Annotated in this window: 29 protein-coding genes (2 of these 29 cut by a window edge); 8 read left to right on the forward strand and 21 right to left on the reverse strand. The window is 28.5% G+C overall.

The window, feature by feature from the left end; translation table 11 throughout:
• Positions 1-337, forward strand: the 3' portion of a protein-coding gene (locus tag KQI36_RS15640) for a transposase (RefSeq protein ID WP_216451711.1). 212 nt of this gene lie to the left of the window's left edge; the window shows 337 of its 549 coding nt (coding positions 213-549); its start codon lies beyond the left edge, outside the window; it ends in the stop codon at positions 335-337.
• 1425 nt (positions 338-1762) lie between these two features.
• Here KQI36_RS15640 and KQI36_RS15645 read toward each other — a convergent pair.
• The 7 genes from KQI36_RS15645 to KQI36_RS15675 all read right to left on the reverse strand — a co-directional run bounded on the left by KQI36_RS15645 (position 1763) and on the right by KQI36_RS15675 (position 30823).
• A complete protein-coding gene (locus tag KQI36_RS15645) occupies positions 1763-5086 on the reverse strand; it encodes a cell wall-binding repeat-containing protein (protein WP_216451712.1) in 3324 nt (1107 codons plus the stop codon).
• Between the two features lie 1867 nt (positions 5087-6953).
• Positions 6954-9920 (reverse strand): cell wall-binding repeat-containing protein, encoded by a 2967-nt coding sequence (locus KQI36_RS15650; protein WP_216451713.1) that lies wholly within the window; start codon positions 9918-9920, stop codon positions 6954-6956.
• A gap of 759 nt (positions 9921-10679) precedes the next feature.
• On the reverse strand, positions 10680-14903 hold the full coding sequence (locus tag KQI36_RS15655; protein WP_216451714.1) for a cell wall-binding repeat-containing protein: 4224 nt from the start codon (positions 14901-14903) through the stop codon (positions 10680-10682).
• Positions 14904-17058: 2155 nt separating this feature from the next.
• On the reverse strand, positions 17059-20466 hold the full coding sequence (locus tag KQI36_RS15660; protein ID WP_342357402.1) for a cell wall-binding repeat-containing protein: 3408 nt from the start codon (positions 20464-20466) through the stop codon (positions 17059-17061).
• A 1156-nt stretch (positions 20467-21622) separates the two neighbouring features.
• Positions 21623-25090: a cell wall-binding repeat-containing protein gene (locus tag KQI36_RS15665; protein ID WP_216451716.1), complete on the reverse strand. Its 3468-nt coding sequence runs from the start codon at positions 25088-25090 to the stop codon at positions 21623-21625.
• Positions 25091-28554: 3464 nt separating this feature from the next.
• The gene (locus tag KQI36_RS15670) at positions 28555-29589 is read right to left on the reverse strand and encodes a hypothetical protein (protein WP_216451717.1); all 1035 of its coding nucleotides are present in this window, start codon (positions 29587-29589) and stop codon (positions 28555-28557) included.
• Between the two features lie 376 nt (positions 29590-29965).
• Entirely contained in the window at positions 29966-30823 is an 858-nt protein-coding gene (locus KQI36_RS15675; RefSeq protein WP_216451718.1) for a formate/nitrite transporter family protein, read from the reverse strand.
• Between the two features lie 585 nt (positions 30824-31408).
• Here KQI36_RS15675 and KQI36_RS15680 point away from each other — a divergent pair.
• Entirely contained in the window at positions 31409-32077 is a 669-nt protein-coding gene (locus KQI36_RS15680) for a sigma-70 family RNA polymerase sigma factor (RefSeq protein WP_216451719.1), read from the forward strand.
• An 896-nt stretch (positions 32078-32973) separates the two neighbouring features.
• Here the strand turns inward: KQI36_RS15680 and KQI36_RS15685 are convergent.
• The 4 genes from KQI36_RS15685 to KQI36_RS15700 form a co-directional block, all read right to left on the reverse strand.
• On the reverse strand, positions 32974-35001 hold the full coding sequence (locus KQI36_RS15685; protein WP_216451720.1) for a urocanate hydratase: 2028 nt from the start codon (positions 34999-35001) through the stop codon (positions 32974-32976).
• 652 nt (positions 35002-35653) lie between these two features.
• Positions 35654-37060 carry a cell wall-binding repeat-containing protein gene (locus KQI36_RS15690; protein ID WP_216451721.1) on the reverse strand — a complete coding sequence of 469 codons (1407 nt, stop codon included), beginning with the start codon at positions 37058-37060 and terminating at the stop codon, positions 35654-35656.
• Between the two features lie 153 nt (positions 37061-37213).
• Positions 37214-39217, reverse strand: a complete 2004-nt coding sequence (locus KQI36_RS15695; RefSeq protein ID WP_216451722.1) for an aminopeptidase — start codon at positions 39215-39217, stop codon at positions 37214-37216.
• Between the two features lie 563 nt (positions 39218-39780).
• Positions 39781-40734 (reverse strand): aromatic acid exporter family protein, encoded by a 954-nt coding sequence (locus tag KQI36_RS15700; protein WP_216451723.1) that lies wholly within the window; start codon positions 40732-40734, stop codon positions 39781-39783.
• Positions 40735-41360: 626 nt separating this feature from the next.
• On the opposite strand from KQI36_RS15700, the gene KQI36_RS15705 reads away from it, so the two are divergent.
• The gene (locus KQI36_RS15705) at positions 41361-41513 is read left to right on the forward strand and encodes a hypothetical protein (RefSeq protein ID WP_010293700.1); all 153 of its coding nucleotides are present in this window, start codon (positions 41361-41363) and stop codon (positions 41511-41513) included.
• 33 nt (positions 41514-41546) lie between these two features.
• On the opposite strand, the gene KQI36_RS15710 is transcribed toward KQI36_RS15705, so the two are convergent.
• Complete coding sequence (locus KQI36_RS15710; protein ID WP_216451724.1) at positions 41547-42953, reverse strand: cell wall-binding repeat-containing protein; 1407 nt, start codon at positions 42951-42953, stop codon at positions 41547-41549.
• Between the two features lie 333 nt (positions 42954-43286).
• Positions 43287-43421, reverse strand: a complete 135-nt coding sequence (locus KQI36_RS17880) for a hypothetical protein (RefSeq protein WP_280527041.1) — start codon at positions 43419-43421, stop codon at positions 43287-43289.
• A 363-nt stretch (positions 43422-43784) separates the two neighbouring features.
• On the opposite strand from KQI36_RS17880, the gene KQI36_RS15715 reads away from it, so the two are divergent.
• The 3 genes from KQI36_RS15715 to KQI36_RS15725 all read left to right on the forward strand — a co-directional run bounded on the left by KQI36_RS15715 (position 43785) and on the right by KQI36_RS15725 (position 46566).
• Positions 43785-44414, forward strand: coding sequence for a RusA family crossover junction endodeoxyribonuclease (locus KQI36_RS15715; protein WP_216451725.1), 630 nt, complete (start codon positions 43785-43787; stop codon positions 44412-44414).
• Between the two features lie 143 nt (positions 44415-44557).
• Positions 44558-45580 (forward strand): tRNA (adenosine(37)-N6)-threonylcarbamoyltransferase complex transferase subunit TsaD, encoded by a 1023-nt coding sequence (gene tsaD / locus KQI36_RS15720; RefSeq protein WP_216451726.1) that lies wholly within the window; start codon positions 44558-44560, stop codon positions 45578-45580.
• A 524-nt stretch (positions 45581-46104) separates the two neighbouring features.
• Complete coding sequence (locus tag KQI36_RS15725; protein WP_342357403.1) at positions 46105-46566, forward strand: DUF4230 domain-containing protein; 462 nt, start codon at positions 46105-46107, stop codon at positions 46564-46566.
• A gap of 48 nt (positions 46567-46614) precedes the next feature.
• On the opposite strand, the gene KQI36_RS15730 is transcribed toward KQI36_RS15725, so the two are convergent.
• The 3 genes from KQI36_RS15730 to KQI36_RS15740 all read right to left on the reverse strand — a co-directional run bounded on the left by KQI36_RS15730 (position 46615) and on the right by KQI36_RS15740 (position 49121).
• A complete protein-coding gene (locus tag KQI36_RS15730; protein WP_216451727.1) occupies positions 46615-47442 on the reverse strand; it encodes a TPM domain-containing protein in 828 nt (275 codons plus the stop codon).
• A gap of 12 nt (positions 47443-47454) precedes the next feature.
• Positions 47455-48027, reverse strand: coding sequence for a LemA family protein (locus KQI36_RS15735; RefSeq protein WP_216451728.1), 573 nt, complete (start codon positions 48025-48027; stop codon positions 47455-47457).
• Between the two features lie 713 nt (positions 48028-48740).
• Positions 48741-49121, reverse strand: coding sequence for a CoA-binding protein (locus KQI36_RS15740; RefSeq protein ID WP_216451729.1), 381 nt, complete (start codon positions 49119-49121; stop codon positions 48741-48743).
• A gap of 546 nt (positions 49122-49667) precedes the next feature.
• Between KQI36_RS15740 and KQI36_RS15745 the strand changes: the two genes are divergently transcribed.
• Entirely contained in the window at positions 49668-51656 is a 1989-nt protein-coding gene (locus KQI36_RS15745) for a fructose-1,6-bisphosphatase (protein ID WP_010293710.1), read from the forward strand.
• Positions 51657-51862: 206 nt separating this feature from the next.
• Here KQI36_RS15745 and KQI36_RS15750 read toward each other — a convergent pair whose 3' ends face one another.
• From KQI36_RS15750 to KQI36_RS15760, 3 genes are all read right to left on the reverse strand, one after another.
• Positions 51863-53098, reverse strand: coding sequence for a S1C family serine protease (locus KQI36_RS15750; protein WP_216451730.1), 1236 nt, complete (start codon positions 53096-53098; stop codon positions 51863-51865).
• A 414-nt stretch (positions 53099-53512) separates the two neighbouring features.
• Positions 53513-54733 carry a peptidase T gene (gene pepT, locus KQI36_RS15755; RefSeq protein WP_216451731.1) on the reverse strand — a complete coding sequence of 407 codons (1221 nt, stop codon included), beginning with the start codon at positions 54731-54733 and terminating at the stop codon, positions 53513-53515.
• A 413-nt stretch (positions 54734-55146) separates the two neighbouring features.
• Positions 55147-55614 (reverse strand): hypothetical protein, encoded by a 468-nt coding sequence (locus tag KQI36_RS15760; protein WP_216451732.1) that lies wholly within the window; start codon positions 55612-55614, stop codon positions 55147-55149.
• 167 nt (positions 55615-55781) lie between these two features.
• On the opposite strand from KQI36_RS15760, the gene KQI36_RS15765 reads away from it, so the two are divergent.
• Entirely contained in the window at positions 55782-56270 is a 489-nt protein-coding gene (locus KQI36_RS15765; protein ID WP_216451733.1) for a thioredoxin family protein, read from the forward strand.
• Positions 56271-56444: 174 nt separating this feature from the next.
• Here the strand turns inward: KQI36_RS15765 and dltD are convergent, their stop codons facing one another.
• Together dltD and dltC are read right to left on the reverse strand one after the other, a co-directional pair.
• On the reverse strand, positions 56445-57644 hold the full coding sequence (gene dltD, locus KQI36_RS15770) for a D-alanyl-lipoteichoic acid biosynthesis protein DltD (protein ID WP_216451734.1): 1200 nt from the start codon (positions 57642-57644) through the stop codon (positions 56445-56447).
• Between the two features lie 3 nt (positions 57645-57647).
• Positions 57648-57671, reverse strand: the 3' end of a protein-coding gene (gene dltC / locus KQI36_RS15775) for a D-alanine--poly(phosphoribitol) ligase subunit DltC (RefSeq protein ID WP_010293720.1). It continues 207 nt past the right edge of the window; the window shows 24 of its 231 coding nt (coding positions 208-231); its start codon lies beyond the right edge, outside the window; it ends in the stop codon at positions 57648-57650.

Genomic DNA, 57671 nt, shown 5'->3' on the forward strand with positions numbered 1-57671 from the left:
TATTTCAATTTTTATGAAGCTAATAAATCATTCTTATGCTAATTATTTTAATAATAAATATAATCATATTGGCAGAGTGTTTAAAAATAGATTTTTTAGCATTCCAGTAAAAAATGATAGTTATATAATACAATTATCATTTTATATTCATAAAAATCCCCAAACTTTATACAATTTTAAAGACTCCCCGGAAAAATATCCATTTTCAAGTTTAGGAATATATTTAAACTTAAAGAAAGATTATTTCAATTTAATTGATTCAGATAGAATATTAAATTATTTTAGTAAAGATACAAGTACTGCTAGAAATTTATACTTTGAAAATATTACAACATAATTTAAATGCCATATGTATATTATCTTAGATTATTACAGCTCCTAAGTAAGCAATTATACAAAATTTTCACGCCATCACAAGAGGGACAGACGCGTAATTGGCTACTTTCCTATTCTTTTGGTATAGATGCTTTTGTTGATTTTAGTTTTTCTCCAATACTGCTCGAAGTCGGTCCCGAACATCTACGCAGCAAAGCTGCTATTTTAGGACCGGCTTTGATTTCTTTAGGTTTTATTGATAACTCTTCGATTTCACTATAAAAATAACTTATGGAAAATATATTTTGGTACGCCTGTCCTTCTTGTTACGGCTCTACATTTTGAATATAGTTTTTGTTTGTTTTATATCTTTAACTTAGATTTTACTCCTTCTAATTAAAAAGAAACTGGTAGTCCAGTTTCCTCCATCATTGTCAAATATCAATTGTCCATTGCCAATTTTTCCAAACTCTCTACCTCAGCTAAATATCTAATCACCCAAAGTTCTACCTCCATCACAAGAGGGACAGACGCGTAATTGGCTACTTTCCTATTCTTTTGGATAGATACTTTTGTTGATTTTAGTTTTTCTCCAATATTGCTCGAAGTCGGTCCCGAACATCTACGCAGCAAAGCTGCTATTTTAGGACCGGCTTTGATTTCTTTAGGTTTTATTGATAACTCTTCGATTTCACTATAAAAATAACTTATGGAAAATATATTTTGGTACGCCTGTCCTTCTTGTTATGGCTACACATTTTGAATCTAACTTTGTTTAATTCAATATCATAAACCTATAATTTACTCCCTTAAATTCAAAGAAACTGGTGATCCAGTTTCATCCTGAACTCTTAACTATTAATTCTTAACTATTAACTATCTTAAGGACCGGCTTTGATTTCTTTAGGTTTTATTGATAACTCTTCGATTTCACTATAAAAATAACTTATGGAAAATATATTTTGGTACGCCTGTCCTTCTTGTTACGGCTGTAACCCCTGACTATAGCTTTAGTTTGTTTTATCTCCCGAACTCAAATTCTACTCCCCTAAATTCAAAAGAAAGTGGGTTCCACTTTCAACCATCATTGTCAATTGTCAAATGTCCATTGTCAATTATATAATTTGTTACGGCTATAAACCCTAACTATAGTTTTGTTTAGTTTTATACCCTAAACCTAGAATTTACTCTCTTAAATTCAAAGAAACTGGACCAAAGTCCAGTTTCCTCCTATAATTTTTTAATTGTCAATTCTCCATTGTCAAATGTCAATTCCTAATTAATTCTCCATTGTCAAATGTCAATTTTTTTCAACTCTCAATTCTTATAATTTTAACTTTTAACTATTTTAGGGGTTTGCTAATTTTTTATTTATATATTTTATGTGTATTTATAATAGATTAATTTTACTAAACCAAACTAGGGAGTTAATTTAGTTTAAATTATTTTACTTTTTTCTTTCAGCTGTTATTGTATCTGAGTCTGTATTTGCATTATTAAATTTATCTCTTATAGGGTGCATTTGCTTTATATCAAACTCCTCACAATCATCTTCAACTGGTTCTTTTAATGTAAATATTACAGTGTCACTTAAACCATTTTCACTATTACTTTCTATAGAATCTATTTCATAATCGCCTAAATCAAAAGTAGCTAATGATACATAATCCATTCTTACTTTTTCTGAGAATTTTATTTCTATTTTATTTCCATTTTCTATTATATTTGCCTCTTCAACAATTGGCGCAGATTTATCTACTAATTTATCAACTGAATTATCACCTAATTTAAATTCTATATCTTCTAATGATGATGATTCGTTTACTGTTGTAAATACATCTTTTCTAAATGACAATACACCTTCTTTTATAACTTTTTCTTCATCATTTTCATAATTTACTGTTCCATCAGTATTAAATATATCATCATCAAATTTTAAAGTTATTCTATTATATAATTTTCTTTTTGATTTCTTTTCTTTTATTTTGTATGAACTTGGATTTAATACTTCGTCACCTAGTTTAAATTCTATACTTTGTAAAGTTATATTAGATATTTCCTTGTCTAAATAGAATTCTATTGTATTTTTATCTAGTACTGATATTTTTCCTTCTTGTGCTATGTCTAAGCCTTCAATAAAATGTATTTCAGGCATACTAATTATCCTATCATTACCAACGGTATCAATACTTATACCACCTAATCCAGTAAACTTACCATTAGCATCTGCTACTGAACCAATGTGAATTTTTACTTCTTTCTCTGTATCTATTTTATCTGGTAATGTTATTTGAACTAAATCATTATCCCCTTTTATATCAATTTCAGCATCCTTTATTTCGTCTAATTGTTTAGCTTCTTTTCCATTATAAGTTACAAGATAATTTTTCTTATCTAGCACTGAACCTGTACCTTCAGTTCTCATAGCTTCACTAAATCTTACAAATATTTGGTCACCATGCTCACCACCGTAAGTTACCATCTTTACCTCTGCTTCAGTGGTATCTGCAACTTCTATTTCTAGGGATGTTTCCTCTACTGGTACCCTAGCAACAGTAGTGTCTCTAATTTTATTTTTCACTATTTCTAAAGTATACTTTCCTTCAAAATCAGATGCATCTATAGTGTATTCTTTTTTACCATCATCTTTACATTTTATTTCAACTTCCTCTAAATCTTCTTCATCACCATCAGCATTTGTCAAAATATAGGATTCATAATCATCAGCACCTGTAACTGCCTTACTAAATTTCAAATCTATAGTCTTATTAAATCTATTGTATTCAGCTTTTACAGTAGGAGCAGTTTCCCCCTGAAGATTATAACTTATAGAAGTTTCTTCAAGTTCTTTACCCCACAAATCTTTTATTTTATCATCTTTCTTATTTTTATATTTAATAACAATTTTATGGTCACCTAAAGGGAATCCGCCATAACTAAGAGTTACTTTATTATCCTCTACTTTTTCAACCTTTAGTTTATAATCTTTATTTACATAATCTAAATAAAATTCCACATTATCATCTTTAACAGTATCTATATCTAAACTCTTATTAAATTTAAGTGTAAGCTCATCAGATTTAACTTTATCTACTACAGCAGTAATATTACTTTCGTCTTTTACAACAGTAAAGTTTTTAATCCCTTCTTCACACTTAAATCCACCATAATTATATATTCCATCTTTAATAGTCAACTCATACTCGCCATCTTTTAATTCAGATGAAGTTATCATTCTTACCACATTAGCATCTAAACCAAGATTATCTATTCTTGTTTCAATACTTGATGGATATTCTTTATTAACTCTTAAAGCATTTCTAATTTCGTTACTATTTTTAGCTGTAACTGGCTCTGAGAATGTTAAATTATATTCCTTTGGTCCCACTTGCTTAATGTCTAAAAGTTCTGGTAATCCAGTAGATAAAACTCTTACCTCACTTTTAAAATCAGCAACTTTTTCTTTTTTATCCTCAGTATACACGTTGCTAACTTCCACATCTAAGTCTACTTGATTATATTTTATTCCATAATCCTGTCTTAAAGTTATAATAGCTGTTTTCTTATCTTCCTTTAACTCAATTAAAGAAGTCTTCTTCTCACTATCATTTAATACATCCTTATTATCTTCATCTTTTATCTCATAATTAAATAAATCTGTAGCACTATCCTCATCTACCGGTTTATTAAATTTAACTTCTAATTGAATGCCATTTATAGCCTTTACTGAATGAACTTTAGCTGCTTCGTTTGGATCTGGATCTGGCTCCGGTGTAACTTCTTTAATACTTAAAGCTTTAATTATATTTTCAACAGTATTAGCATTTATACCATTACCTACCTCATATAAAGTTTTAACAGTTTTACTTTCTAAATAAGTTTTTTGGCCACCACTAATATCTTTTCCAACTAAAACTAATGGACTTTTTTCTTTCCCAGCTACAGTTGAGATAGATAGTGCATCAACTAACTGACCTACATCTTTGCTGCCATCTTTTGCAACATATATGTTTGAAAATTCTTTTTCGCTATAGAACTTTTCTAAAACCTTACTATTAGTTTCTCTTCTATTTTCCCCACCTATTCTTTCAGCCTTTGGAAGAGCTTTTTCAACTTCTTCTGAAATAACTCCTTTTTCACCTAAAACATAAGAACTTTCTATCTTCTTTTCCTTTATATATTCTCCAGTTTTACCCAAATTATCTTTAGAAGAAATTAAAATAGGCATTTGCTTATCTGCTGCCACTGGTGCTATAGACAATGCATCAGCAAGACCAGTATATCCATTTACCACAGCCACTTCTTTGCTATCAATATTTTTTGCTATGGCTATTGCGGTTTCTTCTCTATTACTACCAAAAATTCTTTCTGTCTTTATTCCCATATCATTTAACTCTTTAACAACATCTTTAGAAATAACTGAGCCACCGCCAACTATATAAACATTTTCTGCTTGTAGTCTCTTAAGCTCATCTTTTGTAGAATCTGTTAGAGCCTTACTAGTTGTTAAAAGAATTGGAGCATCCTTAAGCTTTGCAAAAGGTGTTGCTGCTAGAGCATCTGAAATAGCTGTAGAATTAACTAAAACTACATTTTTAGCACTAGTCCAACCATGCTTACTAACTTTTACTGCTGTTTCATATCTATCTTCTCCAGCCAACATTTTTCTTTCTATTGTTTCCTTAGACTCAACTGCAAATACACTATGTCCCATTGTTGAAAGTGTAGCACCTATCAACAATGTAGAAATCACCCTCGATTTTTTTCCCATAAACTAAAATCCCCCTTTTATTAAAATCCCCCTATTCAAACTTATAAAAATACCCCAACTTACCATTTAACTTAATTTCCTAATTTTATAAGTTTTTCATAGTAAAAAAACGAGTAACTTGATTTATTTACATTTTAAATATTTTTTTAAAGTTTTATCCTATAAATATTTAAAAATACAAATACAAAATAAATATAATTCACAAAATATTTTTGCAATTTTAAAATCATTTTCTTTCATGCTATAAATATAACAAATTACTTAAAATTCGTAAAAAATTTATCTAACTCTAACTTTTTCTATAAATTTTGATTATAACCTACATAAATATTTTAAATTTCACAAAAATAGTCCATAAAATTCCAAACATTCACGGAATCATATATTTTTAAATTTTAGATATTTATATTATATAATTTAGTTTGCTGATATATTCTTACATTTTTACAACTTTAAAATAAATTAATTCATTTTTCTCAATTGTCTTAATTTAATAAATATTGTTTTCATTGAGAATATTATCATTTCTTCTAAATACTGTCAATATCGTTCTTAGAATTTTAATAATCCACGGAAATTATTTAAAATATATTTACAAAGTTTGTATAAAAATTACATATAATTTACTATTCCCTACTAGATAATTTTCTTTGTTTGTGATAAAGAAAGAAAAGCCAGTCCCCAACACTTCAAATAAAGTGGGACTTTTCTAGTTAAGAGTGAAAATGCTTTTCTAGTTAAAAGTTAAGAGTAAATAGTGAATAGTTGTGGTTATTACTATTCGCTTTGCTTATAGTAATTCTAAACGTACTTTTTAATTTAGTTTTATATAAAGATTTAAGCAAGCAATTCACCAAAATTTCAACTCCATCACAAATGGGACAGGCACGGTAAGTTTATTTTCTTCGCTAACACTTGATGCTCTCCTAATTTTTTATTTTTCCACTAATAACTCAAAGCCAGTCCCTAACAATTCCAAAGAAAGTGGTTTCCACTTTTCTCCTAAACTCTTAACTGTTAATTTTTAACTATTAACTATCTTAAGGACCGGCTTTGATTGCTTTAAGTTTTATTGATAACCTTTCGATTTCACTGAAAAAATAATTTATGGAAAATATGCTTTGGTACGCCTGTCCTTCTTGTTACGGCTGTACATTTTAAATCTAGCCTTATTTTTTTTATATCTCAAACTCAAATTTTACTTCCTCTAATTAAAAAGAAACTGGCAGTCCAGTTTTAACCTGAACTATTAACTTTTAACTATTAACTCTTAACTAACTAAACTCCAGTTTCCTCCATCATTGTCAATTGTCCATTGTCAAATGTCAATTCCTAACCCAATTGTCCATTGTCAATTTTTTTAAAATTCCCTACCTCAACTAAGTATGCAATCACTCAAAGTTCTACCTCCATCACAAGAGGGACAGACGCGTAATTGGCTACTTTCCTATTCTTTTGGATAGATGCTTTTGTTGATTTTAGCTTTTCTCCAATAATACTCGAAGTCGGTCCCAAACATCTACGCAGCAAAGCTGCTATTTTAGGACCGGCTTTGATTACTTTAGATTTTATTGATAACCTCTCGATTTCACTGAAAAAATAATTTATGGAAAATATGCTTTGGTACGCCTGTCCTTCTTGTTACGGCTGTACATTTTGAATACAGCTTTAGTTTGTTTTATATCCTAAACTCAGATTTTACTCCTTTAAATTCAAAGAAACTGGCAGTCCAGTTTCATCCTGAACTATTAACTTTTAACTATTAACTCTTAACTAACTAAACTCCAGTTTCTTTTTCCATAAAAAAAGACTGCTTCTAGGTAGAATTTTTTTCTACCTAAAGCAGTCAAGTCTTAATTATTTAATTTTATTTCACTATTACTTTAAGGTTATCACCTGTTTTACCAGGTTTCTTTGCTTGTAATATTACATCTTTATTTTTTGTTTCTTTTACTTCATATTTTTTTGTCCAGTTTGCATCACTTTTGTTTAATGTTTTTCTAACAACTGATGCTACACTTGTTGATATTGATTTACCTGGTACTACTACTTGAGTTTCCTCTTTTTTACCATCCAATTCAACAACTACAGTTATTGTTTGTTGGAAAAGTGTTCCCGAAGTAAATCTAATACCACCTTCTGCTTTTGTTGATATATCTTCTGTTACTATTGGATTTGTTGCTCCTGAACAGAATAATATCGGCGGACAATTATTCGCAGCTTTTATAAGTGTAATTATATCTTTTAAATCTAATTTATTTATTTTACCTTTTATAACTTCTGAAACTTTTTTCTCACCATTTTTAATAGCATTTTTCTCTTCTGTAGTTAACTTTAATTTTCCAATAATTACTTCAAGCTGTTTACTATTAACATTATCTAGTGCTTCACCTAAGTTTTTAGGTTGTGTAAATCCATTATTATAAGATACATCTACACCTTCACCTAATGCTTTTTGAACATCTTTAGGTCCAATAACATTTAATGATTTTACTAATAAACTATTCAACTTATCCATTATTTCATTTTTATCTGGTTTGCTAGAACTTACAACTCCATTTATCATTTGCATTAAGATATCAGTAGTAATTGTTCCTTGTACAGGACAAACAGGAGAAATTATAGTTAAGTTTATTGTTTTAGAATTCTCATCAACAGTTTTAATAACTGGATTATTTATTGCAGATAACATTTTATCTAAAGATTTTTGGATTTCATTTGGTAGCTTATGTGTTTGTTGATACCCAGCTAAAATAGCTGAAATTTGTTTTAAATCTAAACCACTTATTAAATCTTTGCCACCTTCAACTTCCACTATAAAATCAGGTATTTTATTATCCACGTTTATAGTATAATCTTTATATTTTTCATCTTCTCCAAACCCTACATCTATTGGTTCTGAAGTAAAGTTAGGTATTTTAGATGTTATAGCAAATCTACTTAATCCATTTTTTAATTTTGTTTGATAATTAGCTTTCTCTGCTGCATCAACACCATCTTTAAATGGGATTTGTTCAGTTTCTATATCACCTATTGGTAAATCTGGTTTTTCTGGTGCTACACCTTCTTCTATATCTACCTTAATTCCATCACATGGTGTACCTAATTTGGTTTTTATAGCACCTTCTTTAAGTTCTATACCTTTTAGTACAGCACTCTTACCTTCATCATCAAAAACTCTATTTTTAAAGATTATAGTTAGTTTACATACATCACTACTAACCCCTCTAGTAAACGCTGTTAAGATTTCTGGTTTGTTGCTATCGCCAATTATTCCACTTGTTATATTTTCATTATTTAAATCAAAATATATCTTAGATAAATCAACTCTGTTAACACCTATAAATTCACCATTTATATAGATATCTATAGTTCTAGAATCCATAACTTCTGGTTGTCTTGAATTTATAGTTATTTTTCCGTCTCTTTCAACTAATATTGATTTATCTAAAGCACTAGTATCTAGTGTTTTGCCTTTAGCATTTTTAACCTTACCAACTTTTAATTGTAAATTACCTGAATTACTTTTTTCATTACTTCCTGTAATAGTTTTGCTCACTGATTGAGGTAATGTTATAGTAACTTTTCTACTACCTATACTACTAGAAATTTTAGCTCCTGATATTTTACTTACAGATTTAAATCCCTGTCCATTTACGTTTATTTCATAAAGGCTTTTATCTGTTATAGAACCTTTACCAGAAGTTCTCATCATCTCATCATAGTTTATAAATATTTTATTTAAATCTTCTCCACCATACTGAACACTTTCAATTGTTGGAGCTTCTACATCATCTAAATCTGGGAATATAGGTTTTACATTAGATATAATTCTATTTTCTTCTAATATTTTAAAAACCCTAAGAACATTAAATTTATTTATTCCATCACCAACTGTAGTGATTTGTTCTGATGTAACATTTTTTAAGAATTTTTCTTGTTTAGGTGATAGTGATTTTCCCACTATCATAACAGGGCCTTCATTTTTAGCTGCTAATGGTGATACAGTTAAAGCATCAACTAAATCTGAATCCTTTTTAGTTCCATCTTTAGTTAAATATAAATTATCAAATTCACCATTTCCGTAGAACTGTTGTAGCACTTCTCCGTTAGTTTCATTTCTATCAGATCCTGCTATTCTTTCAGAATTTGAAAGGGTATTTTCTAAAGAATATTTTACAACCCCTTCTCCACCAATTATATATTGCATTTTGCTGCTATTTGCTATTTCTTTACCTGCTCCCAGGCTATCACCACTCTCATTGGTTAAAAGTATTGGAATGCCATTAACAGCTGCTGGTGCAGCCATAGATAGAGCATCTGCCATACCATTTACACCATTAACAATAGCTACTTCATCTTTTTTGCCCATTTTTTTTGCAATAGCCACAGCTGTCTCTATTCTATCGTTACCACCGATACGTTCTACAGTAAGACTCATAGATTTAAGCTCACCTTCAACAGATGAACTTATAACCCCTGTACCACCAATTATTATAACTTTACTTGCTTTAAGTTTTTTAATTTGGTTTCTTGTTGCAGGTGTTAACTTATTGCTTTCTGTATACAATATAGGTGCATCATTTTCGTATGCATAAGGTGATGCTGGAAGAGCATCAACTATATTATATCCATTAACTAAAACTACTGTATCTGCTTTTTCCCACTCTTTACTTACTTCAACTGCTGTCTCATATCTTGTTTGACCTGAGATGTTTACTATCTTATCTCTAATAGCATCATCAGAGTTATTAGCAGCCAAAACAGTAAAATTACTACATGTTGATATCATAGTAGCCAAAAGTACTGATGCAATCACTCTCGAACTTCTCATCAAACCATCCTCCCTCATAAAAGTCATAACTAAATTTTATTTTTTTCAAATTCAAAGAAACTGGAATCCAGTTTCAACCATAATTGTCAATTGTCCATTGTGCATTGTCAATTCCTAAATAAATTTTCCATTCCCAACCATAATTCTCAACTAAATAACTTTCTACCAAACTGAAAGTCTAATTAATGTAATTTGTTATGAAAACATAGTTTTCTATACTATTACAATTTGCAAAGCAAATTACACTATCATTTCAAAGAAACTGATTGATTCAGTTTCAACCATCATTGTCAATTCCTAATTTAATTGTCCATTGTCAATTTTTAAAGACTATTAACTGTTTAAAGTTCTCCTAAATTTGCACTATTAACACAATAGCTCAAGGCCAATCCCAACAATTCCAAAGAAACTGGTTAATCCAAGTTTCAACCATCATTGTCAATTGTCCTTTGTCCATTGTCAATTATTTTAATTCTTAATTATCTAACATTAATGTTAGTTGGCAAAGTAATTTTATAAAAATTTTTAACTTGCCACCATTAAAAGTTTACCTCATAAGTATATTTTATCTAATTTGTAAATATATTTCAATATATTTCTCAAAAGTTAACTATTTTTTCAAAATTATTACTTAAAAATATTTAAGGAAAAAAGCCAAGCAAAAATGCTTGGTCTTTCTTCTCTATTTATTATATTTAATTCTACTATCCGTTTAGGGAGTAAACCTAACTAGGATATTGTGTTAACTTTGATTAATTATTATACTACTGGAGTTACTGTAACATCTCCTGTTACTGGAACCTTAACTGTGAATGTTTTAGCATCACTTACTCCACCTTTAGTAACTTTAACTGTAACATCAAATGTTTTGTCTGCATCAATAGGTTTTATTATAGCTATTGTTCCATCTTCTAATTTTGCTAAACTTTCATCTACACCTGTTAATACTAATACATATTGTGCTCCATTTGTATGAGCAGTTGGAGTAGCTATTTTTAAGTCTCCACTAACTACTAAAGTATTTAATTCATCTTTAGCGCCTTTTACTGCTTCTAAGTCAGCAATTTGCTTTAATAAATTATCTAATAATGTTTTTTCAGCTGTTAATTTTTCTTGTGCTTCTGCACTTAATTTTCCTAATGCTGTTTTTGCCTTTTCTACATCTGTTTTATTTTCAGCTTTTACTGTATCAATTTTTAATGCTAATGCTACCGCATAATCTTCTTTGAACTTATCTGCTTCTGCTTTTGCTGTTTTATCTGCTTCTGCTTCTGCTTCTGCTTCTTTTGTAGCTTTAGCTACTGCTTCATCAATATCAGCCATAGTTTGGAATTTCTTAGTTCCTTTGATTTCAGCAACTTTTTCAGCAACTACATCTTCCATACCTTTTGGTAATTTTATACCTATTGCTTCTAATTTAGCTCTCATAGTAGTTTTATCTGCACCATTTACAGCATCAAATTCTGCTGTTTTTACAACTCTTTCTATTTGGAATGTATCCATTTCATCTGTTCTATTGTTATTTATGTCATATATAGGATTTGCTAATTCTACATCTAGACTTGCATCTCCATCTTCTGCATTGCAACTGCTCTTACCATCAAGAGTTAGTATTACTACTGAATTATCTTCTCCATATCCAACACTCTTAACTTTATAAGATCCATTATCTATTTTAAATGTATCAACAGTTACATTATGAACAGGTGTAGTTAATCTAATTACTACTTTATCTGCTATATTTTTCTTATCGCCTTCATCTTTAACAAACATTGTAGCAGAATCATCTACATATTTAACAACTTTTTTGCTTGATTCTTTTCCAACTGTTAATGTAATTCTACTATCTTTATCTTCATTTAAAACATAAGCTTGTGATTTTGTATCTAAATTTGTTGTTATTGCTTCAGCTTCAAGTTGAAGTTTATTAATTGTTTCAGAATTAATTTCATTTTTGAATTTTAATGTTAATTTTGTTGCTTTCACATATTGACCTTCATCAACTTTTAAATTAACTGATTGTGATTTTACTTCAGTACATTGATTACCATCAAGTTTTATTGAATCAGCAACTACAGATGTAACATCACCTTGTACATAAACTTCTATCTTTTTAGAATCAACTATATTAACATTTGGATATATAGTATTATCATGTTCATCTTTTGATGCTTCTAATATATTATCATCATCAAGTTCTTTTGCACTTAATATTCTTACAGTGCTATCTGATATAGCTTCAAATTCATTTCCAAATTCTCCTGAATTTACATGGTTCATTATTTTATTATTTTCAAATCCATCTAGATTTACAAAGTTTCCATTAGCATCACATACTCTACCAATTTTAACTTTCAAAGCAGAATTTTCTTTGTTAATATTATCTTCTAAAGTTATTATTACTGCATTATCTCCAACTGCTTCTATTTTAGCATCTTCTATATCATCTAAAGTCTTATTAACATCTTTGTATTTATTTTCTTCTTTATTTTCTAAAACGTCAGATTTATAATTTACATGATATAGTGATTTATCTGTTATAGAACCTTCACCTTCAGTTTTCATATCTTCACTGAATTCTACATATATTTTGTTAAGATCCTTATCTCCACCATATCTTACTGAAGTTACTGATGGTGCTAATGAATCTAATGTATCTAATTCAAATGAACATTCTTTAACTGCATTTTTTTCTACACTTGTGTCGTGAATTTTATCATTTTTAATAGTTAGTGTATATTTTCCTGATAAATTTTCAGCATCTATTGTATAAACTAGGCTATTTCCTTCTTTTTTATCTACTGAAGATATATTTTTGAAGTTACCTTGTTCATCTTTTAATGTATAGTTACTTGCTGTTGTAGCTTCTTTATCTCTTACAAGTTTACTATATTTTATTTCTATTTTTTTATCACTTTTATTGTAAGTTACTGCAGCTGTTGGAGCTACTGTATCTTTAGCAACTGTGAAACTTATTTCTTTAGATGCAAGTTCATTTTCCCATAAATCTTGAACTTTATCTTTCTTTTCATTTCCATAAACAACTAATACTTTATGCTCTCCTGATGGTATATCTCTATTAAATGTAAGCTCTAACTTACCATCTACCATTTCAGCTTTTTCTGCTTTATATCCTTTATCATTTTTATAATCTAAATAGTAAGAAACGTTAGAGTTTGCATCATTTCCTACTGTCTCAGCATTTTCAACTTCTCTGTTAAAGTCTAATGTTATTGTTTGACCTGAAGTTTTATAAACAGAAGCTGTTAAATCATTTTCTGCTTTTTTAGCTTCAAATTTTGTATCTACTGCTTCAAGTTTTAATCCAGCATAATCCATTAATTTATTTTCTTTTATAGTTAATGTATGCTCTCCTTCAGCTACTTCTGAACCAGTTTTTATTCTAACTACATTTGAATTTATTTTTTTAGCTTCAACATCATTATCAATTCTAGTTTTTGCTGTACAAGTATATTTTCCACCATCGATTCTTATAGCAGAAGCAATTGTAGAAGCTCCATCAGCTGTTACAGGCTCTGTGAACACTAAATCAAATTCTTTTGGTCCAACTTGATTAACTTCTTTTAATTCTGGTAATGTATTATCAAATAACTTAACTTTTTTGTTTTCATATTTTTCAAATACTTCGTTTTTGTTTTCAGTCATTATATTTTCAACTTTAACTCTTATAGTTTCTTGATTAAAGAACTTAGCATTTTCAGCTAAATAAGCTTGTGGTAAAGTTAATATAACTGTTTTGCCATCAGCTTGAACTTCAGCTTTTCCTGCTTTAGCAATAGCATTTTCTTTTCCTAATTCTTTTAAATAATTTTCTGTTTTTAATAAATCTTCACTTTTACCATCTTTTTTAACTTCGTAATTTTCTAATTTTTCAGCACTATCTTTATCTACTGCTTCGCTGAATTTAAATTCTACTTGATTAGCGTTTAATATGCTAACGCCTGTTACTTCAGCTTTATCGCTTGGAGTTTCTTCTTTAACTGTTAATGCTTTAACTATAGCAGAAACTGTGTTTTGGTTGATTCCTTCTCCAACTTCTACTAAAGATTTAGCTATTCTATCTTTTAAGTAAGCTTCTTGAGCTTTATCTAATTCAGAACCTGCTAATACTAGTGGGTTTCCTTCTTTTCCAGCTAGTGGACCTGCTGCTAATGCATCAACTAATTGGTTTTCTTTAGCTGCTCCATCTTTAGCAACATAAACTTTGTCTAATTCTTTTGCATCGTAGAATTTGTTTAAAACTTCTGCGTTAGTAGCATTTCTGTTAGCTCCAGCTAATCTTTCTGCTCCTAATTTTTCAGTTAATTCTTTAGAAACAACTGTTTCTCCACCGATAACATATTTTGTTTTAGCTTCATCAAGAACTTTTTGACCAGCTCTTACTGATGTTCCATCAGATAAAACTATAGCCATTCCTTCTTTAGCAGCTGGTGCAGCTACTGATAATGCGTCAGCTAATCCTTTTATTCCGTTAACTACAGCAACTTTTTCAACTTTTCCGTCTTTTCCCATTTCGTTAGCTACTGCTTCAGATGTTGCATATCTGTCTTCTCCTGCAACTCTTTCAACGTCTAATTTTAATTCTTCTAATTGTTTAACAACGTTTTTAGAAACTGCAGTTTCTCCACCAATAACTATAACTTTTTTAGCTTCTAATTTAGCTATTTGATCAGCTGTAGCTTTTGTTAAGCTTCCTGCTTCTGTTAATAATATTGGAGCGTTTTTCATTTTAGCAAGTGGTGTAGCTGCTAATGCGTCAGCTATTCCAGTATAGTTAACTAAAACTACTGTGTCAGCCTTTCCAAATTTGTTACTAACTTCTACTGCTGTTTCAAATCTAGTTTCTCCAGCTAATTTTTCTTTGATTATTTCTTTTGATTCAACTGCGAATACTCCTGTGCTTGCAGATGCAACTGTAGCACCAAGTAATAAAGTTGAAACTACTCTTGAACTTTTCTTCATTCTTTTTACTCCCCTTTTCTATTTAGTAAAACTAATATTAGTCTAATGTTCTTAAATGCATCTCAGCATTTTATAGAACATAGAACATAGATTAATACACATATCCTAGTTTTTAAGAAAGCTTATAAAGTTCCTTATTGAATCCTATCTTAATAAAAGCCGCCTAAATAAAATGCTTGTCCATAATGGTTAACAAATTAAATTAAGCACATGACAATTCACAATCTTCAAATTATTATGAAGTTTCCGAACCTAATGTACTTCGTCTTTTCTGCTCCATGCATTTTTAAGCAAACAATTCTTAATCTAGGTAATTGTATTACATATGTTCCATAATCATACTGAGATTTGAACACTAGATAATATCATTTAATTTTTTTATTTTATTTGAATGTCTAATTAATGTCTAAGTTAAATATATTCACAAAATATTAAAATATAACTTAATTAATACATTATTAATACATTTTATTTTGTAAATAATTTATAATGTTATCTTTATACGTATATCAAATTTAATGATGGTTTTTTTATTATGTATCTATATCTATTTTTTAATATTAATAAATATATTTGTAATAATTTTTTATGCTTAAAAATATTCTATAAAAAAACTTGTCCATCTGTTCTCTTATTATACATTTAGTTGTTGTATATTTTAAGAGCCTTACCACTGTTTTTTTAAGTTTTTTTCATGTTTTTGAAAGTTTTTTTTGATTTATTTTTTTTATTAAATTTAGTTAAAATTAACTTTTAAAATAAATAGGTTTTTGCATTTATTTACCTTACATTTCGACAAGTTAACTCTTTATTAAAATATTTAAAATTTTGCAAACATTTCATTTCTCTATTTTTTAACTATGAAATTAAAAAATTAAACAGAAATATCACATTATTAATTGAAACTTAATAAATCCCCTAAACAAAATACATAGTATGCAAATAGCAATAGAAGTGTTACATAATTATCCAATACTTTTTTAAAGTACTGGTTCTTTGCTCGGTAATTTATTTTTATCTAGCCTTTTTATTGAGTACTAGATTTTTTATGGTGGTACAACTAAATGAACCTGTCCTTCTTGTTACGGCTGTACATTTTGAAAATATTACATATTTTCAGTTAAGAGTGAATAGTTAAGAGTGAATAGTTTTGGTTATTACTACTCGCTTTGCTCCTAGTAATTCTCAACGTACTTTTTTAGGACCGGCTTTGATTAATTTAGGTTTTATTGATAATCTTTCGATTTCACTGAAAAAATTACTCATGGAAAATTCACTTTGGTACGCCTGTCCTTCTTGTTACGGCTGTGAACCTTGAATACAGCTTTTATTAGATTTATTTCTCAAACTCAGATTTTACTCCCTTAAATTCAAAAGAAACTGGTAATCCAGTTTCCTCCATCATTGTCAATTGTCCTTTGTCCTTTGTCAATTTTTCAAACTATCTACCTCAACTAACCAATCACGTCCTCCAAGTTCTACCTCCATCACAAGAGGGACAGACGCGTAATTGGCTACTTTGCTATTCTTTGGTATAGATGCTTTTGTTGATTTTAGTTTTTTTCCAATACTACTCAAAGTCGGTCCCCATCACCAATTTTAGCAATACACCTAAACAATCAAATCCTTACAGTATTAGCTCCATCACAAGTGGGACAGGTTCATTTGTAGCTACTTTTTTCGTTTAAACTCTAGATTCCACAATTACTGTATTCCTATAACAAGATAAGTAAAGAACCAGTACCTAACAGGTACGCTGCTTTGCAGCTCAAGTACTGGTTCTTTGCTCGGTAATTTATTTTTATCTAGCCTGTTTTATTGAGTACTAAAGTTTTTTATGGTGGTACAACTAAATGAACCTATCCTTCTTGTTACGGCTGTAAAACTGGATTTTAGCTTTTGTTTAGTTTAATCTCTCGAACCTAGAATTTACTCCTTCTAATTCAAAAGAAACTGGTAGTCCAGTTTCAACCAACATTGTCAATTGTCCTTTGTCCATTGTCAATTTCTAACCCAATTGTCCTTTGTCAATTATATATGCCAATCCTCACTTAGCTCTAATGAAACTTCTAAAACGAAAAAACCAGTCCCTGATATGTAATCAAGTACTGGTTCTTGCGTTTTAATATTATTTAGTTTATGTGAATTAGTTACTTTAGTTTTTATCGGTTATGGTAACTTTTAGTTTAGCTTGTTTGCTTGTGTTTTTTATTGTTCCAGTTAGTGTGTTTTCTCCACTTAATAGTTCATCTATTGTTTTATCCCATGCTACATCTACTTTTCCAATGGTTCCATCGTTGTATGTTACTTCTACTTCTGATGGCAGTTTTATTTCTGCTTTTTTACCTATTATGTTTTCTGGGTTAGTTATATATTCTATTGCTTTTTTTATTACTTTTGCTTCTACTGTGAAGTTTTTCAATTCATTGTCATTGTTATCTGTTATTTTTCCAACTTGTTTTATCACAACTTTATCTATGTTAGTTTCTTCTTGTTGTGAGTTAACATCTAAAGTTAGTGTAACTTTTCCATTTTCATCACAGTTAGCTGCTTTTACTTTATAACCATCTACTTCAAATGCAAATTCATTTACACCTTTTACAGCTTCTGATAATGCGAATTCTACTTTTTCTAGTTTACCTTCTTCATTTTTTATAGCTTTTGCTGTATCTTTTTCATATTGTGGTACAACTTTATCTATTACTGCTACTTTTTTATAATCCTCAAAACCTTTGTTGGTTCCAAGTTCAGTTACAGCTGCCCCGTCTTCAAATTTAATTTCTATGTTTCCAGATGGGTTAGTTGTAAAGTTGTCGTTGTTATCCACTTTAGCAAATGTTAAGGTTAGTTTTGTTTTTCCATCATCATTTTTAGTTATATCGTAGCTTGCTATGTTTAAATCTTTATTATCATCTTTTCTGACTTTTATTTTAGAAACGTCTTTTATAGTTGATTCTGTAACTATTTCTATTTTATTTCTATCTATTACATTAGTTCTATCTTCTATAGTTACTGCATCTTGTTTTATTGTATCTATTGTCACTGTTTCACCTATTGGTGCAGTGTTTCCAGCTAAATCTTGAACTGGTCCTACTCTTAGTGGCGTTGTAGCGTCTAACTGTTTTTCTTCTGGTAATGTTATTTTTATTTTAGAGTTATCCTTTGACATAAGCTCTATTTTTGCATTTTCTATGGTATTTAAGTTAACCCATTTATTTCCTATTTGTACTTCATACAATGATTTATCGAGTATTGAACCATAGCCACTAGTTTTCATAGCTTCACTATATTCTATTATCATTTTGTTTTGGTTTTCTCCACCAAGTATAACTTTATTAATTATTGCTGGAGTTTTATCTGGAGCTGATATTTTAAAGGTACATTCTGAAAGTTTATTTTCATTTACAGTGGTATCTGTAATTTTGTTACCTTTTATTAATAGAGTGTAATCTCCTTCGATTTTTCCAACAGTTAAAGTTGCTTTACACTGAGTATCATCATATGATGCATCTAATATATTTATTTTTTCACCTTTAGAGTTTTTTAACTCATAGGCATTTTTATCATTAGCACCTTTTACATCTTTACTAAATGTAATATGTATTTTATCAGTATCTTTATATTCAACTTCCCATACTTTTGGAGCTGTAGTATCATTTTCAACTTCAAACTCTATTTCTCCAGCTGATAATTTGTTACCCCATAAGTCTTCTATTTTAGTTTCATTATCATATTGGTATTTAATAATGATTTTATGTTTTCCTGGTGTTATTATTTTATTAAATTTAATGTCTATTACATCTGCTACGCCTTCTGCTGTTTCTATTTCACCAGTAAAATCATTAGCTTCATTTACATAGTCTAAATAATATTTCACATTAGGATCTGTAAAGTTTTTAACCTTTTTATTGAATTTTACTTTCCCAGTATACATATTTGCTTTAGCTTCACTGATTATTACTGGTGAAGTATCTTTTTCCACTATTAACTCTTTTTCCATAGTATCGGATTTTAATCCTACAAAATCTACAAAAGATCCTTCCCCTATTTCTAGGTTATAAACTCCATCCTCTAAATCTACTCCTGTACTTATAGTTACAGTGCAATCTTCATAGTTAAACTTTTTATTAGCTACTGTGTATATGTTACTACCCTTTTTTATTTCTATATCAAATTTAGAACCTTCTTTAACTGGTTCGTTAAATATAACATCAAACTGTCTTGGCCCTACTTGTTTAATTTCTTTTATTACCGGTACTTCTGTATCTAGTAATTTTTTCGTAGCCTCAAATTTAGGAAATCTTTCAGATTTATCTTCTGTTAGTACGTTTTGTACCTTTATATCAACATTTTGTTGATTCTTATAATACTTTTTCTCATCTAAAGTTAGTATAACTGTTTTTTTATCTTCTTTAACTTTAGCTGATTTTATTGTTAGTTCTCCATTTTCACTACCTTTTAAAGTATATCTATCTATAGATTCTGCTGAATCTTTATCTACATTCTTATTAAATTTTAGTTGAACTTGTCCACCATTTAAAACCTTTGCAGATAATATCTTAGCTTCTTCTATATCATTAACTTCTAAAGCTTTTATTATATCTTCAACAGCATTTTGATTAATTCCATTTCCTACTTCTATTAATTTTTCAGCTGTTCTTTCCTTTAAATAAGCTTCTTGTCCATTATCTAACTCAGAACCAACTAACATTACAGGGGCTGCTTCTTTACCTGCTAGTGGACCTGCTGCTAATGCATCAACTAATGAACTAGTGTGATTTTCACTTCCTACACCGTCTTTAGCAACATATATCTTTTCTAATTCACTTTGGTTATAAAATTTTTCTAATACTTCTGCATTAGTTTCATTTCTATTTAATCCTGCTATTCTTTCACCGTCTATTTGATTTTTCAAATTTTCAGAAACAACAGTTTCTCCACCGATTATATATTTTGTTGAAGCGTTATCTATAAATTCTTTTCCTGCTTCTATAGTTTGTCCATCAGTTAAAATTATAGCCATGTTTTCTTTTGCTGCTGGTGCTGCTACTGATAGTGCATCTGCTAGACCATTCATTCCATTAACAACAGCAACGGTTTGAATGTTGCCCATATTCTTTGCAACTTCCTCAGCTGTAGTATATCTATCAGTTCCTGATATCCTTTTAACTGTTTTTCCCATAACATTTAATTCTTTTACTACGTTTTCAGAAACTACTGTAGTTCCTCCAACGATTATTACATTCTTAGCATTTAATTTTTTTATTTGGTCAGCTGTAGCCTTTGTTAAACTTCCTGCTTCCGTTAATAGTATTGGAGCATCTTTCATTTTAGCAAGGGGTGTTGCTGCTAATGCGTCAGCTATAGCTGTGTAATTAACTAAAACGACAGTATCAGCACTCCCAAATTTTTCACTAATTTGAACTGCTGTCTCAAATCTATCTATTCCTGCTAATTTTTCTCTTACAATTTTATTTGATTCAAGTGCAAATACGTTAGCATTTATACTTGTTAAGCTAGCACCTATTAAAAATGTTGAGATAACTCTTGAACTTTTTTTCACTAGGCTCACTTCCTTTTCTACTATTCTATATAATGCTCTTGGCATTATATAGAACATAGGGCTAGAGTCTTCACACTTATTCGTTAACACAATATCCTAGAATTTAATTCTCCCTAAACATGATTTATCTAGCTATGTTCTATATTGATACCTAGAAATTATGTTAGCTAAATTTGAAATTATGAAACTTACTTATTTTTTTATTCCAAAGTTTTAATATTTAGAATATTATTTTGCGTATTGGATTAGTTATAAAATTTTACTTTTATAACTAAATTTTATAGCTAACCATTCCTATATTTTGTATTTTCACAGATTTTTTTTTCATTGTCAACGATTTTTCGTATTATTTTTGATTTAATTTTAATTTAATTATTATTTTCTTCAAATTATTCCTTTTTGTATTATTATTCGACAATATATTTGTTTTTGCAAGTCATTATTCGACATATTTCTTATTTCTATTAATTGAAGAAAATCTATTGAAGTTCAAAGAAATTGAAGTTCAGTTTCAACCATCATTTTTAATTTCTAAGAAGACATCTAAAAACCTAAGCAAGTGATTATCCAAAACTTTTACGCCATCACAAGAGGGACAGGTTCATTTGTGTCTATTTTCTTCGTTTAAACTCTAGATTCCACAAATACTCTATTCCCATAATAAGATAAGTAAAGAACCAGTACCCCTATTTGGGTTTTAGTAAAATTTCTAAACAAGCAATTGCCCCTAGTGTTGGCTCCATAACAAATGTGACTTTTTTAGTTAAAAGTTAATAGTGAATAGTTAGCAGTTATGGTTATTACTAATCACTTCGTTCATAGTAATGCTAAACGTACTTTTTTATATAAATTTGCAAAGCAAATTATATGATTAGATTTAAAAGAAAGTGGTTACCACTTTCATCCTGAACTCTTAACTATTAACTCTTAACTTTTAACTAACTAAACTCCAGTTTCACCTTCAATTTTTAACTATTAACTAATCAACCTCCAATTTCTTTCATAATTATTTCCAGCATAAAGAAACCCAATGATTTTTAATCATTGGGTTTCTTTTTTATTTATTATATTTAATAACTACCCTTTAGGGAGTAAAACCTAATAGGATATTGTGTTAACTTTAATTATGATAAATTTATGGTAAGTTTATATGTTTTTATGCTAAAGTCACTGTGATTGTTCCTGTAACTGTTCCTACTGTAGCTGTTACTGTTACTGTTCCAGCTATAGCTGTATTATCTACAGTTAATTCTCCTGTTGATGGATTAATTGTTACTCCAGTAGCTGAAGTTACTGACCATACTACATTTTGTCCAGTCATTGCTGCTCCATTTTGATCTTTTACTGTAGCAATATATGTTTCTGATACATTATCTGCTCCTGGAATTGTTATGTTACTTTGTCCAGCAACTTCTACTGTAGTTACTACTGCTTCTTCAGTTTTTGCTTCAACTTTTGCTTCTGCTGTAAATCCTTTTATTTCATTATCATTAGCATCAGTTATTTTAGCAACTTGTTTTACAACAACTTTATCTAAATTAGTTGCTTCTTCTTGTGATTTAGTGTCTAAAGTTAATATAACTTTTCCATTTTCATCACATGCAGCTTCTTTTACTTTGAACCCTTCTACTTCAAAAGAGAATTCATTTACGCCTTTTAATTTTTCAGAGAATGATAATTCTACTGTTTCTAATTTTCCTTCAGCATTTTTAATAGCTTTTGCAGAATCTTTTACATACTCTGGAGATATTTTATCAACTAAAGCTAATGCTTTAAAGTCATCAAATCCTTTGCTTGTTCCAAGCTCTGTAATAGCTGCTCCGTCCTCAAATTTAACTTTTATGTTTCCTGATGGATTAGTTGTAAAGTTATCATTATTATCAACCTTAGTAAATGTTAAAGTTAATTTTGTTTTTCCTTCGTCAGTTTTAGATACATCATAGCTTGCTATATTTAATTGTGTATCGTCATCTTTTGTAACTTTTATTTTAGAAACATCTTTTATAGTTGCTTCTGTGATTATTTCTAATTTATTTTTATCTACTACATTAGCTTCATCTTCTATAGTTACTGCATCTTTTTCCACAGCTTCTATTGTTACTGTTTCACCTATTGGTGCAGTGTTTCCAGCTAAGTCTTGAACTGGTCCTACTCTTACTGGTGTTGTAGCATCTAATTGTTTTTCTTCTGGTAATGTTACTTTAACTTTAGATGAATCTGAACCTATTAATTCGATTTTAGCATCATCTATTGTATTTAAGTTAATCCACTGTCCTCCAATTTTAACTTCATATAATGACTTATCAAGTATTGAACCTGATCCACTAGTTTTCATAGCTTCACTATATTCTATAGTCATTTTATTTTGATTTTCTCCACCGATTACAGCTTTTTTAATTGTTGCTGGAGTTTTATCTGGAGCTACTATTTCAAATGAAGCTTCTGCTAATTTATTTTCATTTATTGTTGTATCTGTGATTTTGTCACCTTTTACTACTAAATTGTGAACTCCTTCAATTTTTCCAACTGTTAAAGTTGCCTTATATGCACTTGCATCATACTTAACATTTGATATAGCTATTTTTTCACCTTTAGAGTTTTTAAGTTCATAAGCACTTGTATCGTCTGCACCTTTAACATTTTTACTAAAGTCAACTTCTATTTTATTACTATCTTTGTATTCAACTTTTGATACTGTTGGCGCTGTAGTATCATTTTCAACTTCAAATGCTATTTCTCCAGATGCTAATTTATTTCCCCATAAGTCTTCTATTTTAACTTCATTTTCATCTGCATATTTTACAATAACTTTATGCTTTCCTGGAGTTATTAATTTATTAAATTTAACATCTATTTTATCAGTTGTTCCCTCTGCTGTTTGAACCTGTCCAACAAATTCATTAGCTTCATTTACATAATCTAAGTAATATTTTACATTAGCATTTGTAAAGTTTTTAACTTTTTTATTGAAGTTTATAGTTGCTACGTTTCCAATTGAAGTTGCTTCACTCATAACTACTTCAGAAGTATCTTTTTTAACTGTTAATTCTTTTTCCATAGCATCTGATTTTAGTCCTACAAAATCTACGAAGGATCCCTCACCTACTTGTAAATTATAAGCTCCATCTGCTAAGTCTACTCCTGTATTTATTGTTACAGTGTTTTCAGCATAATTAAATTCTTTATTTGCTACTGTGTATACATTGTTTCCTTGTTTTATTTGTATATCGAATTTAGCTCCTTCTTTAACTGGCTCGTTAAATACTAAATCAAATTGTCTTGGTCCTACTTGTTTAACTTCCTTTATTACTGGTACTTCTGTATCAAGTAGTCTTTCTGTTGTTTCAAATTTAGGGAACTTTTCTACTTTATCAGCAGCTAAAATATTTTCAACTTTTATATCAATATTTTGTTGATTTTTATAAGTTTTACCTTCATCTAAAGTAAGTATAACAGCTTTTCCATCATTTTTAACTTTAGCTGATTTAACTACTAGATTTCCGTCTTCACTGCCTTTCAAAGTATATTTGTCTATTGTTTCAGCTGAATCTTTATCCACATTTTTATTAAAGTTTACTTGAATCTGTCCAGCATTTATAATTTTTGCAGATACTATTTTTGCTTCTTCTTCTACATCTTTAACTTCTAGAGCTTTTATTATAGCCTGTACTGAGTTTTGATTTATTCCATTACCTACTTCTACTAATGTTTGAGCTGTTCTTAATTTTAAGTATGCTTCTTGACTATTAGCTAATTCAGAACCAACTAACATTACAGGTGCTGCTTCTTTGCCTGCTAACGGACCTGCTGCTAGTGCATCAACTAATGAACTAGTGTGATTTGCACTTCCTACACCGTCTTTAGCAACATATACTTTATCTAACTCAGTTTCACTATAAAACTTATTTAAAACTTCTGCATTAGTTTCGTTTCTATTGTCTCCTGCTATTCTTTCTGCACCAATTTTATTAACTAGTTCATCTGAAAGAACAGTTTGTCCACCTACAGCATATTTTGTTTTTGCTTTGTCTACAATTTCTTTTCCTTCTTCTACATTTTGTCCATTAGATAAAATTATAGCCATATCCTCTTTTGCTGCTGGTGCTGCTATTGATAGTGCATCAGCTAAACCATTTATTCCATTAACAACAGCAACTTTTTCAACATCACCCATATTTTTAGCAACTTCTACTGCTGTAGTATATCTATCTTCTCCTGCTATTCTTTCAACTGTTTTTCCTGATTCTTTTAATTGCTTTTCTACATTTTCTGAAACTGCTGTAGTTCCTCCAATGATTATTATATTTTTAGCTTTTAATTTTTCTATTTGGTCAGCTGTAGCTTTTGTTAAACTTCCTGCTTCTGTTAACAATATTGGAGCATTTTTCATTTTAGCAAGTGGTGTTGCTGCTAATGCGTCAGCTATTCCAGTGTAGTTAACTAAAACTACTGTTTCTGCCTCTCCAAATTTCTCACTAACTTGAACTGCTGTCTCAAATCTAGTTTCTCCAGCTAATTTTTCTTGAATTACTTTGTTTGATTCAACTGCGAATACTCCTGTGCTTGCAGATGCAACTGTAGCACCAAGTAATAAAGTTGAAACTACTCTTGAACTTTTTTTCATTCTCTTTACTCCCCTTTTCTGTTATTTTATATAATATTCTTGGCATTACATAGAATATAGCCTTATGATTTTTCATGTTGAATAATCTTTACAACAATATCCTAGAATTTTAAATTTTTAACACAATATATAGTTATACTCTAATAGTTATGCCTAAGAATTAATTAACCATACCATAGCCTGATGGAAGTTTTTTATGATTTGTAATTCTTTTTTTCTAATATTTAGAATTTTTTTCATATAAATATTTATTTATAAAAATTTATATTTATACGAAAATTTATCTATTTTTTTGTATATTTTGTATTTTTGCAGAATTTTTATCTATTGTCAATGATGTTTACAAAATATTTTAAATTTAATTATTGTTTTTTAATTATTTTTTAATATTTTAATATATTTCGACAATTTACTCGTTTTTGCAAGACATTATTCGACATATTTCTTATTTCTATCAATTGAAGAAAATCTATTAAATTTTAAAGAAATTGAAGTTCAATTTCAACCATCATTTTTAATTTTTAAGAAGTTATTTAAAAATCTAAGTAATGAATAATTATAAATCTTTATTCCATAACAAATGGGACTTTTCTAGTTAAAAGTTAAGAGTGAATAGTTAAGAGTTGTGGTTATTACTACTCGCTATGCTCCTATTAATACTAAACGTACTTTTTTAGGACCGGCTTTGATTAATTTGGATTTTATTGATAACCTTTCGATTTCACTTTGAAAATAACTTATGGAAATTTCACTTTGGTACGCCTGTCCTTCTTGTTACGGCTGTAACTTTTGAATATAGTTTTAGTTAGTTTTATATCCTAAACTCAGATTTTACTCTCTTAAATTCAAAAGAAACTGGTAGTCCAGTTTCACCCATCATTGTCAATTGTCCTTTGCCCATTGTCAATTTTTTAAATCATCTACCTCAGCTAAATATCTAATCACCCAAAGTTCTGTCTCCATCACAAGAGGGACAGACGAGTAATTGGCTACTTTGCTATACTTTGGGATAGATGCTTTTGTTGATTTTAGTTTTTCTCCAATACTGCTCGAAGTCGGTCCCCATTATTCAGTTTTAGCAACACACATAAACAAGTAATATCTTTAAGTTTTTATTCCATAACAAGTGGGACAGGTTCATTTGTGGATATTTTCTTCGTTTAAACTCTAGATTCCACAAATACTCTATTCCCATAACAAGATAAGCAAAGAACCAGTACCTAACAGGTACGCCGCTTTGCAGCTCAAGTACTGGTTCTTTGCTCGGTAATTTATTTTTATCTAGCCTGTTTTATTGAGTACTAGAGTTTTTTATGGTAATACACTAAATGAACCTGTCCTTCTTGTTACGGCTGTAAACTTTGAATATAGTTTTAGTTAGTTTTATATCCTAAACTCAGATTTTACTCTCTTAAATTCAAAAGAAACTGGTAGCCCAATTTCCTCCATCATTATCAATTGTCCTTTGCCCATTGTCAATTTTTTAAATTATCTACCTCAGCTAAATATCTAACCACCCAAAGTTCTGCCTCCATCACAAGAGGGACAGACGCGTAATTGGCTACTTTGATATACTTTGGTATAGATGCTTTTGTTGATTTTAGTTTTTCTCCAATACTGCTCGAAGTCGGTCCCCATTATTCAGTTTTAGCAACACACATAAACAAGTAATATCTTTAAGTTTTTATTCCATAACAAGTGGGACAGGTTCATTTGTGGATATTTTCTTCGTTTAAACTCTAGATTCCACAAATACTCTATCCCCATAACAAGATAAGCAAAGAACCAGTACCTAACAGGTACGCCGCTTTGCAGCTCAAGTACTGGTTCTTTGCTCAGTAATTTATTTTATCTAGCCTTTTTATTGAGTACTAGAGTTTTTTTATGGTAATACACTAAATGAACCTGTCCTTCTTGTTACGGCTGTAAACTTTGAATATAGCTTTTGTTTAGTTTAATCTCTCGAACCTAGAATTTAATCCCTATAGTTCAAAGAAACTGGCACTCCAGTTTCATCCTCAACTCTTAACTATTAATTCTTAACTCTTAACTAACTAAGGGACTGGCTAACTTTTTTATTTATATAACTAATAAATTATAAGAGCTACTATTTATTTTATGGAACTACATTAGTCGTGCCTGTCCCATTTGTTACGGCTGTGAACTTTGAATATAGTTTTAGTTTGTTTTGTCTCTAAAACTCAATTTTACTCCCTTAAAATTAAAGAAACTGGCAGTCCATTATCAATTTTTTAAATCCTCTACCTCAACTAAATATCTAATCACCCAAAGTTTTGTCTCCATCACAAGAGGGACAGACGCGTAATTGGCTACTTTGCTATACTTTGGGATAGATGCTTTTGTTGATTTTAGTTTTTCTCCAATACTGCTCGAAATCGGTCCCCATAACCAGTTTTAGCAACACACATAAACAAGCAATATCTCTAAGTTTTTATTCCATAACAAGTGGGACAGGTTCATTTGTGGATATTTTCTTCGTTTAAACTCTAAATTCCACAAATACTCTATTCCCATAACAAGATAAGCAAAGAACCAGTACCTAACAGGTACGCCGCTTTGCAGCTCAAGTACTGGTTCTTTGCTCGGTAATTTGTTTTTATCTAGCCTGTTTTATTGAGTACTAGAGTTTTTTATGGTAATACACTAAATGAACCTGTCCTTCTTGTTACGGCTGTAAACTTTGAATATAGCTTTTGTTTAGTTTAATCTCTCGAACCTAGAATTTAATCCCTATAGTTCAAAGAAACTGGCACTCCAGTTTCATCCTCAACTCTTAACTATTAATTCTTAACTCTTAACTAACTAAGGGACTGGCTAATTTTTTTATTTATATAACTAATAAATTATAAGAGCTACTATTTATTTTATGGAACTACATTAGTCGTGCCTGTCCCATTTGTTACGGCTCTACATTTTGAATATAACTTTAGTTTGTTTTATATCTTTAACTTAGATTTTACTCCTTCTAATTCAAAAGAAACTGGCAGTCCAGTTTCCTCCTGAACTTTTAACTCTTAACTATCTAAACTCCAATTTTGTTGATTGTCCTTTGTCCATTGTGAATTTTTTTAATTGTTTATTGTGGATTTCTAAAAATCCACTTAAAACTATCCACATGTTATTTAATAACTTTTCACTCAATTTGTATTTTTTGAAATTTTATCCCCAATTTGCTTTTGTTTTATGTGCTTTTTGTTGATAATCCGAAAAATTGTTTTATTTTTGTGGATTATTTTGAAAATATAAAATTTATGTTTAATGTAAATAGTTTTATCTAAAAACTTAAACAAGCAATTACTCCTAGTGTTACCTCCATCACAAATGGGACTTTTCTAGTTAAAAGTTAACAGTTAACAGTTTTTGTTTCAAATAAAAAAACTGGCTAATGCCAGTTTTTATAAAGATAATTTTTAGAATTATCTTTTATCTTCTTTTATTTTATTTTAGAAAAATTTTATATTATATATTTGTAATTCTTCTAATTCTAAATAATCAGCAACAAATTCCTTTGGAAATTGTTTTGCTAAAATTTCTTTAAATTTTGCTAATTGTTCTTCTTTTGGTTTTTCTGTATTTAGTTCTAGTTTTTTTAGATCTGTTTCAGTGAATAAATCATTTTCTACTTTATAAGTTACATCATGGTTTGATAGATATAATTGATTTTTATCTAACATTAATGAACCTACTATAACTTGTGGTACTGTAGTTGATTTTATATTTGATAATTTATATTCTTTATCAAAATCAGCCAAGTAAATAGTATCTGTTACTTCCCCTGTTGTTATATCAAATTTAAATGTTTTAAATGCAAGTTTAGAAAAATCTTCTGAAAGAACTGTTTCTTGTATTTGCTCATCTTCATTCTCTAATTCATAAACAAGTTTATCATTTATGTATATATATGATTTAGTTCCTTCTGTATCTTTAACTTCTTTAGTATATAACAGTTTATCTCCATCATTATATGTGTTTAGCGAGTTTCCTTTTGCAAAATTTACTTCTTTTTTCGTATTTACATCATAAACGCCATAAGCAAGTACTGACGGATTTATATGTGATTTTATTAATATTCTTTCATCATTTATCCACTTTATGTCAGTTATGATTTTAAATTCTTCATTGTTTATTGGCAGTTTTTCTATTTTTCCATTTTTTAAGTTCTCTACAACAATTTCTGGCTGTTTATTGGAAGTATCGTCTGTTTTAATTTGATAAACAATTTTTTCATTATTGGGGCTTACTGATAATAATTCTTTAAGTGTACCACTTTCACCTAATTCTTTTATCTCTTGTTTCTTTTCATCATAATAGTAAATCTTATTTTGCCTTTCAAATACTGCTTTCAAGTACTTTTTATCGGAAAGGCTTACGTTTGCACTATTACACCCAACTAAAAGCAATGTTATCATCACTATTAATAGCAATGTAACTTTTGAAAATATTCTTTTTCTAAGTCCTTTTCCAATATTCATTCTCACTTCCAACCCCCGAACAAACGATTTTAAAAATAATTTTTTATTAAAGATTACTGTCTCTAATATGTAATTATTTTAGGCATATGAAAACTTATTCATACTATATGTAAATTACCAAATTACGAGAATAACCTAGATAATTATACTCCTTTAGTATTGTACATTCAATAAAGAAAAAAACATTTTTTACAATTTTTTTAAGGAAATTTATGTTAATATTTTTTGAACTTTTTTACATATGTGCACCTTTGAATTTTTTTACATTTTTATATCTATATTCCCATTATATTAATTATAATTCATATACATATCAGTATTGTTACAAAATAGATACAGAACTAAAAAAATTTAAAGAAAAAAACTGGCATTAGCCAGTTTTTTATGCTACTTTATTTTCTTTTACTATTTCTTTATTTTTTTCAGATTTCTTATATATAAACCAATATGTTAGTCCTATTAAAATAGAACCACCAATTATATTTCCTATTGTTACTGGTATTAAGTTATGAATTACTCCCATTACATTTAAGTTCGCTAACTTTTCTGCTGTTTGATGTGAAGCTTCTACATACACTGGGTTACCTTTTGCTAATAAACCTATTGTTAAATAATACATATTGGCAACACAGTGTTCAAAACCAGATATTATAAATACAAATATAGGAATGAATCCCATTAATACTTTTCCTGAAATATCTTTTGCTGTATAAGAACCCCAAACTGCTAAGCAAACTATTATGTTACATAGTATTCCACTAAATAGAGCTTGAGTTATTGTAAGATTAACTTTACCTGTGGCAACCTTTATTGCATATCCTCCAACTGCCCCTGAATTAAAATCTAATAATCCTGCTCCATAAACAAGAAGTGCTATTAATACTGTTCCTATAAAGTTACCTATAAAAACTATAAGTAAATTTTTAGCCATATCCTTTATTGATATTCTTTTTTGAGCTACTGCAACTGATAATAAACAATTTCCTGTAAATAATTCCGCACCACAAATTAAAACTAGTAATAATCCAACTGGGAAAACTAATCCTGCTACAGTCTTTTGTAACCCAAAATTAGTAACGCTATGTGAAGCTACTGCTGAACCAAAAGCACCTAATGCTATATAAGCACCTGCTAAAATTCCTAAGAATAAAGTTTGTATTGATTTATTCTTAGCCTTTTTTACCCCTACTTCTTCAACATATTCTGTTACTTCTAGTGGTGATAACATATTTTTACTCATTTCTTTGCCCCCTTTTTAATACATTTTTATCCATTTGTTTGTATTTTATTTTAAGTTTTACAACTTTTTTAATGATTTATTTATATTGTTCAAAACTTATTTATTAATCATTCATAAGTATTGTTTTACAGTATTTTCTTAATCTCATTTTTTAGTCATATTTAATCTTTTCACGACAAAAAACATTATATTTTAGCAGCTATATAAAAGTCAACTGTATAAATGCTATAAGTTTACATTATTATTCCATTTATTCAATTTTAATCTATTTATTGATTTAATTTTTATTTCTATATTTAATATTTTATAGAATCAAAATTTATTTTTAATTTAATTTATCTTTATATAGTATTTTAAAAATATATATCTTTTTATATTAAAGTTTCTATTTTTCTTTAATTGTTCTTTATAATTGTGTAATAATTTCCATTTACACTTTTTTAATTAATTATTTATTAAGTATTAGATTATGTTGTGATAAGGTATACATAAAGAAACACAATAAAGGTTTATTTGACAATAACTTTTATAAGTTTCTAATTTATTAGTTAGTCAACTAAAATAAATTCTTGGAGGTATTTCATTATGAGTAAAAATGATAAAGATTTACTAACTAAGGAGGCGTTTAGGGAAGCAGCTAATGAAAACAATGGTTCTTCAAAATATCACAAAAGTATAGAAATATTAAAAAATAAAGAATTATTGGACAAGCTATTAGAATCTGCTCAACAAGGTGATGAAAAAGCAAAGAAAACACTAATATTAGGATTTAAACCCTATATTGTAACTTTAGCTAAAGGTGTTTTTATAAAAGGTTATGAACTTGAGGATTTAATCATGGTTGGGTATGAAAGTGTGCTTAAATGTATTAAATTTTTCACTCCATGTCAAGGGGCTTTCCTAAACTATACTATGCGAGCTATTAAACTAAATTTTAATGCCCTAATAAAAAAGGAAGCTGAAAATAATTCTGTAAGCAGTTTATCTTCACCCATTGGTGAAGGTGTAACTTTAGTTGATACTGTTATCGATTCTTTTGATTTAGAAGAGAATTTTTTAAATAAATGTAGAGGTAAACAGCTTGTCGACTTGATAAATGATTTACCTAAAGATGATAGAGATTTGATATATTATTGTTATGTAACAGAACAAGCAACAATAAAAGACCTTGCTAAAATTAAAGGAGTAAACTATAGAACTTTACTTAGAAGAAAAGATAGGATTTTTAGAAGATTGTCACATTTGTTGATGTAACTTTTTTAGTTAAGAGTTGTAACGCTTTGCTAGTTAAGAGTGAATAGTTGGGGGACTTTGTCAGTTAGGAGTTAACAGTGAATAGTTAATAGTTGTGGTTATTATTAGTCACTTCATTCCTAATAATTCTCAACGTATTTTTTTAGGACCGGCTTTGATTGCTTTAAGTTTTATTGATAATCTTATGATTTCACCGTAAAAATAACTTATGGAAAATATACTTTGGTACGCCTGTCCTTCTTGTTACGGATGTGAACCATAAATCTAACTTTATTTTGTTGTGTATCTTTAATTTTGAAAGCTATTTATATAAGTATTTTTGAATCTACAAAAGTAAAACTCCTAAGTATGCAATCACTCAAAATTCTACCTCCATCACAAATGGGACAGGCACGGTAAGTTTATTTTCTTCGCTAACATCTGATGCTCTCCTAAATTTATACTTATATCTAAAAATTCAAAGCCAGTCCCCAACAATTTAAAAGAAAGTGGTTGTCACTTTCCTCCTGAACTTTTAACTATTTTAGGGGACTGGCTAACCTTTTTTTATTTATGGTAACCAAATCTAAAGAGTTACCCTCTATTTTATGGGTATACACCATTCGCGCCTGTCCCATTTGTTACGGCTGTATATTTTGAATATATCTTTAGTTTGTTTTATTTCTCAAACTTAGATTTTACTCCTTTTAATTCAAAAGAAACTGGTAGTCCAGTTTCCTCCATCATTGTCAAATGTCAATTGTCCATTGTCAATTGCATAATTTATTACGGCTGCAAAACTTAATTTTAACTTTTCTTAGTTTTATAATTTAAACTTGTAATTTACTTCTTTAAATTATAAAAAAACTGGCTAATAGCCAGTTTTTTCATAGTGAGAATTTATTTTAAAGCTTTGTTTATTTTTTTAAAGCTTCTTTTACTACTTTTGTTACTAAGTCTTCATCTGCTATATATGGTATTGTTATATGGTCAGTTTCTTTGTTGTCTTGGTTGTATTCCATTGATGTTTCTATTGAGTGTTCATTTCTTGCCCATGCTCTTCTTGCTACGCCACCCATTACATCCCATGCCATAGCTGATTTTATTATTACATCTACTTCTTCACTTCCATCAAGAACAAGTCCAAATCCACCATTTATAGATTTACCAATTCCTACACCACCACCGTTATGAAGTGCTATTAAGCTCATTCCTCTTGCTGCATTTCCTGCAAAACATTGAACTGCCATATCTGCCATTATATTACTTCCATCTTTTATATTTGATGTTTCTCTAAATGGAGAATCAGTTCCACTTACGTCATGGTGATCACGTCCAAGCATTATTGGACCTACTAGTCCTTCTCTTACCATTTTGTTGAATTCTAGTGCAATTTTCATTCTTCCACCAGCATCTTGGTATAGTATTCTTGCTTGAGTTCCAACTACTAATTTATTCTTTTCTGCATCTCTTATCCAGATGTAGTTATCTCTGTCTTGTCCTCTTCTATTTGGATCTATACATTCCATTGCTTTATGGTCTGTTTTTATTAAGTCTTCTTCTTTACCACTTAAGCATACCCATCTAAATGGTCCATATCCATAATCAAATAACATTGGTCCCATTATATCTTCAACATATGATGGATATATGAATCCGTCTTTTTCATCTACTCCATTTTTAGCTATGTCTTTTCCACCTGCATCATATACAGCTTTCATAAATGAGTTACCATAGTCAAAGAAGTAAACTCCTCTATCTACTAATATTTTTATTAATTCGTAGTGTTTTAATAAAGTTTCATCTACTAATTCTTTGAATTTTTCTCTATCCTCTTTTAATAGTCTAGTTCTTTCTTCAAAGCTTATTCCTACTGGAGCATACCCTCCATCATATGGGGCATGACAAGATGTTTGGTCTGATAATAAATCTATTTTTACATTGTTATCTACCATGTATTGTAGTAAGTCAACTATGTTACCATGATATGCAATTGATATAGTTTCTTCTTTTGCAGCTTTTTCTTGAGCTACTTTTATTACTTCTTCAAGGTTATCTGATGCCATTGCAACCCAACCTTGATCTAATCTTGTTTGTATTCTTGAATAGTCTACTTCTGCAACTATGCCTACACCATTAGCTATTTCTATAGCTTTTGGCTGAGCTCCACTCATTCCACCAAGTCCTGATGTTACGAATATTTTTCCTCTTAAATCTCCATCATCAGCAACACCTAATTTTAGTCTTCCTGCATTTAGTAATGTGTTAAATGTTCCATGAACTATTCCTTGTGGTCCTATATACATCCAACCACCAGCTGTCATTTGTCCATAGTTTGCTACTCCTAATTGAGTTGCTCTGTGGAAATCATCAGCGTTATCAAACATACCTATCATAAGTCCATTAGTTGTTATAACTCTTGGTGCTTTTTTTGAACTTCTGAATAATCCTAGTGGATGTCCACTTTCTACTACTAATGTTTGTTCTTCTGTGATGTTTTCTAAGTATTTCATTATTAATCTGTATTGCATCCAGTTTTGACATACTTGTCCTGTTTCTCCATAAGTAACAAGTTCATATGGATATAATGCAACATCAAAATCTAAGTTATTATCTATCATTACTTGGAAAGCCTTACCTTGTAAGCATTTACCCTTATAGTTATCTATAGGCTTACCACTAAGTTTTCCTTCTGGTCTGAATCTATATCCATAAATTCTTCCTCTTGTAACAAGCTCTTCCATGAATTCTTTAGCCATTTGTTCATGGTATTTCTCCGGTATATATCTCAAAGCATTTTTAACAGCAAGTTTTGCATCTGCTTCGTTTAAATCAAATCCTCTGTCTGGAGCTCTTCTTATTCCTTCTACAAATTTAGGCATTTCTGGTAGTTTGTCATCTAATTTGATTACCATTGCATCTTCTATTTTAAAATTTTCCATCATAATAAAATAACCCCCTTAAAATTTAGTCTGTATATGATAAATAAATTTAAATATTATATCCTTTAGTAAAAATTTCCCCACATATAGGACATATTCGAATCAATATTAAAAAGATTCAGTATATTTTGTATAAAGAATAATAGCTATTATCTTTTTCAGAATTATGTATTATGCAAAATTTGACAAGAATATTTAAATATTATCCTACTAAATATACTTAACACACATTTTGAATTAAAATGTTATATTTTATGACTAATAACCCTATATAAAAATATTCTTTATAATTTTCAAAATTCCTTTTCAGTTCAAATTTTGTTAACAATTTATTTTTGTTAATAAATTAGCATGATAAAGCCATAATCTAAAAAATTACTAGGATATGTAATTAAAACTTATAGTATATATTTACTATTTTGTTAATATTTTTATTAAAGAAGTATTTAATTTTCATTTTATTTACTTCTTTAGTATTTAACTAAAATTTTAATTTAGTTAAAGATATTCTTTTAACTATCTAAACTCCAGTTTCATTCTAAATTCTTAATCCTTAATTGTTTTTATTTTATTCCCATAACAAAATAAGAAAAGAGCCAGTACTTGATATGCTTCTTTGCATTTCAAGTACTGGCTCTTTTCTTAATAATTTATTTTAAGGTCTATAGTCTTGTGTTATTTTTGATATTTTATTATTTTCAAATTCAACTTGGAATAGTGGATGTCCACTCCAATTAGTTCTAGTTTTTAATTCATCAAAAGTTATTGGATTAGTTCCAAGTAAATTATTAGGACTTATTTTTTCATCCTCTATTACTTTTATTTCTACATTATCACTAATTTCTACTTTTACAGGAGTACTCATTGGTATATCCTGACCGCAATCTGGAATCCATGGTTCTCTATCTTCTGTATATATTACATGAGATTGTAACTTATAGAAGCTACAATATTCCTCTACTTCTTGAGTATCTTTACTTAACTTATTAAAAGTTCCAATCATGTATTTTTTACCATTTTCTTCGTAGAATGATGTTGCTTTAAATGAAAATTCCTTTTCATTGTTTAATCTTTGCTCTGTAAAAACTTCTACTGAAAACTTTCCACCTAATATATTAACCGATTTATAATCATCTAATTGTGGTTTTGAATTGACTATACTTTGTGATTCTGATAAAAGTATTGGTGATTCTGTTTTTGCTGCCAAACTAGCTCCTAGTAGTGCATTAGAAAAACTTTTTCCACCAGTAACAAAGATATTTTCACCATTTAATTCTTCTTTAAAGTAATTTAACACTTCCATAGATGTTTCATATCTATCTTCGCCAGCTAAACGTATGACTTCACTTCCTTCTATATTTGTTATCATATAGTCGATTTCATTTTGTATCTCGTCACTTATTGCTTCTAAACCACCAGCTATAAATACTTTTTTAGGCTTTATTTTTCCTATTTGTTCAATTGCACTAGGTGATAAAATATATTCGTCTGTTAACAATATAGGATATTGCTTAGCTCCTGATATAGATGACATACTTAGTGCATCTGCAAATTTCTCTGAACTTGCTATTATAACAGGTGTTCCTTCTTTTATCTCAGCTTTTTCTACTATTTTTTTATTAGTTTCAAATCTATCATTTCCACTAATTCTCTCTATATTTTTATACCCAAGTTTGTTAAATTCATCAACATAACTATTTGTTAGTAATTTTTCTCCACCTAATAAATATATTGTTCCATCAGTTTTTAAGTGCGTTTTAATAAATTCTATCTGCTTTACACTATTTTTAGGAGAATACCTAAGTGAAATTATTGGGGCATTATATTTTTTAGAAAGTATTGATCCAGTTAATGAATCTGGATAATCATCTCCCTCTATAAGAATTACCGCATCTATTTTTTCATCTTCTATAAATTTTTCAGCAATTTCAATAGATGTTTCATATCTGTCAGTTCCACCTATTCTAGTAACCCTATCATTAGTAGCATACGCATTTATAGGTGCAAAGCACATTCCTGTAACCATAGCACCTATAAGTAAACAAGTTACTTTTTTATTCACAATCAACCATCCTTAAATCATTATTCATCATTTTAAATATATTAATTTAATTCATAAATTATTCCAATAAATTTAAAAATTTTTAGGTTCTAATTGTGATTTTTATAGTACAATAAATAAAAAAACTGGAATAACCAGTTTTTTTATTTATATTTAATTTTCTAATGGTCTATTTAATTCTTCTGTTCCTTCTACTACAAATCTTCCATCTCTTATTATATCTATAGCTTTTCCTTCTTTAGTTATTACTGATATTAACTCAATATCATCATATGGAAGTGTTATATCCGTATGACAACTAGTGTATGCATTTTCTATATCAGTTTTTCTTAATATAGATTTTTCATTATCTCTTGCTATTATTTCTTTTCTATCTGAGTTATATACTTTTACATCTTCACATTGACTAAAGCAAGTATCACCTATTGCAAAGTGTGGTCCCATTTTTTCTACTATTAGAATCGGTAATATATTAACTATTTGATGCTTTTTAGATATTACATATGCTAAAGTATTTGTTCCTATAGCAAATTCTCCCAATGGCAATGTTTTATGTGGGAAAAGTAAATTCTCTTCAATATATTTTTTATTTTCTTCTTCATCTATAAAGTTTGTGCAACTATATTTTTCTACATATCCATCTTTAAATGTTAAGCTTAAATTTTTATATTTTAAATCACCTAAATATACTTCTTCTACATGAAGTAATCCATTTGTTCCTTTTAATACTGGTGATGTGAATACTTCACCTACTGGTATATTTACATCTGCTACACAGTTTTCAAAATTAGTTTCTTTTTCTGAATTTTTGATTTCATGCATTTTTACTTTTATATCAGTCTTATTATTTCCAAAACCTTTTACATGGATATAGTCACCTTTATCTAAAACATCTATTATACGTTTTTGTATTTTTTCATATTGTTTGCTGTCTAATAAATTAATTTTTAATGTATCTTCAAATATTTCCTCAAAATTCTCTCCTATTTCTGGAGTTGGGAAGGCTATTATTGTAAAGCTAACTTCTGACATCGGAATGTATTTATCTTGTTTGATAGCCATTGCTGATTGATATTTTTGATATATTTTACCTTGCTTTTCATTTAATTTTAATGCTTCTTTTTTGCTTTCTGGTGCAAAAGGAGTTTCCCCAAATTTTTCGAAACAAAGTATTCCACTATACTGCTTTAACTCTTTTTTATATTTTTCAAATAATTTTTCATTAGCCTTTAGTTTAGATTGGCCTATTTCTTCATCATAAAATAATCCTATATCGAATCTATGGTCGTAATCAAATTGTTTATTTGGTGATGTATATACAAGTTGGTCTATTATAGGTTCTAATGAGTACCTTCTTAGTCTTTCTATAAGAAGTTTTATAATTCGTTCTTGTCCTACGTTAGCAAAAATTCTTGAGGTAGACTTGTTGTTATAATCTTTATTGTCTCTTTTAAATCCTTCTATATAACCGTTACATACAGTATCTGCAATTAAATCTATATTTTCATATTTATTTAAAAACTCTGCTGTTTTTATTTCATTATCACTTATATAGTAACCATATTTAAAAAGATATCTTAAATCATCTAAGTTAGACGTTTCTATTATATTTTTAACATGACTTTCTTTATTTATTAATTTGTCTTTTAAGTTGTGTTTACATAAAAACTCTTGATTATTTAAGTTTAATTCTTTTAATAGTGCTCTTATATCTTCTGGGTTTTCATTATTATTATATTCAACAAAATTATAAATACTCAAAAAATGTTCATTATAAAAATGCATCATTTTTAAGTTGTGAGAAAATGCGTATGTTATATATCTTTTAGATATATTGTATAAAAAAGTTGCTATTTTTCCTAATTCTTCACCGAAAACTTTTACTGCATAAACTGGGTTACAAAAACTAGTATTGTACCTTTCCCCTATTATATCTTCATAAAGCTTGTGATTATCTTTTAAAAGTTCTTCAAATGGCTTATTAAAATAGTTGTTATCTAATTGTTTTTCTAAGTTACACATTTTACTTGCAAACCTTGCTTGGCTCTGTAAAAATTTTATAAATTTTTTTGGCTCTTCTTTATATTGTTTATTAGCAATTTCAGATATTTCTTTTACCGTAAAATTATAATTTTCCTTGTCAAATTTAAACTCCATAAAACTTCCCCCTTCTATTAGGCATAATCTTACATTTATAAATATATCGTATCACTGTGAAAAAATACTTGCAATATTTGGAGAAATTTTTATAAAATATTAACTATTTCTAATGTGAAAAATTGTTGTACTTTTTAGTTAAGAGTTGTAACGCTTTGCTAATTAAGAGTTGACAGTTGCAACGTTTTGCTAGTTAAAAGTTAACAGTGAATAGTTAATAGTTATGGTTATTACTACTCACTTCGTTCCTAGTAATGCTAAACGTACTTTTTTAAAATCTAGTTTTACTAACAAAATTTTAGTATGCAATCACTTAAAGTTACATATCCATTACAAGAGGGACAGACGCGTAATTGGCTACTTTACTATACTTTGGGATAGATGCTTTTGTTGATTTTAGTTTTTCTCCAATGGTACTCGAAGTCGGTCCCAATTATTCAGTTTTAGTAACACACCTAAGCAATCAATTCCTTACAGTATTAGCTCCATAACAAAATAACCAAAGAACCAGTACCTGACAGGTTTGCCCAAGTAATGGTTCTTCCAAGGAAACAAATATATATTTATGGTTGTTCATAGTAAAATTCATTTTTTATTTCTAAAAATTGTTCCAAGTCATTCAAAAATTGATATAGCATAGCTCTATTTTCGAATTCTTCTCTTGTTGTTGGTAATTCGCTTTCTTTAAATTTTTCTCTTAGTTCTTTTAAGTCTTTTAATAACATTTCACAGGAGTTTTGTTCTGCTAAATTTTCTCCTACTTTTTTAGTGAAATCTGCTATCATCTCAGTCTGTTCATAGGTCATAAAGAATTTTTCAAAATGTGAACGCATTCTTTTTACACATTTAAACTGTTTTATTCTCATTTCCATATACTCAAGATAATAACTTTCATCAGACATAAAATAGTTGTTTAAGTTTATGTACGCTTTCTTTTTAGCTGCATATAATTTTTTTTCTAAATCATTAAATTTTTTATCTTCTTGCAGTGAAACTGAAAGCTCTCTTAATGCTCTAGACATATCTATAAATATATCTTTTAACGCATCTTCTATGTATTTTTTATCTCTTATTATATATTCTTCCATGTTTTTCATGTACAAATTTAATAATAAAGCTACACCAACGCCTATAGCTATTAGTCCTAATTCATTTATAATTAGTTCTTTAGTTATAGCTCCTTCACCTAAAAAGTGTGTAGCTAAAACTGAACTCATTACAATACCTTCCGAAATATTTAATTTTACTGCAACAGGTATAAATATAAGCATAAAAATAGCAAATACTACTGGATTAAACCCTAGAAGTTGCATTAATATTCCTGATATTAATAATCCTATAATACAGGCTCCTATCCTTTGTAAAGCAACTTTAAAGGATTTACGTTTTGTATTTTGTATGCTAAGTATTGTAATAATACCTGCTGATGCATAAAATTTTAACCCTAGAAATTGAGCAATTAGCATTGAAATACCAGTGCCTATAGCTGTTTTTAATGTTCTATTTCCTATTTTCAAATTAACACCACCTTTTAAGCCATATATTTTATAATTTCATTTTAATAATAAAAATATTTTTATAGTTATAAGATTTTACTAGTTAAGAGTCAAGGTACTTTTTTAGTTAAAAGTTAACAGTGAATAGTTAATAGTTGCGGTTATTACTACTCACTTCGTTCCTAGTAATTCTCAACGTATTTTTAATCTACAAAAGTAAAACTTCTAAGTAAGCAATTTACCAAAGTTCCAGCTCCATCACAAGAGGGACAGACGCGTAATTGGCTACTTTGCTATACTTTGGTATAGATGCTTTTGTTGACTTTAGTTTCTCTCCAATGGTACTCGAAGTCGGTCCCAATTATTCAGTTCTAGCAACACATCTAAGCAATCAATTCTTTACAGTATTAGCTCTATAACAAGTAGGACTTTTTCAGTTACGAGTGAAGAGTTAATAATTAATGCAATTTATATATTATGTATTATATCACTTATTATTTCTTTTGTTTTTTATTTATTTTTAATTTTTTTAAATAATTTCTTGGTATTCTTTCATTTTATGTTTATTATTTTTATTTTTGGATATTAATTAGAGAGTACAGTAGTATATAACTGTACTTTTATTTTGATTTTAAGGAGGTATTTTTATGAGTAAACAAGTTTGTTCTTTATGCGCTGGAAAAAAATTAGTTAAATGTGATTGCACAACTGACTGTGTTAAAAATCATTGTACTTGCTGCGGAGGTTCTGGTCAACATGCTTGCCCTGAATGTGGCGGTAAAGGTTACACTGAAAAATAGAGAAGACGGGTTTTCCCCATCTTCTCTATTTTTTTAAGGTCTATATTCTTGTGTTATTTTTACTATTTTATTATCCTTAAATTCTATATTGAAAATATTACTTCCTCTAAATCCTTGATTATTTTTTAGGTTGTCAAATGTTATTTTTTTAGTAGCCATTACATTTCCATCGCCTACTTTATTCCAATCTATAACACTTATATCTACATCATCACTAACTTCTACTTTTGTTGAAGTACTAATCGGTATGTCTTGTCCTCCATCAAGTATATAGGATTTTCCGTCCTTTTCATTAACTATAGCTGTAGGTATTTTATAATACTTACAATACTCATCTACTTCTTTTATATCTGTGCTAAACTTTTCAAAATTTCCAGCAACATAACTCTTTTCATCTTCTTTAGATGCCGAATTTATATAAAATAAGAAGCTTTCTTCATTATTTAATCTTTGCTCTGTAAATTTTTCTACCGAGAATTTACCACCTAGTATATTAACTGATTTATAATTATCAATTTCTGGCTTTGAATCAACAATAGTTTGTGAATTAGATAAAAGTATTGGTGATTCTGTTTTTGATGCTAATGCACTTCCTGATAATGCATCTGGGAAAGTTTTTCCACTAGCTATAAAAATACTTTCATCTTTTAATTCTTTACTAAAGTGATTTAATATTTCCATAGATGTTTCATATCTATCTTTTCCAGATAAACGTATAACTTCATTTCCTTTTGTATTGGCTATTATATCTTTAATTTCATTTTGTACTTCATCACTTATAGCCCCTACTCCACCAGCTATGAATACTTCTTTAGGTTTTATTTTTTCTATTTGTTTGATTGCACTACTTGTTAAAGTATCTTTTTCTGTTAACAATATTGGATATTGCTTAGCTCCTGATATCGGTGACATACTTAATGCATCTGCAAAGCTTTTTGAACTAGCTATTATAACTGGTGTACCTTCTTTTACTTCAGCTTTTTCTACTATCTTTGTATTGGTTTCATATCTATCTGCTCCACCAATTCTTTCTATGTTTTTATATCCTATTTGTTTTAAATAGTTAATATAATTATTATTTATATTTTTTTCTCCACCTAATAGATATACTTTTCCATTAGGATTTAATCTTGATTGAATAAATGCTATTTGCTCCATACTAACTTTAGGATCATAATCAACTAGAATTATAGGAGCATTATATTTTTTAGAAAGTATGGAACCTGTTAATGCATCTGGATAATCTTTTCCACTTGCAAGTATTACAGCATCTACACTTTCATCTCCTACAAATTTTTTCCCTATTTCAATGGATGTTCCATATCTATCACTGCCATTTATTCTATTAACTCTATTATTAGCAGCATATACATTAATAGGTGTAGAGCAAACGCCTGCAACCATAGCACTTATCAACAAATAAGTTATCTTTTTCTTCATAACTCAGCCACCCCTTTTATACCTTAATAATCATAAATATATGTTAACAAAATTTACAACTTATGTAAATGAAATTGACAGCTTTAATGAAAAACTTTTTGTATAAATTTATAAAGCAAATTATACAATTAGATTAAAAGAAAGTGGTTGCCACTTTCATCCTAAACTCTTAACTATTAATTCTTAATTTTTAACTATCTTAAGGGACTGGCTAACCTTTTTTATTCATGATAACCAAATCCAAAGAGCTGATTTTTATTTTTATATAGATAAACCATTCGTGTCTGTCCCATTTGTTACTGCTGTAAAATTAGATCTTAGCTTTTGTTTATTTTATACCCTAAACTTAGAATTTACTCCTTCTAATTCAAAAGAAACTGGCAGTCCAGTTTCAACCAACATTGTCAATTGTCCTTTGTCCATTGTCAATTTTTTAAAACTCTCTACCTCAACTAAGTAAGCAATCACTCCTAGTGTTTGCTCCATAATAAATGGGACTTTTTCAATTAAAAGTTAATAGTTAATAGTTATGGTTATTACTACCCACTTCGTTCCTAGTAATGCTAAACGTACTTTTTTATATAAATTTGCAAAGCAAATTATATGATTAGATTAAAAGAAAGTGGTTGCCACTTTACTCCTAAATTCTTAATTAATAATTCTTAAACCTTAATTTTTTTATTTTATTCCCACAACAAGATAAGTAAAGAACCAGTACCTCTATTTTTCTTTTAAAAGTAAGTTTTGTGGCTTGTTGAAAAATTTAAGATTTACTTTTAAACTATACATATAAGTTACATATATATATTCAATTATAGTTTGGAGGATTTTATGAGTTATGCAAAAGTTATAGTTAAGGGTTCCCCTATTTCAAAATCTAATTTTAAGTTATTTAATATGAATGGTAGGGCTATTCTCCCTTATAATTCTGGTAAGTATCATGATAGATATGCACTTTATGAGGAAGAAATTGCATATGAATGTAGAGTTCAAAACCCTGGCATTGTTTTGTCTGAGGCTTTAATTGCAGTTTTAAAAGTTTTTTATAAATCGAAAAAACGTCATCCTGATACCAACAACATAACTAAAAGCATTTTTGATGGTGTAGAAAAAAGTGGTCTTATAGTGAATGATGCTCAAGTTAGACGATTAATTATAGAAGAATTTTATGATGAAAAAAACCCTAGATTTGAACTAGAGTTATTTGGTGAAAGTACATATAAGATGAACTATTCAATAGAAGAACGTGATATAACGGATGAACCTATAGAATATAATCCTCCTTCTAACTCAAAAACTAAAAGTCCTAATCAATTAAAAAAAGTTACATCTTCAAAGTCTGTCTCCAAAGAAGTTTTATGTTGTGAGATATGTCAAAGGTCAGTATCTAAGGAAAATGCTATATCTGCAAATAAAGGAAAAACTATTCTTTGTAAAAAATGCTTTAAAAAACTGTTCTAATATTTGATTATAAAGCTTATAAAAGTATATAATCATAATAGAGTTTCTCTTATTAGACACATAAAGAAAAATACTATAATTAAACTTTTTATTTAATTAAATGTGTCTTAATTGAATTGTCATAAAAATGAGGTGTTTATGCTATGAAAGAAAATTTTAAGATATTATCTATAGAATCCAGTTGTGATGAAACTTCTGCTGCAGTTGTTGTAGATGGTAGAGAAGTTTTGTCTAATGTTATAGCATCACAAATTTCTACCCATGAAAAATTTGGTGGTGTTGTTCCTGAGGTTGCTTCTAGAAAACATATTGAAGCAATCAGTGCCGTTGTTCAAGAAGCTTTAGATGAAGCTAATGTTACTTTAAGCGAGATAGATGCTGTTGGTGTTACTTACGGACCTGGTCTTGTTGGTGCTTTACTTGTTGGTCTTCAGTATGCCAAATCTTTAGCTTATGCTCTTAATATACCTTTAATAGGAGTAAATCACATTGAAGGTCACATAAGTGCTAACTTTATTGAATATAAAGAGTTAGAGCCTCCATTTGTAACACTAGTTGTTTCAGGTGGCCACACATTTGTAGTACATATGAAAGATTACGGTGAATTTGAAGTTATGGGTGAAACAAAAGATGATGCTGCCGGTGAAGCTTATGATAAAGTAGCTCGTGCTTTAGGTCTTGGTTATCCTGGTGGTCCTAAAATTGATAAAATAGCTAAAGAAGGAAATAATAATGCAATAAAATTTCCTAAGGCTAACTTTCATCAGGAGTGCTTAGATTTTTCATTCAGTGGAGTAAAATCTTCAGTTTTAAATTATCTAAATAAAGCTGAAATGAAAAATGAAGAAGTTAATATACCAGATGTTGCTGCATCTTTCCAAAAATCAGTAGTTGAAGTCTTAGTTGGAAATGCTATTAAAGCTTGTAAAATAAAAAATGTTGATAAAATAGCTATAGCTGGAGGCGTTGCTTCTAATAGTTGTTTAAGAGCAACTATGATAAGTGAATGTGAAAAGGAAGGAATAAAAGTTCTGTTCCCTAAACCTATATTATGCACAGACAATGCTGCAATGATAGGAAGTGCTGCATATTTTGAATATACTTGTGGAAGAACATCTGATTTAACATTAAATGCAATTCCAAATTTAAAATTAGGACAAAGATAAACAAATAACACCAGTTTAACTGGTGTTATTTTTGTTTTTATCCATTTTTAGGAATGTTTAATTCAAGACAAAACTTTTAAACATTCCAAACTTAAAGCTATATGGTTAATTGTGCTAATTTAAATTTATCACTATCCTCGTAAAGTGTAAACCTCTCTATCCATATTTTATAAAAACTTTACCATTAAGTAATTTTTTGTAATTTTTTCAATATATATATATGTAGGATTTCAATCTAAGTTTTTAATTTATAACTTTATCAAATGATAATTGTTAAATTAATAAAGTTCTTTTAAACCAATATTTTCAATGATTTTTACCATTTATTTTTTCTTAATTGACAACTAAATTTTAATAATATAAGTTAAAAAGTTTTATTTAATATTTAAGGAGGTGTTTTTATCAAGAAAATTACTTTTAAATCTAAAATAATAGGGCTTTTAATAATTGTTATAGTTGTTCTTTTATTTATTCTATCTTTTAAAGCTCCGTTAAAATCTCACAGAAAAGATTCTACAGAAACAATATTTCAGCAACTTGTAAACATTAATGAGCTTGTTACTGTTAAGTACGATTATTCTAATATTATTTCTGTGAAGGATAATTTAAAGTTTAATGATATAGATATCCCCTTTACTGAGAAATCTTTTGTTTTAAAATATGATGGATATATAAAAGCTGGAGTTTCTTTAAAAGAAAGTAAACTTAAAATAAATGGTGATAAAGCTACTCTTTCCATCCCTAATTCAATAATTTTAGATAATGTAGTAATTGAAGATACAGTTTCTATTTTAAATGAAAAAAATCCCCTTTTTAATCCTTTAAAAAGTAGTGAAATCTTTAATGAAATTTGTAAATCTAAAAATGAAAAAGAAAATGAAATTATTGATAAAGGCTTTCTTGATGAAGTAAATATATCTACTGAAAAATTTTTAAAAGATTTTTTCAAAAATTTAGGATATGATGTATCAATAAAATTTTATTAACATAAAAAAAGTTATGAAAATAGGAATCTATTTTCATAACTTTTCATTTTACCAGCTTCCTGAAGAACCTCCACCATTTGAACTTCCTCCACCGAAGCCTCCAAATCCACCACCTGATGAACCTCCTCCGCCACCAAAAGGTCCGAAAAAGTCATCATCATCATCTTTACGATTATTTCTTATAATTGGTCCTGTTCCATAATAGCGTCTTCTTCTACTTAAGAAAAGCAAAGATATTAATCTTCCTTTATTGAAAAGCGCATCACCTAATATGATAAAGACAATTATACCTATTAAAATGGCTGATTCACCATCAGATTGTGAACTTTTTTTATAATTTTCTTGTGGAGAATAATCATAGGATAATGTTTGATTATATTCTGTTGCAATATCTTGTGCAAATACTTTATATGCATTTAATAATCCTGTTGAGTAATCACCTTCTTTGAAATAAGGTTTTGCTTCACCTTCCATTACTCTATTACTATAAATATCAGTTATTGCGCCTTCTAATCCTCTACCTACTTCTACTCTATATTGTTTATCTTCTATTGCCATTAGTATTAGTAGTCCATTATCTTTTTCACTTGTTCCTATTCCCCACTGTCTAAAAAGTTTATTTGCATAATCTTCTATTGAATTTCCTTGTAATGAGTTTATTATTACTATAGTTGATTGTGCTGAAGTTTTATCTTCTAATTCTTTACCTATAGAAATAATTTCATCCCTTGTTTTTTCATCCATTATTCCAACATAATCATTTATATATTTATATTTTGTTGGACTCTCATATTCTATTGAAAATGCACTTAATGGAGCTATACACACAAATAAAAAAATTAAAAATGCTGATATCTTTTTAGTTAAATTTTTCATATTAACTTCTCACTACTTATTGAATTCAACCTTAGGAACCTCTGTTGCTCCTTCGGCTGCTTTGAAATATTGTTTTTCTTCAAAACCAAACATTGATGCTACTATGTTGCCTGGGAACCTTTTAATTTTTTTATTATATTGTGAAACTACATTATTATAATCTTCTCTCTTTATGGCTATTCTGTTTTCTGTACCTTCTAAAGCTACTGTTAAATCTTTAAAGTTTTCATTTGCCTTTAATTCTGGATAATTCTCTACTACAACTAAAAGTCTTGATAAGGAATTAGAAAGTTCTGAATCTGCAGCTGCTTTTTCTTCCATTGTTCCTGCACCTGCAAGCTTTGATCTAGCATCTGCTATAGATGTTAATACTTCTTCCTCATGTGTTGTGTATCCTTTAACAGTTGAAACTAAATTAGGAATTAAATCCGCTCTTCTTTGTAATTGAGCATCTAAATCAGATGCAACAGTGTTTACTTGTTCTTCTAAACTTACAAAGTTATTATAGCTTGATACTAGTGGGAAAATTATAATAGCTATAATTACTAGTATTGCTATAACTATACTCATCGATTTCTTTTTCATAAAATCCCATCCTTTTTTTATATTTAGATATTATTATATACTTTTTTCAGAATTTGAAAAGTAATATTTACAATTTTCTTGTAAATATGCAGTGTATAGTTTAATTTGCACTTTTTAATCCTATATATTTTATGCTTATATATATAATTTTAAACATAAATTTAAATTTTTATTTATTTTTCTTAAATATTTAGTTAAAAGTTGTAATACTTCGCTAGTTAAGAGTTAACAGTGAATAGTTAATAGTTATGGTTATTACTATTCGCTTTGCTCCTAGTAATTCTCAACGTATTTTTTAAATCTAGTTTTACTAACAAAATCTAAGTATGCAATCACTTAAAGCTTTACTTCCATCACAAGTGGGACAGGTTCATTTATGGCTATTTTCTTCGTTTAAATTGCAGATTCCACAATTACTGTACTCCCATAACAAAATAAACAAAGAACCAGTACCTAACAGGTACGCTGCTTTGCAGCTCAAGTACTGGTTCTTTGCTCGGTAATTTATTTTATCTACCCTTTTTATTGAGTACTAGAGTTTTTTATGGTGGTACAGCTAAATGAACCTGTCCTTCTTGTTTGGCGCTATACCTTAAATTTAGCCTTAGTTTTTTTATATCCTAAACTTAAATTTTACACCCTCTAATTCAAAGAAACTGGTAGTCCAGTTTCAACCAACATTGTCAAATGTCAATTGTCCTTTGTCAATTTTTTTATATGTTATTTAGTTCTACATATGCACAATGATTTAATTCTATGTTTAATCCTAAAGCTCTTGCTTTGTCTAATACTTCTTTATCAAATGATCCTGGTTGAAACCATACATTTTGTATTCCAGCTTCTTTTATTTGATCTAAAGTACTTAATGATATTTTAGGATTTACTATCATGTTAACAACATCTGGCTTTTCCGGTAAATCACTTATCAGTGGATATACTTCAATTCCATCTATTGCTTTACCTTTAGGATTTATTCCATAAACTGTATACCCTTTTTCACGTAATCTTTTAGGAATTTTGTATCCAAATTTACTTTCATCATCGGAGGCACCTACTACAGCCCAAACTTTTAACTGTAACATTTCATCAACCATTTTAATTTCTCCTTTGTATTTTTACTTATAGGTTTTCTTAGTTTTAAATAATTTATTCAATTAGATTGTTTACCATATAAATAATTACTTATTTTCCAAAAATAAATGTTACATTATTTGACTATATGTTATATACTATTAATATAAATGATACATTATTGTGTTTAAATATAGTTATATAGTGAACAAGCTCAAATCTAAATGTCTTTTATTGTACTTAAGATGTTTTAATACTTCAATTACTATAGTTGTGAATTTGGGATGTTTGAAATTTATAATGCATAAAATAAAAGATGACTTTAACATCCTTATAGTAAAATAGGATTAAATCAATTTAATAAACTGAAATTTATTTAGAAATTAAGATACTTTGAGCATATGCTCACTGTTTTTTGGGTTCAATTTTAAAAGTCAACTTGGAACCCTATAATTAAATCATGAAATTTACTGAGGACAAATGAAAATTAATTTTATTCATTTTAATACTCAATTTAAACTATAAATTTTTCTGACTATAAATTTGTCTAATTCGAAAGGAGTTTTCTTATGTTAGCTATGAATGAAATAAGTGTGGATATGCTTGAAGATGATTTAAGATATCTTAAACTTTTATCACATAAATTTCCTACTATTTCAGATGCATGTACTGAAATAATTAACTTGCAGGCTATTCTTAATTTACCTAAGGGTACTGAACATTTTCTTACAGATATACATGGTGAGTATGAGGCTTTTAACCACGTTCTTAAAAATGCATCTGGAGTTATTAAAAGGAAAGTTAATGATATTTTAGGTAATACTTTAAAAGAAAGTGAACGAAAAGAATTATGTACCTTAATATATTATCCTGAGCAAAAGCTAGAACTTATAATAAATCAAGAAAAAGAAGTTGATGATTGGTATAGAATCACTTTATATAGACTTATTGAAATTTGTAAAATAGTTTCTTCAAAATATACAAGATCTAAGGTACGAAAAACACTACCACCTGATTTTGCTTATATTATAGATGAGCTTTTAAATGAACAAGAAACTAGACCAAATAAACTAGAATACTTTAATGGAATTTTAGACACAATTATTAGAATTGGTCGTGCTAAAGAATTTATTATAGCTATATGTAATGTAATTCAAAGATTAACAGTAGATAGACTTCATATTGTTGGGGATATTTATGATAGAGGTCCTGGAGCCCATATAATTATGGAAAGTCTTATGAGATATAGTTCTATTGATATTCAATGGGGAAACCATGATATTTTATGGATGGGAGCAGCTGCTGGAAATGAGTGTTGTATATCTAATGTTATTCGTATTTCTACAAGATATGCTAATCTTGAAACATTGGAAGATGGTTACGGTATTAATTTACTTCCACTGGCAACTTTTGCAATGGATACCTATGGAAATGACCCTTGTAAATCATTTAAACCTAAAATAACCGCTGGAAGTTATAAAGAAACAGATTTAAAACTTATGGCTCAAATGCATAAAGCTATTTCTGTTATTCAGTTCAAGTTAGAAGGTCAAGTTATTAAAAGACGTCCTTCATTTAATATGGAACATAGACTTCTTTTAGATAAAATGAACTTAGAAAAAGGAACTGTGCTTGTAGATGGAAAAGAATATGCTCTTAATGATACTAATTTCCCTACAATAGATATGAAAGACCCTTATAAACTTACTAAGGAAGAACATTCTTTAGTTTTAAGATTAAAATCTTCTTTTATAAATAGTGATAAATTACAAAAGCATGTTAGATATTTATATTCTAAAGGAAGTTTATATCTTGTTTGTAATTCTAACCTTTTATATCATGCATGTATTCCTCTAGATGAACATGGTAATTTTAGGAAAGCTAAACTTTCTGGAAAAGAATACTCTGGAAAGGCATATTTAGATATGGCTGATAGACTTGCTAGAGAAGGCTACTTTAATAAAGGTAATTCTGAAAAAGATTTATATTCATTAGATTTTCTTTGGTATTTATGGTGTGGTGAGGATTCACCGCTGTTTGGTAAAACTAAAATGGCTACTTTTGAAAGATATTTTGTTGACGATAAAACAACTCATACTGAATGTAAAGATGCTTATTTTAAGTTTAGAGATAAAGAAGAAATTTGTGATATGATTTTAACTGAATTTGGACTTGATCCTTTAGATAGTCATATAATAAATGGTCATGTGCCTGTTAAAGTTGTAAAAGGGGAAAGTCCTATAAAAGCTGGAGGAAAACTTTTAGTTATAGATGGAGGATTTTCTAAAGCATATCAAAGAGAAACTGGACTTGCTGGTTACACTTTAATATATAATTCTTATGGATTACAACTGGTATCTCATGAACCTTTTGAATCTACACAAAAAGCTATAGAAGAAGGTAAAGATATTTTATCTTCATCTGTTATACTTGAAACTACTAAAACTAGAAAAAGAGTTATAGATACAGATATTGGTAAAGAACTTATTGAGCAAATATCAGAACTTGAAAAACTTCTTATTGCCTATAGGAAAGGTTTAATTAAAGAATTAAAATAACTAAAAAAGATAGCTAAATTAGCTATCTTTTTTTGGGTTTGTATAAGTTAAAGGGAGATGAGGTTAATTTTTGTAACCTATAATATATATTAACCTATCCATTATCAAGGAATTTTATTGGTCTATTAACAATAGATTAAGGGGGATCTTTTGTTAACTCATCGTCGTAAAATAATGGATTGGTTAGGCAAAACATAAAGTTTAAGTTAAGCCTCAAGCTTTATGTTAGCTTTCATAGTTTTTCCGTCCCTTATATATTCTACAGGGACTGTATCATTTTCTTCATGTTTTTCTTTTAGTGCATTAATTTCAGCTACTGTTTTGACATCTTTTCCATCAAATTTCACTATTACATCTCCAGGTTGTATTCCAGCCTTTTGAGCTGCACTAAAATCTTCTACTCCTGCAATATAAATACCTTGTGGGATATTATATTGTTTGGATAAAGCTTCATCGATATCTTTACATTGTATTCCAAGTTTTAATATTGGTTTTGTTAAGATATCAAGCTTTTCTTTTGCCGCATTTATTGGAATTGAGAATCCTAATCCTTCAACGCCTTGCGCTTGTATTTTTGCTGTATTTATTCCTACTACTTCACCTTTTGAGTTCAGTAGCGGTCCTCCACTATTTCCTGGGTTTATAGCTGTGTCTGTTTGTATTAATTTCAATGTTTTTCCATTTTCAAATTGCATTTCTCTATTAACAGCACTAATAATTCCTGTTGTTACTGAACCTGAGAAATCTTTAGATAATGGACTTCCTATAGCTATAACCTGTTCTCCTACTTTTATATCATCGGAGTTTCCAAATGTTAAAACTCCTGGTATTTTCACATCTTTTTTAGTTATTTTTACAACTGCTAAATCTGCATCCTCATTATAGTTTACAACTTTAGCTGAAACTTCCTCACCGGTACTAAGTATTACATTAACTTCACTTGCACCTTCAACAACGTGATAGTTAGTTAATATTAGTCCTTCTTCATTAAATATAAATCCTGACCCTATACCTTCTTGAGGAGATGTTTGCCATCCTGCAAAGTTTTTTGGGAAAGATTTTGTTGCAACACCTACTACTGCTGGTGATACTTTTGCAACAACATCTGGTATGTTCATATAATCGCCTGCACTTATAGGAGTTGTAGAAACATTATTATTTGATTTTTCTTGAACTGTTGGTGACTGATTATTATGTCTTAACGCTGTATAAGTAACTGCGCCTCCAATTCCGCCACCTAGAGTAGAGCATATAAGCCCTATTGCTATATAAGGTCCAACACCTCTTTTTTTCTTCTTTTTTTTCTTTGGTGGTGGATTGTATGAATAGTCATTATCATTTACTGTATATTGTGCATTATCTATAAATGTTTTTTCTAATTCTTCATTAGTATTATTTTTAACTTCCATATTGTTTAAGTTGTTTTCATTTGTATCGTTCATGTTATCAACCCCTCACTTCAACCTTATGACTAAATTTTAGTTCAATTTTATGTCAATTTTGTGTCTTATAATTGACAGTTTAATGACTTCTATTTGACAGTTTAAAGACAAGCTTCTATATTATAGAGTTCCAAGTTAAGTTTTAAAGTTATTCATTTATCAAATGAGAAAACTCAAATTAATATTTTATCAATAACTAACAGATTGTTTTAGTTAAAAGTTAAGAGTGAATAGTTTTTAACTAAACTTATTTTTATCAACTGATAACAAAAATTTGATGAATAAATTTAAATGGAGCTTGTTTTTCTATATCCCTGAATTAAATTCTATTTATATTATTATCTTAATCAAGTCTTATAATACCTATATAAATATAAAAAAGATGACCAAATTTAGTCATCTTTTTTATATTTATTATTTATTAGCATATAACTCTATTATTTTTAATACTACTTGAACTGCACTTTCCATTGATTCTTTTACAATGTATTCAAATTTTCCGTGGAAGTTATGACCTCCAGTAAATAAGTTTGGAGTTGGAAGTCCTTTAAATGAAAGTTTTGATCCATCAGTGCCACCTCTTATTGGCAATACTAGTGCTTCTATTTCTAGTGATTTAATTGCTTCTACTGCAGTTTCTACTATATGATATTGCTCTTTTATTTTTTCAGCCATATTATAGTATGTATCTGACATATCTAAAACAACTGTACCTTCACCATATTTTTCATTATATTTTTTAACTAAAGCTTCCATTGTAGCCTTTTTAGCTTTGAATTTATCCATATCAAAGTCTCTTATTATATATTCTTGAACAGATTTTTCAACTGTTACATTCATATCTGTTAACATAAAGAATCCATCATAACCTTCAGTAGTTTCTGGTCTTTGATTTTCTGGTAACTCATTAAAGAACTCCATAGCTATTATTCCAGAATGTTTCATCTTTCCTTTAGCTGAACCTGGATGTACGTTTACTCCATTAAATGTAACTACTGCTCCAGCTGCATTGAAAGTTTCGTAAGATATTTCTCCAACTTCACCACCATCTAATGTATAAGCAAAATCAGCATTAAATGCTGGAACGTCAAAATTATTACATCCTGTTCCTATTTCTTCATCTGGTGTGAAAGCAACTCTAATAGCTCCATGTTTTATTTCTGGATTATTTATTAAGTATTCCATAGCTGTCATTATTTCAGCTATACCAGCTTTATCATCCCCACCTAATAATGTTGTTCCATCAGTTGTTATTATTGTTTTGCCAACATACTTTTTGATTTCAGGAAAATCTTTAACTGATAATGTTGTATTTTCATTTAGTTTTATGTCTTCTCCACCATAATTTTCGATTATTTTAGGATTTACATTTTTACCTGAATAATCTGGTGCTGTATCCATATGAGCTAAAAATCCTATTGTTGGAACTTCTTTTTCCATATTTGATGGTAATGTTGCTGTAACAAACCCCATCTCATCAACCTTAACATCACTCATACCTATTGTCTTTAATTCTTCTAATAAAATTTTTCCAAATTCTAATTGACTTTTTGTGCTTGGAAGTGTTGATGATGCTTCATCACTTTGAGTATCATATTTAACATAACCTAAAAATCTTTCTAGTAATTTAGACATTATTTTTCCCTACCTTTATCAAAATTTGTAATACTTTCTATTATTATAACATGATAGATTTACAATTTAAAGTATTGTTGCTTTACAAAAAATACATTCTTTTCATAAAATTTTAACATTTTTCTTCAATTATATTTTCTCTATTAATTCAAATTTTATTCTATATTTATATTGTGAGTCACAATAGGGTTCCAAATTAAATTTTAAACTTATTCATTTATCAAATGAGAAAACTCAAATTAATATTTTATTATTAGTTAATGCTTATTTAGTTAAAAGTTAAGAGTGAATAGTTACTAGTTGTGGTTATTATTACTCACTTTGATCCTAGTAATTCTAAACATATTTTTCTAGGACCGACTTTGATTGCTTTAGGTTTTATTTATATTTTTTCTTACCTGATAACAAAAATTTTATACTTCCCCACACTCACTTGTTCCTATATTTCCTCCAACATTAACATTGTTATTACTTTCAATATCATTTATATTATCATTTTTTATTTTCTTCTTTTTATTTTCCTTGACCATGTCTTCTTTTTTCATATCATTAAGAATTAGTATATCCATCATACTAATATTTTCAACTTTTGATAGCACCTCTGGACTTGCTTTTTTTAATGAAATTCTATCAACTAGTTTTTTCTTTCCTTCCTTATCAGTAGTGTAAACACATACATATCCCATCTCTAGAACATACTGAAATTTATTTGAATTACAACCTCTAGAATTATTTTTATTCATACTTTCTTCCATAACTTTTTCATGAATTTTATTCATATTGTCTTTTAACATTTGTAATGGCTTCATTTTATTTTTATTTTTTTTCATATGATTAACTACCTTAACTGAACTACTATTATTATTTTTGGAAACTATCACAAAAATTCCCCCTTAATTATAAAAAATACTTTTTAATATTTTTTTATATTATGTATTATATTTAATTTGTATCATATAATCATTATCGTAATTAATTTTCTTGCTCTTTAATTTTCAAATTTAATATGATAATATTTTTGTAACTAATTTTATAGGAGGCGCTTTTTATGCTAGATTTATCAAAATCTCTAAATTTTAAAGAATATTTAAAAAAATCCCAAGAAAACTATGGGGACATTCAAAATAAAGCCTATGAGAATACATCTTTATCAGAATACTACAAAGACAGCATAAAATCTTTAAATGAAGAAGTTAATGTTGTTGTTTTTACAGAAGGTTTCTGTCCTGATTGTATAGTTACAGTACCTTTTATTCAAAGATTTAGTGAAGAAAATGAAAACTTAAAAGTTCATTACTTACCTAGGACTGGATATGAAGATTTTTTAGAGGAAGCTGTAGGAAGAAAATCTATACCTACAGTTATAACTTTTGATAAAGATATGACACCTAAAGGTGCATATGTTGAAATTCCAAAAGAACTTACTGAAAAAATGATAAAATTGTCTAAAGATGAAAGAGAGTCTCTTATTAATGATTATAGAGATGGTAAATTTAATGATTTAATAGAAAAGGATTTACTTGAAATAATACTGTAAATACAAAAATAAAAGAGTTCTAACATTAAGTTAAAACTCTTTTACACTTTTTAGAACTGGCTATATATATATTCACCTGTTTGAACACCTAATATTAGGAATGTACACATTAAACTTACTATTACCATAGAACAAAATATAGATAAGTATATATTATTGTTTAAAATAATTGACTTAGTTTTCATTATAATATTGGTCAATCTCTTCATTTATGTATACCCATCCTTTCCAGCCTAAATGCATTATGTCACATAACACATATTTTTCATTTTCCTTTTTAGATAAATCCAATAGTTGTATATTGTTTTTTAGAGCTATTTCTCTTATTTTTTCATAATATTCTTCTTTATTATTTTTATCAAATCCACAGTAATCATACCACTTAGAATGTACCGGAACAGATATTAATAATGGTTTCACACCAGTTTCTTTACATATTTCTATCAATAAATCTAAATCATTGTACTCTGGTGATTCTGTATATTTTAATGTTTTATATGATCCTTTAAGTTTTTCATAATCATTTTTTATATATTTTTCAAAATAACTATCATAAACACCATATTCATTATTAGTTGCAGCTTTTTCCCCTTCTTTTACTGCTTGTTCTAATTCATTTGTCCAATCTATTGGCTTTTTATTGACTTTAGATTCTTCATCTTTAACTTCATTTATTTTATCTAAGCTTTGTTTTAAATCTAAAGTATATAATGCTTCCTCTTTAATATAATAATATGGTTTTAAAAGTCCTAAACCTATATTAGAAATAACATTATTGTTAGAGTATAGCTTTGAATACAATTTTATGTTTTTTAAGTTAGAAGATTCATCAGTAAACTGGATTATTCTATCACATATTTTTAACTTTAATTCTTTACTAATATTTTTATTATTCATTAATTTATAAAATTGAAGTTCAGAAAAATTAGCCTCAAATCCTTCTTTAGATAGTCCATCTTCTGTAAACCACTGCGGTGATAGTACAAATGCTATTTTTTTATTGCTAGAAGTATTATTTAAAGCACCTGTGTTGATAGCATGTATAATACTTTGGCAATGTCCTCTTCCTATAACACTAATATTATAGTTACTTTCTTTATCTATATAAAAGTTATTTGGATGCTGTGGTATAAATGTTGTTGATAGTTCTGATGAACCATACAACATTAAATTGTTATTTTGAAGTTCCTTATTTTGTATATATATCCCTTGGAATTTATCTACAGATAAATCTTTAGCTAGTGCTTTATCTACATTGTCATTATATTTTGATTCTAATTTTGACTTTAAATAAATTTGACTACCAGTAAGAAAACCTATGGATAAAACAAAAAATAATCCTATACCAATTATAGTTCTTACAGCGTTTTTCATAACTTAACTCCTTTTAGTAATAAACTC

This window comes from Clostridium senegalense, from assembly GCF_018916625.1.
Lineage (GTDB): Bacteria > Bacillota > Clostridia > Clostridiales > Clostridiaceae > Clostridium_J > Clostridium_J senegalense.

What these genes read in the sequence shown, in the direction of transcription:
- KQI36_RS15695 (WP_216451722.1), bottom strand. Translation starts at nt 39,217, where the DNA reads ATGGAGTTTAAATTTGACAAGGAAAATTATAATTTTACGGTAAAAGAA.
- KQI36_RS15675 (WP_216451718.1), bottom strand. Translation starts at nt 30,823, where the DNA reads ATGAGTAAAAATATGTTATCACCACTAGAAGTAACAGAATATGTTGAA.
- tsaD (WP_216451726.1), top strand. Translation starts at nt 44,558, where the DNA reads ATGAAAGAAAATTTTAAGATATTATCTATAGAATCCAGTTGTGATGAA.
- KQI36_RS15715 (WP_216451725.1), top strand. Translation starts at nt 43,785, where the DNA reads ATGAGTTATGCAAAAGTTATAGTTAAGGGTTCCCCTATTTCAAAATCT.
- KQI36_RS15745 (WP_010293710.1), top strand. Translation starts at nt 49,668, where the DNA reads ATGTTAGCTATGAATGAAATAAGTGTGGATATGCTTGAAGATGATTTA.
- KQI36_RS15765 (WP_216451733.1), top strand. Translation starts at nt 55,782, where the DNA reads ATGCTAGATTTATCAAAATCTCTAAATTTTAAAGAATATTTAAAAAAA.
- pepT (WP_216451731.1), bottom strand. Translation starts at nt 54,733, where the DNA reads ATGTCTAAATTACTAGAAAGATTTTTAGGTTATGTTAAATATGATACT.
- KQI36_RS15645 (WP_216451712.1), bottom strand. Translation starts at nt 5,086, where the DNA reads ATGGGAAAAAAATCGAGGGTGATTTCTACATTGTTGATAGGTGCTACA.
- KQI36_RS15655 (WP_216451714.1), bottom strand. Translation starts at nt 14,903, where the DNA reads ATGAAGAAAAGTTCAAGAGTAGTTTCAACTTTATTACTTGGTGCTACA.
- KQI36_RS15680 (WP_216451719.1), top strand. Translation starts at nt 31,409, where the DNA reads ATGAGTAAAAATGATAAAGATTTACTAACTAAGGAGGCGTTTAGGGAA.
- KQI36_RS15730 (WP_216451727.1), bottom strand. Translation starts at nt 47,442, where the DNA reads ATGAAAAATTTAACTAAAAAGATATCAGCATTTTTAATTTTTTTATTT.
- KQI36_RS15750 (WP_216451730.1), bottom strand. Translation starts at nt 53,098, where the DNA reads ATGAACGATACAAATGAAAACAACTTAAACAATATGGAAGTTAAAAAT.
- KQI36_RS15740 (WP_216451729.1), bottom strand. Translation starts at nt 49,121, where the DNA reads ATGGTTGATGAAATGTTACAGTTAAAAGTTTGGGCTGTAGTAGGTGCC.
- KQI36_RS15705 (WP_010293700.1), top strand. Translation starts at nt 41,361, where the DNA reads ATGAGTAAACAAGTTTGTTCTTTATGCGCTGGAAAAAAATTAGTTAAA.
- KQI36_RS15735 (WP_216451728.1), bottom strand. Translation starts at nt 48,027, where the DNA reads ATGAAAAAGAAATCGATGAGTATAGTTATAGCAATACTAGTAATTATA.
- KQI36_RS15710 (WP_216451724.1), bottom strand. Translation starts at nt 42,953, where the DNA reads ATGAAGAAAAAGATAACTTATTTGTTGATAAGTGCTATGGTTGCAGGC.
- KQI36_RS15685 (WP_216451720.1), bottom strand. Translation starts at nt 35,001, where the DNA reads ATGATGGAAAATTTTAAAATAGAAGATGCAATGGTAATCAAATTAGAT.
- KQI36_RS15650 (WP_216451713.1), bottom strand. Translation starts at nt 9,920, where the DNA reads ATGAGAAGTTCGAGAGTGATTGCATCAGTACTTTTGGCTACTATGATA.
- dltD (WP_216451734.1), bottom strand. Translation starts at nt 57,644, where the DNA reads ATGAAAAACGCTGTAAGAACTATAATTGGTATAGGATTATTTTTTGTT.
- KQI36_RS15665 (WP_216451716.1), bottom strand. Translation starts at nt 25,090, where the DNA reads ATGAAAAAAAGTTCAAGAGTAGTTTCAACTTTATTACTTGGTGCTACA.